The sequence below is a fragment of the Streptomyces sp. NPDC053665 genome (assembly GCF_055585285.1).
Genome location: NZ_JBVJKK010000012.1, coordinates 57,672 through 107,534, shown reverse-complemented (window position 1 = coordinate 107,534; position 49,863 = coordinate 57,672). Strand labels below are relative to the sequence as shown.

At 73.4% G+C, this 49,863-nt stretch carries 40 protein-coding genes (1 of these 40 cut by a window edge); 10 read left to right on the top strand and 30 right to left on the bottom strand.

Annotated elements, in window-relative coordinates; translation table 11 throughout:
• Positions 1-283: 283 nt before the first annotated feature.
• Positions 284-2,647, bottom strand: coding sequence for a polysaccharide lyase 8 family protein (locus ACZ6ZN_RS32735; protein ID WP_469651805.1), 2,364 nt, complete (start codon positions 2,645-2,647; stop codon positions 284-286).
• Positions 2,648-2,909: 262 nt separating this feature from the next.
• Positions 2,910-3,761: an SDR family NAD(P)-dependent oxidoreductase gene (locus ACZ6ZN_RS32730; RefSeq protein ID WP_469651803.1), complete on the bottom strand. Its 852-nt coding sequence runs from the start codon at positions 3,759-3,761 to the stop codon at positions 2,910-2,912.
• Between the two features lie 371 nt (positions 3,762-4,132).
• Between ACZ6ZN_RS32730 and ACZ6ZN_RS32725 the strand changes: the two genes are divergently transcribed.
• The gene (locus ACZ6ZN_RS32725; protein ID WP_469651801.1) at positions 4,133-4,738 is read left to right on the top strand and encodes a YceI family protein; all 606 of its coding nucleotides are present in this window, start codon (positions 4,133-4,135) and stop codon (positions 4,736-4,738) included.
• Between the two features lie 220 nt (positions 4,739-4,958).
• Complete coding sequence (locus ACZ6ZN_RS32720; RefSeq protein ID WP_398106396.1) at positions 4,959-5,744, top strand: S1 family peptidase; 786 nt, start codon at positions 4,959-4,961, stop codon at positions 5,742-5,744.
• A gap of 276 nt (positions 5,745-6,020) precedes the next feature.
• On the opposite strand, the gene ACZ6ZN_RS32715 is transcribed toward ACZ6ZN_RS32720, so the two are convergent.
• Entirely contained in the window at positions 6,021-6,602 is a 582-nt protein-coding gene (locus ACZ6ZN_RS32715) for a YdeI/OmpD-associated family protein (RefSeq protein WP_469651798.1), read from the bottom strand.
• A gap of 39 nt (positions 6,603-6,641) precedes the next feature.
• Positions 6,642-7,223, bottom strand: a complete 582-nt coding sequence (locus ACZ6ZN_RS32710; RefSeq protein WP_451879537.1) for a TetR/AcrR family transcriptional regulator — start codon at positions 7,221-7,223, stop codon at positions 6,642-6,644.
• 73 nt (positions 7,224-7,296) lie between these two features.
• Between ACZ6ZN_RS32710 and ACZ6ZN_RS32705 the strand changes: the two genes are divergently transcribed.
• On the top strand, positions 7,297-8,274 hold the full coding sequence (locus tag ACZ6ZN_RS32705; RefSeq protein WP_469651795.1) for a DMT family transporter: 978 nt from the start codon (positions 7,297-7,299) through the stop codon (positions 8,272-8,274).
• Positions 8,275-8,430: 156 nt separating this feature from the next.
• On the opposite strand, the gene ACZ6ZN_RS32700 is transcribed toward ACZ6ZN_RS32705, so the two are convergent.
• The gene (locus ACZ6ZN_RS32700) at positions 8,431-9,786 is read right to left on the bottom strand and encodes a hypothetical protein (RefSeq protein ID WP_469651793.1); all 1,356 of its coding nucleotides are present in this window, start codon (positions 9,784-9,786) and stop codon (positions 8,431-8,433) included.
• Positions 9,787-9,933: 147 nt separating this feature from the next.
• Between ACZ6ZN_RS32700 and ACZ6ZN_RS32695 the strand changes: the two genes are divergently transcribed.
• Positions 9,934-10,620 carry an SLATT domain-containing protein gene (locus ACZ6ZN_RS32695; protein ID WP_451879540.1) on the top strand — a complete coding sequence of 229 codons (687 nt, stop codon included), beginning with the start codon at positions 9,934-9,936 and terminating at the stop codon, positions 10,618-10,620.
• Positions 10,621-10,651: 31 nt separating this feature from the next.
• On the opposite strand, the gene cimA is transcribed toward ACZ6ZN_RS32695, so the two are convergent.
• From cimA to ureA, 5 genes are all read right to left on the bottom strand, one after another.
• Positions 10,652-12,256 (bottom strand): citramalate synthase, encoded by a 1,605-nt coding sequence (gene cimA / locus ACZ6ZN_RS32690; protein WP_451879541.1) that lies wholly within the window; start codon positions 12,254-12,256, stop codon positions 10,652-10,654.
• Positions 12,257-12,608: 352 nt separating this feature from the next.
• Positions 12,609-13,214 (bottom strand): TetR/AcrR family transcriptional regulator, encoded by a 606-nt coding sequence (locus tag ACZ6ZN_RS32685; RefSeq protein WP_398106404.1) that lies wholly within the window; start codon positions 13,212-13,214, stop codon positions 12,609-12,611.
• A gap of 8 nt (positions 13,215-13,222) precedes the next feature.
• Complete coding sequence (locus ACZ6ZN_RS32680) at positions 13,223-14,260, bottom strand: agmatine deiminase family protein (protein WP_469651790.1); 1,038 nt, start codon at positions 14,258-14,260, stop codon at positions 13,223-13,225.
• Between the two features lie 9 nt (positions 14,261-14,269).
• On the bottom strand, positions 14,270-15,982 hold the full coding sequence (locus ACZ6ZN_RS32675) for an urease subunit alpha (RefSeq protein ID WP_469651788.1): 1,713 nt from the start codon (positions 15,980-15,982) through the stop codon (positions 14,270-14,272).
• Positions 15,979-16,683: an urease subunit gamma gene (gene ureA, locus ACZ6ZN_RS32670; protein WP_469651786.1), complete on the bottom strand. Its 705-nt coding sequence runs from the start codon at positions 16,681-16,683 to the stop codon at positions 15,979-15,981. Before ureA ends, ACZ6ZN_RS32675 begins: the two co-directional genes overlap by 4 nt.
• A gap of 143 nt (positions 16,684-16,826) precedes the next feature.
• Between ureA and ACZ6ZN_RS32665 the strand changes: the two genes are divergently transcribed.
• Positions 16,827-18,275 carry a cytosine permease gene (locus ACZ6ZN_RS32665; RefSeq protein WP_469651784.1) on the top strand — a complete coding sequence of 483 codons (1,449 nt, stop codon included), beginning with the start codon at positions 16,827-16,829 and terminating at the stop codon, positions 18,273-18,275.
• Positions 18,276-18,751: 476 nt separating this feature from the next.
• Here ACZ6ZN_RS32665 and ACZ6ZN_RS32660 read toward each other — a convergent pair whose 3' ends face one another.
• Entirely contained in the window at positions 18,752-19,840 is a 1,089-nt protein-coding gene (locus ACZ6ZN_RS32660) for a branched-chain amino acid aminotransferase (protein ID WP_469651782.1), read from the bottom strand.
• A 243-nt stretch (positions 19,841-20,083) separates the two neighbouring features.
• Positions 20,084-21,136: a 3-isopropylmalate dehydrogenase gene (locus ACZ6ZN_RS32655; RefSeq protein WP_469651780.1), complete on the bottom strand. Its 1,053-nt coding sequence runs from the start codon at positions 21,134-21,136 to the stop codon at positions 20,084-20,086.
• 164 nt (positions 21,137-21,300) lie between these two features.
• On the opposite strand from ACZ6ZN_RS32655, the gene ACZ6ZN_RS32650 reads away from it, so the two are divergent.
• On the top strand, positions 21,301-22,881 hold the full coding sequence (locus tag ACZ6ZN_RS32650) for a purple acid phosphatase family protein (RefSeq protein ID WP_469651778.1): 1,581 nt from the start codon (positions 21,301-21,303) through the stop codon (positions 22,879-22,881).
• A gap of 46 nt (positions 22,882-22,927) precedes the next feature.
• Here the strand turns inward: ACZ6ZN_RS32650 and ACZ6ZN_RS32645 are convergent, their stop codons facing one another.
• From ACZ6ZN_RS32645 to ACZ6ZN_RS32630, 4 genes are all read right to left on the bottom strand, one after another.
• On the bottom strand, positions 22,928-23,059 hold the full coding sequence (locus ACZ6ZN_RS32645; protein WP_389093301.1) for a hypothetical protein: 132 nt from the start codon (positions 23,057-23,059) through the stop codon (positions 22,928-22,930).
• Positions 23,060-23,315: 256 nt separating this feature from the next.
• A complete protein-coding gene (locus ACZ6ZN_RS32640; protein WP_469651775.1) occupies positions 23,316-23,858 on the bottom strand; it encodes a GNAT family N-acetyltransferase in 543 nt (180 codons plus the stop codon).
• A 76-nt stretch (positions 23,859-23,934) separates the two neighbouring features.
• Positions 23,935-25,566 carry an L-glutamate gamma-semialdehyde dehydrogenase gene (pruA, locus tag ACZ6ZN_RS32635; RefSeq protein ID WP_469651773.1) on the bottom strand — a complete coding sequence of 544 codons (1,632 nt, stop codon included), beginning with the start codon at positions 25,564-25,566 and terminating at the stop codon, positions 23,935-23,937.
• Positions 25,567-25,620: 54 nt separating this feature from the next.
• Positions 25,621-26,547: a proline dehydrogenase family protein gene (locus ACZ6ZN_RS32630; RefSeq protein WP_451879549.1), complete on the bottom strand. Its 927-nt coding sequence runs from the start codon at positions 26,545-26,547 to the stop codon at positions 25,621-25,623.
• A 192-nt stretch (positions 26,548-26,739) separates the two neighbouring features.
• Here ACZ6ZN_RS32630 and ACZ6ZN_RS32625 point away from each other — a divergent pair, with 192 nt between their 5' ends.
• The gene (locus ACZ6ZN_RS32625) at positions 26,740-27,990 is read left to right on the top strand and encodes a PucR family transcriptional regulator (protein WP_469651771.1); all 1,251 of its coding nucleotides are present in this window, start codon (positions 26,740-26,742) and stop codon (positions 27,988-27,990) included.
• Positions 27,991-28,126: 136 nt separating this feature from the next.
• On the opposite strand, the gene serA is transcribed toward ACZ6ZN_RS32625, so the two are convergent.
• From serA to ACZ6ZN_RS32595, 6 genes are all read right to left on the bottom strand, one after another.
• On the bottom strand, positions 28,127-29,716 hold the full coding sequence (gene serA, locus ACZ6ZN_RS32620; protein ID WP_451879550.1) for a phosphoglycerate dehydrogenase: 1,590 nt from the start codon (positions 29,714-29,716) through the stop codon (positions 28,127-28,129).
• 256 nt (positions 29,717-29,972) lie between these two features.
• A complete protein-coding gene (gene ilvC / locus ACZ6ZN_RS32615; RefSeq protein WP_398106423.1) occupies positions 29,973-30,971 on the bottom strand; it encodes a ketol-acid reductoisomerase in 999 nt (332 codons plus the stop codon).
• A 121-nt stretch (positions 30,972-31,092) separates the two neighbouring features.
• A complete protein-coding gene (ilvN, locus tag ACZ6ZN_RS32610; RefSeq protein WP_010048631.1) occupies positions 31,093-31,617 on the bottom strand; it encodes an acetolactate synthase small subunit in 525 nt (174 codons plus the stop codon).
• A gap of 21 nt (positions 31,618-31,638) precedes the next feature.
• Complete coding sequence (locus ACZ6ZN_RS32605; RefSeq protein ID WP_398106424.1) at positions 31,639-33,486, bottom strand: acetolactate synthase large subunit; 1,848 nt, start codon at positions 33,484-33,486, stop codon at positions 31,639-31,641.
• A 230-nt stretch (positions 33,487-33,716) separates the two neighbouring features.
• On the bottom strand, positions 33,717-36,734 hold the full coding sequence (locus ACZ6ZN_RS32600) for a putative bifunctional diguanylate cyclase/phosphodiesterase (protein WP_469651768.1): 3,018 nt from the start codon (positions 36,732-36,734) through the stop codon (positions 33,717-33,719).
• 421 nt (positions 36,735-37,155) lie between these two features.
• The gene (locus ACZ6ZN_RS32595) at positions 37,156-38,106 is read right to left on the bottom strand and encodes a 2-hydroxyacid dehydrogenase (RefSeq protein ID WP_469651766.1); all 951 of its coding nucleotides are present in this window, start codon (positions 38,104-38,106) and stop codon (positions 37,156-37,158) included.
• Between the two features lie 78 nt (positions 38,107-38,184).
• Between ACZ6ZN_RS32595 and ACZ6ZN_RS32590 the strand changes: the two genes are divergently transcribed.
• Both ACZ6ZN_RS32590 and ACZ6ZN_RS32585 read left to right on the top strand, forming a co-directional pair.
• Positions 38,185-39,183 carry an aldo/keto reductase gene (locus ACZ6ZN_RS32590; RefSeq protein WP_398107097.1) on the top strand — a complete coding sequence of 333 codons (999 nt, stop codon included), beginning with the start codon at positions 38,185-38,187 and terminating at the stop codon, positions 39,181-39,183.
• Positions 39,184-39,301: 118 nt separating this feature from the next.
• Positions 39,302-40,465 carry a PQQ-dependent sugar dehydrogenase gene (locus ACZ6ZN_RS32585; protein ID WP_469651764.1) on the top strand — a complete coding sequence of 388 codons (1,164 nt, stop codon included), beginning with the start codon at positions 39,302-39,304 and terminating at the stop codon, positions 40,463-40,465.
• Between the two features lie 282 nt (positions 40,466-40,747).
• Here ACZ6ZN_RS32585 and ACZ6ZN_RS32580 read toward each other — a convergent pair whose 3' ends face one another.
• From ACZ6ZN_RS32580 to ACZ6ZN_RS32550, 7 genes are all read right to left on the bottom strand, one after another.
• Complete coding sequence (locus tag ACZ6ZN_RS32580) at positions 40,748-40,921, bottom strand: DUF6191 domain-containing protein (protein ID WP_398106428.1); 174 nt, start codon at positions 40,919-40,921, stop codon at positions 40,748-40,750.
• Between the two features lie 50 nt (positions 40,922-40,971).
• Entirely contained in the window at positions 40,972-44,076 is a 3,105-nt protein-coding gene (locus tag ACZ6ZN_RS32575; RefSeq protein ID WP_469651761.1) for a helix-turn-helix transcriptional regulator, read from the bottom strand.
• Positions 44,077-44,276: 200 nt separating this feature from the next.
• Positions 44,277-44,489 carry a hypothetical protein gene (locus ACZ6ZN_RS32570; protein ID WP_451879117.1) on the bottom strand — a complete coding sequence of 71 codons (213 nt, stop codon included), beginning with the start codon at positions 44,487-44,489 and terminating at the stop codon, positions 44,277-44,279.
• A 169-nt stretch (positions 44,490-44,658) separates the two neighbouring features.
• Entirely contained in the window at positions 44,659-45,213 is a 555-nt protein-coding gene (locus ACZ6ZN_RS32565) for a hypothetical protein (protein ID WP_398106430.1), read from the bottom strand.
• A 35-nt stretch (positions 45,214-45,248) separates the two neighbouring features.
• Positions 45,249-45,821 (bottom strand): GNAT family N-acetyltransferase, encoded by a 573-nt coding sequence (locus ACZ6ZN_RS32560; protein WP_398106431.1) that lies wholly within the window; start codon positions 45,819-45,821, stop codon positions 45,249-45,251.
• Positions 45,799-48,042: an MMPL family transporter gene (locus tag ACZ6ZN_RS32555; protein WP_469651758.1), complete on the bottom strand. Its 2,244-nt coding sequence runs from the start codon at positions 48,040-48,042 to the stop codon at positions 45,799-45,801. Before ACZ6ZN_RS32555 ends, ACZ6ZN_RS32560 begins: the two co-directional genes overlap by 23 nt.
• Before the next feature lie 157 nt (positions 48,043-48,199).
• Positions 48,200-48,535: a hypothetical protein gene (locus ACZ6ZN_RS32550; protein WP_469651756.1), complete on the bottom strand. Its 336-nt coding sequence runs from the start codon at positions 48,533-48,535 to the stop codon at positions 48,200-48,202.
• 193 nt (positions 48,536-48,728) lie between these two features.
• On the opposite strand from ACZ6ZN_RS32550, the gene ACZ6ZN_RS32545 reads away from it, so the two are divergent.
• Positions 48,729-49,535 (top strand): SAM-dependent methyltransferase, encoded by an 807-nt coding sequence (locus tag ACZ6ZN_RS32545; protein ID WP_469651754.1) that lies wholly within the window; start codon positions 48,729-48,731, stop codon positions 49,533-49,535.
• A 60-nt stretch (positions 49,536-49,595) separates the two neighbouring features.
• Here the strand turns inward: ACZ6ZN_RS32545 and gatB are convergent, their stop codons facing one another.
• Positions 49,596-49,863 carry the final stretch of an Asp-tRNA(Asn)/Glu-tRNA(Gln) amidotransferase subunit GatB gene (gene gatB, locus ACZ6ZN_RS32540; RefSeq protein WP_398106435.1) on the bottom strand. Its footprint extends 1,247 nt past the window's final position, so only the last 268 of its 1,515 coding nucleotides appear in the window; the start codon falls outside the window, past its right edge; it ends in the stop codon at positions 49,596-49,598.

Below are 49,863 nucleotides of genomic sequence, written 5' to 3'. Positions count from 1 at the left end.
CTTGGCGTGCTGCGCCTCGGTCGCCTTCTCGCTCGGTCCGGCCACCGCCTGCGCACGGATCTCGTGCAGTTCGGCCACGCGTCCGCGCGCGTCGGTCGGCTCACCCGGCGCCTCATCCAAAACGGTCATGTAGCGACCTTACGAAGCCGACCGAGGAATGGGGGCCGTCGACTCCTCACAGTCTCCGGCGTGTTTTCCTGGTACCCCTGAACAGAACCAGGGCCGGGTGCAGCCTTTCCGACTGCTCAGAGGGCATGTCGCTTGTAGGGGTCGTACAAAGTCGTCAGGCGAGAGCCACCTCACAGACGTGGGTGGCGCATGCCTCCCCCGGAGTGACGCGGACGCGCAGACGGGTGCCCGTGGCGAGGACGCGGACCGAGTCGTCGGCGCGGATCACCCGGCGCACCGGCCGGTCCCAGACGATCTCCAGGGGCTCGCCCGTGCGGGGCGGTTCGCTCACGCAGAGCGTAGCGCCGCGGCCGCTGCGGACGATCAGCACGCTCGCTCCCGCGGACGCGGTGAGCGCTCCCGCCGTGCCCGCCTGCCAGAAGTTCGCCGCCGTGAGGCCCAGGGAGGGCACCGCGACCGCCTGGCGCCCGGCGTCGTTGGCGAGGACCGACAGCCAGGGGCGGTCGGCGGCCCGGTGGGCGACGGCGCGGCGGGACGCCCCGGGCATCAGCAGGTAGGCGTACGTGGCGTCGTGCGGGTCGGTGCCGTGGTCGAGCCAGAGGGTCTGCCAGCGGCGGGTGCGGCGCTCGGCCGTGCCGCCGGTGTTGATGTCGGACCAGGCGCCGGTGCGGTCCTCGCGCAGCGCCCGCGCCTCGCCGTCGAGGAGCACCCAGCCGCCGTGCTCCTCCAGGTGGGCCCAGTGCGGGCCCCGGGTGAAGCGCTGGGTGCCGGACTCCCCCAGGTTGCGGTTGTCGACGACCGTCTCCACGGGGACGCCGTCGGAGCAGCTGATCCCGGCGCCCAGGCAGATCACCGCGTCGTGGGCGAAGAACCAGGATTTGTGGGCCCGGAGGGTGGAGCCGAGGCCCCTGAGGTCCTGGCCGAGGGCCGCGTACCGGCCGTCGGTGGTGCCGCCGACCCAGCGGGCGGCGGGGCGGGCGGTGCCCCATTCGCCGCCCTCCCGGTCCGCGAGCCGCCTGGTGGACACGGTGGTGCCGGGCAGGCGGTACCAGTCGACGGTCGGCCAGTACCAGTCGGTGTACTGGTCGCCGGTGCCGGACCACCAGCTCACCATGCCGGCGCCGGTATGCCAGCCGCGCGGGTTCTCGCCGTTGCCGCACTCGTAGTGGGCGATGCGGTCGCTGGCCATGGCGACGCTCACGGTGAAGCCGGGGCCGCGGTGGACGGCGCGGTCCATGGCGGCGAACAGGCGGTGGCCGGCGGGTTCGGGCGCCGCGGGCACGGGTGAGGCGGCGATCGCGTGCAGCCGGGCGAGGTCGGCGACGCCGTACTGAGGGGCCGTCAGAACAGGGCTGACGGTGTCCCGTTCGATCCACCCCTTGACGCGGGCGTGCCAGCGGTCGCGTTCGGCGGGGCTCGCGCCGGCCGCGAGGAGGGCGATGGCCGCGATGAGCTGCTGGCCGTGGTAGTGGTCGCTGTGCATGACCCGGCGGTCGTCGGCGGCGAGGAGCCCGCGGCTGAGGGCGCGGCCGTTGACGGCGTCCATGACGAGGCCGTCGTGGACGAGCGGCGCGAAGGCGTGCTCGACGCTGTCGAGGACGATCTGCCGGTTCGGGTCGGTGACCTCCCAGTCGGATCCGGCGAGCAGGGCGAACAGGCGGCCCAGGCCGTCGAGCAGGACCTGGCCGTACGTGCCCGAGTAGGCGACCCAGGTGTGCTGGACGAACGAGCCGTCGGCGTACAGGCCGTCCCCCCGGGTGACGTACGGGAAGACCGGGGAGAGCGCGTCCCGGGCGAGGGCGATCTTGGCCGGGTCGCGGCCGAGGACGCCGCGCAGGGCGACGGAGCGGCACAGGTCGACGCGGTTGGCGCCGGTGGAGGTGCCGCTGTAGTCGCCGATCGCGGAGTCGGGGACGAAGTGGTCGACGGCCGCGCAGGCGGCGCGCACCCGGGCGTCGCCCAGTTGGTCGTGGAGGGCGGCCGTGATGTCCATCAGCAGGCGGGGGCTGCCGATCTGCCACTCCCACCAGTTGCCGTAGGGGGTGGTGGCCGGGTGGTAGACGGTGGTGGCGAGGTGGTCGAGGCCGCGCAGGACGCCGGTCAGCAGGTCGGGATCGGCGGTGGAGCCGGTGCCCTGCTGGACGTAGGCCTGGGTCATGGTCCACAGCCGGCCGTAGCTGAGGGTGATGCCGGCCGGGGGGTCGAAGGGGTGGCCGGGCCAGAGGGAGCCGGCGGCCGGGGCCATGGTGCCGCTCAGCTCCCGCGCGAGGGCGCCGGTCCGGGCGAGCCGTCCGGCGTAGGGCTCGGCTGCCGGGTCGTACCCGCTGCCCAGGGCGAGCTCCAGCCAGCGGTGGCGCAAGGCGTCGTACGGGTCACCGGCACCGGTGGGGCCGGAGGCGGCGCTCGCGGTGGCGGGCGGGGCGCCGCCGGTCGCCGCGAGGGCGGCGGCCGTCAGCAGCAGGGCGCGACGGGTGGGCCGGTGGCGGCCCCCGGGCAGGGCGCGGCGCGGGACGGTCATGCCCATGCCCTACCACGCGCGGGGGCTCGCCCTGAACGCCGGAACCGGCCGGATCGCCCGGATCAACCGGACGGGGGACCGCGGAGTCCGGGCCCTGCCAGCCGTCTCGTGGCCGGGTGGGGGACTGGGCCGTGCCGCTCACCCGGGGTCACGAGCAGACCCGCAAAGGGCCCACCCTCACCCGGGGTCACGAGCAGACCCGCAAGGGGACCGACCCCCACCCGGGGCGCTGCAAGCCGACCGGGCGCTTGGGGACTTCGGCTCATCCAGGTCGGTTCGGGCCGTTCGTCCATCTGCGGTAGAGGCCCGGCGCCAGCTCGCGGACGCGGTCGGGCAGGCGCGGCCGGGCGGGTGCGCCGGTCTCGTCGCGGTCCTGGGACACGGCCTCCCAGATCCGGGCGGCCACGTGGCCAGGTGACAGACGGCCCGCGTGGTCGCCCTCGCGTGCGGGGAACGCCGCGCCCACGGGGCCGGGCTCGACGAGCGTCACGCCCACGCCCGTGCCGCGCAGTTCGCGGCGCAGTGCCTCGGCGAAGGCGGCCAGTCCGGCCCGGGCGGCGGAGTGGACCGCCTCCTGCGGCACTCCCCCGCCGCCCGCCGCCGCGCCGAGCAGCACCACCCGGCCGCGCCCGGCGGCGATCATGGACGGCAGCACCTCGCGCACGAGGTGGAGCGTGGCGTTGAGGTCCAGGGTGAGCACCCGGTCGATGTCGGTGTGGGGCATGGCAGCGAAGGGCCCGGTATAGCCGAGCCCCGCCCCGGCGACCAGGGCGTCGATGCGGCCGGTCGTGTGCAGGGCGGACCGGGCCAGCAGGCGGGGCCCGTCGGGGGCCGCGAGGTCGGCGGGGAGCACGACGGCCGACGTGCCCGAGGCCGTCCGCTCCAGGCCGTGCCGGTCGCGCCCGCTGAGCAGCAGGTGCCAGCCGTCCAGGGCGAAACGGCGTGCCGTGGCGGCCCCGATGCCCGAGGAGGCCCCGGTGACCAGGGCCACGCGCCGGTCGAGTCCCCGCGCCGGGCCGTAGGCGCCGGGCCGGTCCGGGGCGGGGGCCGCCGAGTGGCGTGGGGCTGAGTCCGTCCGGGGGTCGTGGGCCGAGCCGGAGCCGGTGAGTGTCACGAGTCGCTCTCCCCTGCGCTGTGCGTCCGCCGTGGTCTCGTCTGTCGCGTCTCCATACGGTTCCTTGCAACCGAACCCCGTCTCCCGGGACCCCGCCACCGCACACGGCCGTGGCCCCGCGCCCGCCCGGCCCGTCTCCCGCGGCCCCGTTCCCGGGCGGCGCACGGTCCGTGGCGTCTCCACCGGAATCCCGCGTCGCCCCCGCGGCGCACCGCTCGATGCGGCCATCCGGGTGTACGGGACGCGCCGGATCGGGACGGGACGGGACGGAAACACACCCGCCGAAGATGTTGAATGTTGAACGGAATGGGTCTACGGTGGGACCCGTCGAGATAGTTCAACGTTCAACATAAGCGCAGGAGGCGTACACCATGAGCATCTTCAGCCGCAGCACCACCACCGCCACCACCACCACCGACGGTGCCGTCAGCCCGGACCTCGCCGCCCTGACCGGTGACTACACGATCGACCCCGCGCACTCCACGATCGGCTTCACGACCCGGCACGCCATGGTCACCAACGTCAAGGGCAGCTTCAAGGACTTCACGGGCACCCTGCACCTCGACGGCAGCGACCCCTCGCGCTCCACGGCCTCCCTCGACGTCGTCATGGACAGCATCGACACGGGCAACGCGGACCGCGACGGCCACCTCAAGAGCGCCGACTTCTTCAAGGCGGACGAGTTCCCGGCCATGACGTTCCGCTCCACCCGCGCGGAGGCGCTCGGCGGTGACGACTACCGCATCACCGGCGACCTGACGATCCTCGGCACTACCCGCCCGCTGACGATCGACCTCGAGTTCAACGGCGTCGCGAAGGACCCGTTCGGCAACGAGCGCGCCGGCTTCGAGGGCAAGGCGGAGATCCTGCGCTCCGAGTGGGGCCTGACCTGGAACGCCGCGCTGGAGACCGGCGGTGTCCTGGTGTCCGACAAGATCAAGCTCACCTTCGACATCTCGGCCGTCAGGAACGCGTGAGCCCGCGCGGCCGGTCCGGTGGCCCCACGCCACCGGACCGGTCTGGCCGGAACGCGCCCCTTGTGGAAGGACCGTCGGCGTTCTCATAATCCAGCAGCAGAATTTTGACCAGTCCATGCCAGTCCATGGACGTTCTTTTTGCCCATGCTGCTGTCATGCGCTCGTCAATCTGATGCTCCGGTTGCACCTCCCCAGTCAACCCCCCACGGAAGGCATCACGTTGAAGAGACTCCTCACGGCCCTCAAGAGATGCGCCGTCCTCGGCGCCGCCGCGCTCGCGATCGCCAGCCTCCAGCCCGTCTCCGCCGCGCAGGCCGCCCCCTCGCCCGTGGTCGGCGGAACGCGCGCCGCGCAGGGCGAGTTCCCGTTCATGGTCCGGCTCTCCATGGGCTGCGGCGGCGCGCTCTACACCCAGCAGATCGTGCTCACGGCCGCGCACTGCGTGGGCCGCTCCGGCAACAACACGAGCATCACCGCGACCGCCGGGGTCGTGGACCTCCAGTCGACCAGCGGCCGCGTGCAGGTGCGTTCCACCAAGGTGCTGCGCGCCCCCGGCTACAACGGCACCGGCAAGGACTGGGCGCTGATCAAGCTCGCCCAGCCCATCAACCTGCCGACTCTCAAGATCGCCACCACGGCGCAGTACAACACCGGCGACTTCACGGTCGCCGGGTGGGGCGCGAACCGCGAGGGCGGTGCCCAGCAGCGCTACCTGCTGAAGGCCACCGTGCCGTTCGTCAGCGACGCCGCGTGCCGGGCCTACGGCGGCTCGTACAGCGGCCTCGTGGCGAACGAGGAGATCTGTGCCGGCTTCGACGCGGGCGGCGTCGACACCTGCCAGGGCGACTCCGGCGGCCCGATGTTCCGCAAGGACAACGTCGGCGACTGGATCCAGGTCGGCATCGTCAGCTGGGGTGAGGGCTGCGCCCGGCCCCAGGCGCCCGGTGTCTACACGGAGGTCTCGACCTTCGCCTCCGCCATCGCCTCGGCGGCGTCCACGCTCTGACCGGCTGTACCGGGCCCGGCGCCGCGGCGGCGCCGGGCCGTCACACAGGCCGTCACGCGCGGGGACCCGGGGCCGGTGACACCGGCGTCTGCGTGCCGGTCCGCTTCCACGCCCCGGGTCGTCCCGGTGGCCTCGGTCGTCCCGGTCGCCTCGGTCGTCCGGCCGCCCCGGTCGTCCCGGTCCTCCCGGCCGTCCCGGTCCTCCCGGTCCTCCCGGTCGGCGAACGGCCTGGAGCGTCCCAGGCGACGCCAGGCTCGTTCCCGCGGCCGCGGGCCCTCAGCGGTCCGGTCCCCCGCGGGACTCCAACGCCGCCACGGCCGCCGCCACTCGATCCGCACGCGCGGCCGGCGTCCGGGCGCGCAGGACGCCGAGCATCGCCAGGTAGCGGTCCGTGCGGCCGAGCGCCCGGAAGGCCGCCGCGGCCCGCGGGTTCCGCTCCAGCGCCGCCGCCAGGTCGTCGGGGACCTCGGCCTCCTTCTGCGACGCGTACGCCGCGTCCCACCGCCCGTCGGCCCGCGCGGCCGCCACCTCCGCGAGTCCGCCCGGGCGCATCCGGCCCTCGGCGGTCAGCTCCCCCACCCGCCGGACGTTGACCGCGGACCAGAGACTGCCGGGCCGCCGCGGGGTGATCCGCTGGAGGTAGCGCGCGGCGTCGAGCTCCTTGCGCTGCCCGGTGATCCAGCCGTGGCACAGGGCCACGTCGTTGACGTCGGCGGCGCTGACGGAGGGGATGCCCGAGCCCTTCTTGGCCACCTCCACCCACAGCCCCGGATGCGGGGCCGGATGGGCGGTGAGCCAGGCGTCCAGCCCGGCGACGGTCGCGAAGGCGAGAGGGCCGGTGTCGTCGGTGGCGCTCATGGCACCACCGTACGGAGACGGCGCGGCGGACGCCGTCCGCTACGGGAGCAGGGCGCGGGCCTGTTCGCGCGCCGACGCCGCCGCGTCCGGGAAGATGCCGAGCCCGTGCGCGACCAGGGCGCCCTCGTGCAGCAGCATCAGCGTCCTGGCCAGCTCGCCGGCCCGCTCGGGGGCGATGTCCTCGACGAGGCGGGTGAACAGGTCGAGCATCCACCGCTTCTGCCCGGTGATGACCGGGTGGGCCGGGTGGGCCGGGTCGCTGATCTCCGCATGGGCGTTGACCATGCTGCACCCCTTCGGGCTGAGGTCCGCGGCCCAGGCGCCCGTGGCGTCGAAGACGGCCAGGACGCGGGCGCGCGGGTCCGGCCCCGCCGCGTCCAGCCGTTCGGCGAGGAAGGCCCGCCAGCGCTCGTCGCGGTCGGCCAGGTACTCGACGACGATCTGCTCCTTGGAGCCGAACCGGTCGTAGAGCGTCTTCTTCGTCACCCCGGCCTCGGCCGCGATGAGGTCGACCCCCACCGCGTGGATGCCGCGCTCGTAGAAGAGCCGGCCGGCCGCCAGCAGCGCGCGGCGGGCGGCGGGCGTCATGGTGATGCGGCGCGGGGTCCCGGTCGTGCTCATGCTCCTCACTATACCGATCTGTATAGTGAGCCGGAACGGGTAAACAGATCTGTCTACTGGCTGGGGTGACGCCGTGAAGATCCTCCTGTCGCTCGCCTTCGTGCTGTGCTGGAGCTCCGGCTTCATCGGTGCCAAGCTCGGCGCGGGCAGCGCGTCCGCGATCACCGTCCTGATGTGGCGGTTCCTGCCGCCGGCCCTCGTCCTCGTGGCCGTGGCCGCCGTCGCGCGCGGCGCCTGGCGGGGGCTGACCGCGCGGGACCTGACCCGCCAGGCCGTCATCGGCCTGCTGTCGCAGAGCGGCTACCTGCTGAGCGTGTACCACGCCATCCAGCTCGGCGTCTCCAGCGGGACGACGGCCCTGATCGACGGGGTGCAGCCGCTGGTCGCGGGTGCCCTCGCCGGGCCGCTGCTGGGGCAGTACGTGTCAGGCCGGCAGTGGATCGGCCTGGTCCTGGGCCTGGGCGGCGTCACCGTGGTCACCCTGGCCGACGCGACGGCGGGTGCCGGTGTGCCCCGGTGGGCCTACGCCGTCCCGCTGCTCGGGATGTTCTCGCTGATCGCGGCGACGTTCCTGGAGAGCCGGTCCCGCTCACGCGTCGCGCCGCAGGTGTCCCTGACGGTCCACTGCGTCACCAGTGCCGTCCTGTTCTCCGTGCTGGCCGTCGCGGCCGGGGCAGCGGCGCCGCCCGCCGAGGGCGCCTTCTGGCTGGCGGTGGTCTGGCTCGTGGTCCTGTCCACCGTCGGCGGGTACGGGCTGTACTGGCTCCTGCTCCGGCGCTCCGGCGTCACCGCCGTCAACACGCTGATGTTCCTCATGGCGCCGGTCACGGCCGTGTGGGGAGCGCTGATGTTCGGCGAGCCGTTCGGCGTGCGGACCGCCCTGGGACTGGCCGTCTGCCTCTTGGCCGTCGTCGTCGTGGGTCGCGGCGAGGGCGGGCGGAACACTGCCGCGACTGCCGCCGGGGACGGCCGGGACAGTGCCACGGCTGCCGCCGGGGACGGCCGTGAGGCCGGGCGCCGTTCGGCCACGCCCGAGCACGCCCGCCGCTAGCCGCTAGCCGCTAGACACCGTCCCGTCGGCCCGTGCGTGTCCTCAGGGCCCGGCATCATGCCCGTACCCGGGCGTCGGCTTCAGGGGCGCGGGCGGACGGGCGGCCCGGGTCGGAACCGGGCCGGTGGGGCGGCCGGGTCCGTGGCGCGGCCCGGGTCAGAAACCGCCCCCGAAGTCGCCGCCGCCGCCGAAATCGCCGCCTCCGCCGAAGTCTCCGCCGCCGAACCCCCCGCCGAAGTCACCGGCGTCGAAGTCCGCGCCGGAGACGTCGCCGCCCTCGTAGCCGCTGAAGTCGCCGTAACCGGAGCCGTAGTCGGCCGCGTAGGCGGGGCCGGCCATCATGCTGCCGAGTGCCGTGCCGACCAGGAGGCCGGGCAGCAGGCCGCCGCCGAAGTAGCCGCCGGCCCAGGGGCCGTAGGCCGGGCCCGCCTCCCAGTACGGGCGGCGGCCGTGGTCGGTGTCGACCTCCCGCACCGCCGGGTCGCGGCCCTCCGCGAGCCGCACCTGGTCGGCCGCGCACACCGGGACCTCGCGCGTGGTGCCACCGGGCGGCGTCCAGCTCGCGTCGGCCACCGAGGGGCCGTGGCGCGGGTCGAAGAAGCACGGCGGGCGGCGCTCCGGGAGGACCCGGCCCTCGCGGCGGGCGGCGAGGGAGGCCAGGGAGAACCGGCCGTCCTCCACGGTCTGGGTCACAGCCCGCACGTCTTCCGGCTTCGCCGCGGCCGCCATCAGGGACTTGGCCCGGTCGTAGGAGTCCAGGGCCCGCTCGTAGTCGGCGCGCATGGCGTCGTCGGCGCCGGGCTCCCCGGGGCGGAAGTCGAGGCGGTCGAGTTCCTCGCCGAAGGCGGTGATGTCCTCGTCGACCACCACGCGCAGCCTCTCCAGTGCGGCCCGCTGCTCCTCCTCGTGGCGGCGGCGGTTGCGCCGGACCAGCGCGTAGGTGCCGGCGCCGCCGGCCGCGACCAGGGCACCGACCGTGATCAGCCCGCCGACCGGCACGTCGCTGCCGGAGCCGCCGCCCCAGCTGCTCGGCGCCGTACCGCGCATACTGCGCAGGGCGTCGTCGACGAAGTCGTTCAGCTGGGCCTTGGTGTCACCCGCGCCCTGCGCGGCCGACACGAGGTTGGACACCGCCGGGCGGCTCATCACCGCGCGGTCGGCGCGGGCGTCGAACCGGTCGCCGAGGCGGATGCCGTACAGGCCCGTGACGCCGGTCTCGGTGCGCAGGTTCCGGAACAGGTCCTGCGTGGGGTAGCCGGCCGGCAGGACCGCCACGAAGATCGGCCTGTCGGCGTCCTTGATCTTGTCGGCGAGCGCCTCGGCGTCCGACGCGGAGAGCAGGTCGGAGGCGGCCGGGTCCACGTAGACGGGGCTCTCGCGCAGCTCCGCGGCGACTTTCGACAGGTCGGTGGCCGCGTGCGCACCCGGCGCACCCGCCACCAGCACCGCCAGCACGGCGGCGACCGGCACGATCAGCAGGCGTATGACGGTACGCACCAAGTGGGCCTTCATATGTTCGAAGCTACCCGAATCAGCACAGAAAGGGAGATCGTCCGGGACCCGGTTCTTGGGCCGCCCCGGGCCCTACGATGCCTGTGCACGCAGTGCCGTGGGCCGCCCTGGCCCGCCGGCCGCAGCGGGAGGCGGGGGGACGAAGGCATGCTCGGACGACGCAGGGCCCAGGACATGACCGTGTCCGGACTGAGCGAGCTGGACCGGTCGCGGACCCGGGCCGATCTGCTGTGGGAGCTCTTCCGGCACGCCGAGGCCGAGGTGCTGGCGGCGATCGACTGGTATCTGGCGCGGCGGCGCGGACCGGCGCTCTGGTCGCGTTCGCTGCGGGCGCTCGCGGCGCTGCTGGGCATCGTCGGCACGCTGACGCCCCTGGTGCACGCGGCCGCGCCCACCGCCGTGCAGCCCGAGTGGGGCTTCGTGTTCCTGGCGGCCGGCGCCGGCTGCGTGCTGTTCGACCGGATCTTCGGCTTCTCGGCGTCCTGGACCCGGTACATCCGCTCGCAGCTGGCGTTGCAGCAGTTGCTGAAGAAGGCGCAGGCGGAGTGGGCGCAGGCGTACCTGCGGACCACCGACTCCCCGAGCGACAAGGAGCAGGCCGCCCTGCTGGGTGTGATCGAGCGGCTGCGTACGGACGCCCACCGGATCGTCGAGGAGGAGGGGTCGGCCTGGGTCGGCTACCTCGCCGACGGCGTCGAGGAACTGACCCGCTCGACCGCCCAGGTCACCGGCCAGCGCCCGCACGGCGCGGGTCTGTTCCGGCTGGACCGGGCGCCCGGCGGCGCCCGGGGCGGCGAGGTTCCGGGCCCGCGGTCCAGGGACACGGCGATGTGATCCGGGCCCGGAACGGCCCGCCCCGCCCGTCCTACTCGGCCGGGACCACCCCGGCCCGCAGGAGGCCGTAGGTGTACGCGTCCTCCAGGGCCTGCCAGCTCGCCGCGATGACGTTGTCGGCGACGCCCACCGTGGACCACTCCCCCGAGCCGTCCGACGTGGAGATCAGCACGCGGGTCGTGGAGTTGGTGCCGTGCTTGCCCTCCAGGATGCGGACCTTGTAGTCGACCAGCTCCAGCTTGGCCAGCTGGGGGTAGATCTTCTCCAGGCCGACGCGCAGGGCCCGGTCGAGGGCGTTGACCGGGCCGTTGCCCTCCGCCGTGGCGACGATGCGCTCGCCCTTGGCCCACAGCTTGACCGTGGCCTCGTTGGCGTGGGACCCGTCGGGCCGGTCCTCGACGATGGCCCGCCAGGACTCGACCTGGAAGTAGCGCAGGGGCCTGCCCTGGACCTCGGTGCGCAGCAGGATCTCGAAGCTCGCGTCGGCGGCCTCGTAGGTGTAGCCCTTGAGCTCGCGCTCCTTGACCCGCTCGACCACCCGGCCGACCAGCTCGCGGTCGCCGCCGAGGTCGACGCCGAGCTCCTTGCCCTTGAGCTCGACGGAGGCCCGCCCGGCCATGTCGGAGACGAGCATCCGCATGGTGTTGCCGACCCGCTCGGGGTCGATGTGCTGGTACAGGTCCGGGTCGACCTTGATCGCGGAGGCGTGCAGGCCGGCCTTGTGGGCGAAGGCGGACAGGCCGACGTAGGGCTGGTGCGTGGAGGGGGTCAGGTTGACGACCTCGGCGATGGCGTGGGAGATGCGGGTCATCTCGCGCAGGTGCCCCTCGGGCAGGACCCGCTTGCCGTACTTCAGCTCCAGGGCCGCCACGACCGGGAAGAGGTTGGCGTTGCCGACGCGCTCGCCGTAGCCGTTGGCGGTGCACTGCACGTGGGTGGCGCCGGCGTCGACGGCGGCCAGGGTGTTGGCGACCGCGCAGCCGGTGTCGTCCTGGGCGTGGATGCCGAGCCGGGCGCCGGTGTCGGCGAGGACGGTGCCGACGACCGCCTGGATCTGCGCCGGGAGGAAGCCGCCGTTGGTGTCGCACAGGACGACGACGTCGGCGCCGGCGTCGGACGCGGTGCGCACGACCGCCTTGGCGTACTCCGGGTCGGCGCGGTAGCCGTCGAAGAAGTGCTCGCAGTCGACGAAGACCCGGCGCCCCTGCTCCTTCAGGAAGGACACGGTGTCGGCGACCATCGCGAGGTTCTCGTCGAGGGTGGTGCGCAGGGCGAGCTCGACATGGCGGTCGTGCGACTTGGCGACCAGGGTGATCACCGGGGCACCGGACTCCAGCAGGGCTCTGACCTGCGGGTCCTCGGCCGCGGTGGTGCCGGCGCGGCGGGTGGAGCCGAAGGCGACCAGCTGGGCGTGCCGGAAGTCGACCTCCTGCCGGGCCCGGGCGAAGAACTCGGTGTCCCGCGGGTTGGCGCCGGGCCAGCCGCCCTCGATGAAGCCCACGCCGAAGTCGTCCAGGTGCCGGGCGATGGCGAGCTTGTCGGCGACGGTGAGGTTGATGCCCTCCCGCTGGGCGCCGTCGCGCAGGGTCGTGTCGAAGACGTGGAACGAGTCGTCGGGCTCGCTGGTCTCGGTCATGGTCTCAAAGGCTCCTGAGGATGGGATCTCGGTCGTACCGGAATGACCGGCTCCACCGCCCTCACATACTCCCTCGCGCTCTCGCCTTCCGGCTGCGGGTGGGCCAGAAATGCGAAAAACCCCTCGCGGGTGCGAGAGGTCTGCGCGCGGGTCGAGGACGACGGTGTCCGCCCGTACCTGGTCGTACGTGCGGTCACTGCGGACCGGCGCGCCTGCTGCCAATAATCATGGCGAACGAGAGCACGCGGGAAGTCTGGCACAGTCCCCGGGCCCGGCTCACCGGCGTCTCAGCATGCGGTCGATCGGCTCCGGGTGGCGGACATGCCGCCCGTGCGGAGTCCCGCCGCGCCGCTCAGCCGTCCGCGAGGAGCCCGTCGGCGAGGAACTCGGCCACGTGCTGCAGCACCCCGGCCCGGTCGGTGCCGCGCAGGCCGATGGCGACGTGGATGGACAGCCCGTCCAGCAGCGCGCGCAGGCGGGCGGCGAAGCGGTCCGGGTCGACGCGGCGGAACTCGCCGCGCGAGATGCCCTCGGCGAGCAGGGCGACCAGGTCGCGGTGCCAGGCGCCCTCGATGGCGGCCTGCCGGTCCCGGGCGTCGGATTCGACGGCGGCGTTCTGCGACCGGTTCCAGACCTCCAGCCACAGCGTCCAGTGCGGATCGCGGTGGCCGTCGGGGACGTACAGGTCGACGTAGGCGCGCAGGCGTTCGCCGGCGGGGGCGGCCCGGGTCAGCAGCCGGGCGCGCTCGGCGCCGAGGCGGCCCTCGCTCCACTCCAGGGTGCGCAGCAGCAGTTCGTCCTTGGAGCCGAAGTAGTAGAGCAGGTGACCGCTGCTCATGCCGACCTCGCGGCCGAGCGCCGCCATGGTCAGCTTCTCCAGGCCGCGCTCGGCGATCATCTCCATGGCGGCGGCGAGCACGTCCTCGCGGGGCGGGGCCTGCTTTCGCCCACCGGCCATGTGCGCTCCTAGGTTCTCGGCTGCTGCTGGGTGATGCAGTGGATGCCGCCACCGCCCGCGAAGATCGTACGGGCGTCCACCAGGGTCACGGTCCGCTCGGGGAACAGGCGGCGGAAGATCCCGGCCGCGATCTCGTCGCGGGGATCGTCGAAGCCGCACAGCACGACGCCGCCGTTGCACAGGTAGTGGTTGATGTAGGAGTAGTCGGCCCAGTGGCCGTCGGCCTCCAGGACCGTCGGGGCGGGGACCTCGACGACCTCCAGGCGGCGGCCCCGGGCGTCGGTCTGCGCCTTCAGCAGGCCGATGACCTCCCGCGTGACCTCGTGGTCGGGGTGGGCGGGGTCGGGCTGGGAGTGGGCGACGACGACACCGGGGCGGGCGAAGGCGGCGACGATGTCGACGTGCCCGAGGGTGCCGAAGCCGTGGGGAGGGTAGTCGCCGGTCAGGCCGCGCGGCAGCCAGATCGCCTTGCGGGTGCCGAGCCGGGCGTGGATCTCGGCCTCGACCCGCTCGCGGCTCCAGCCCGGGTTGCGCTCGGGTCCGAGCTGGACCGTCTCGGTCAGCAGGACCGTGCCCTCCCCGTCGACGTGGATCCCGCCGCCCTCGTTGACCAGTTCCGAGGAGTACGTGCGCGCCCCGGCCAGGTCGGCGACGTGCGCGGCGATCTTCGCGTCGTGCTCCCAGCTCGCCCACTCCTGCGCGCCCCAGCCGTTGAACGTCCAGTCGACGGCGGCCAGCCGGCCCTTGCCGTCGGTCAGGAAGGTCGGCCCGATGTCGCGCATCCAGGCGTCGTCGAGGTCCCGTTCGACCGTGTCGATCCCGTCGCCCAGCAGGGTCCGCGCCTGCGCCGACCGGCCCGGGCCGCACACCACGGTCACCGGCTCGAAGCGGCGGACCGCCCGGGCGACCGACGCCCAGGCGGCCTGGGCGGCGGCCAGGTCGTCGGGGGACTCGAAGGTGGCGTTGGGGCCGGGCCAGGCCATCCAGGTGCGCTCGTGCGGGGCCCATTCGGCGGGCATGCGGAAGCCGTCGGCGGCTGCGGACATCGTGGATCCTCAGAGGAAGTAGAGACGGTTGAGGGAGACGGAGTCGGCCGGTGCGGAGCGCAGTGGCTCGCCGTCGAGGGTGACCAGCCCGGTGCGCTGGTCCACGTCGACGGCGCCGGTGCGGGAGTTGAGGCGCAGGTCGGCCGGTCCGATGCCCCGGGTGCCGCGTACGGCGACCCGGCGCCGCCGGGTGGGCAGCGTGTCGTGCCCCTGGTCCAGGGCGGCCTGCGCGACGAACGCCACGGAGATGTCGGCCGGTGTGGCCCCGTGCGCGCCGAACTGCGGTCCCAGCACGAGGGGTTCGCAGGTGTCGGTCGCCGCGTTCGGGTCGCCGGTCACCCCGTACGCCGGGAAGCCGGCCTTCAGCACGAGCTGCGGCTTTGCCCCGAAGTACTCCGGGCGCCACAGCACGATGTCGGCGAGCTTGCCGGTCTCCAGGGACCCGACCTCGTGCGAGAGGCCGTGCGCGACGGCCGGGTTGATGGTCAGCTTCGCGATGTAGCGCAGGACGCGCTCGTTGTCGTGCCCGGCTCCGGGGTCGCCCAGCTCGGCCTTCATCTTCCCGGCCATGGCGAACGTGCGGCGGACGGTCTCGCCGGCCCGGCCCATGCCCTGCGCGTCGGAGGAGGTGATGCCGATGGCGCCCAGGTCGTGCAGCACGTCCTCGGCGCCCATGGTCCCGGCCCGGATGCGGTCGCGGGCCATGGCGGCGTCGCCCGGCAGGTCGGTCTTGAGGTCGTGGACGGACACGATCATGCCGTAGTGCTCGGCGACGGCGTCCCGGCCGAAGGGCAGGGTCGGGTTGGTGGAGGAGCCGATGACGTTCGGGACGCCCGCCATCTTCAGGACGTTGGGGACGTGCCCGCCGCCGCAGCCCTCGATGTGGAAGGCGTGGATGGTGCGGCCCTCCAGCACGCGCAGGGTGTCCTCGACGGACAGGCACTCGTTCAGCCCGTCGCTGTGCAGGGCGACCTGGACGTCGTGCTCCTCGGCGACGCGCAGCGCGGTGTCCAGGGCGCGGGTGTGGGCGCCCATGTCCTCGTGCACCTTGAAGCCGGACGCCCCGCCCTCGGCGAGGGCCTCGACCAGGGGCGCGGGCGAGGACGACGAACCGCGGCCCAGGAAGCCGATGTTGACCGGCCAGGCGTCGAAGGCGCCGAAGGCGTGGCGCAGCGCCCAGGGCGAGTTGACCCCGACGCCCCACACGGGCCCGAACTCCTGCCCGATGATCGTGGTCACGCCGGAGGCGAGCGAGGCTTCCATGACCCGCGGCGACAGCAGGTGGACGTGGGTGTCGACCGCCCCGGCCGTGGCGATGAGCCCCTCGCCGGAGACGATCGAGGTGCCCGTGCCGACGACGACGTCGACCCCGTCCAGGGTGTCGGGGTTCCCGGCCCGCCCGATCGAGCAGATCCGCCCCTCGCGGATGCCGAGGGAGACCTTGCGCACGCCCTGGACGGCGTCGATCACCACGACGTTGCTGACGACGACGTCGCAGGTCTCGCGGACCGAGGCGGCCTTCAGGTGCAGTCCGTCGCGGGCGGTCTTGCCGAACCCGGCGAGGAACTCGTCGCCGGGCCGCTGGGAGTCGGACTCGACGCGGACGGTGAGGCCCGAGTCGCCGAGGCGGATGCGGTCACCGGCGCGTGGGCCGTGGGTGGCGGCGTACTCGTGCGGGGTGAGGCGGCGGGCCTCGTCGGGGTGTCCTCCCGGGCGGCTCATCGCCCGTCCTCCTGTCCGTCGGTGTCCGTCACGCCGAGGTAGCCGCAGGCGGCGGCGCGGCGCAGCGCCTCCTCGCGGGCGCCCGGGGCGTCCAGCGGTCCGTCGACCAGTCCGGCGAACCCGATGGCGACGCGGTCGCCGCCGATCGGCACCAGGGCGACGTCGACGCTCTCCCCGGGCCCGAACCGCACGGAGGATCCGGCGGGCACGGCCAGGCGCATGCCGTAGGCCCGGGCGCGGGGGAAGTCGAGGCGGGGGTTGGCCTCGAAGAAGTGGAAGTGCGAGGTGACCGAGACGGGCACGGACGCCGTGTTGGTGACCGTGAGCCGGTCGGCCGGTTCGGGCTCGGGGTGCTCCGGGCCGGGCAGCAGCGCGCCGGGGGCGTCGGGGCCGGAGCCGGGGCCCAGCGGGTCGGAGACGACGGCGAGCCGTGAGCCGTCGTCGAAGACGGCCTCGACGTGCACCTCGGTGACGACGTCGGCGACACCGGGCAGCACGTCGCCGGGGCCGAGCACCGCCCGGGCCCGTTCGACCGCCTCGGCGAGCCGGGCGCCGTCCCGGGCCGCCTCGCACACGGTGTCCGCGATCAGCGCGGTGGCCTCCGGCACGTTCAGCCGCAGCCCGCGTGCCCGGCGGGCCCGGGCCAGCTCCGCGGCGGAGAAGAGCAGCAGCCGGTCACGTTCCGTGGGAGTCAGTCTCACGCCTCGGCACCTCCTTGCCGTCGAGGACTTAGAGCATCACTCTAAACCTTGGGTTTCCGCAACCCAGCCATTGACGAAACAGGAAGCACTGCACCACATTGAGCGTCGCTCTAACACTCGGTGGCGTCGAAGGAGACCAGCCCATGCCGATCGAACAGCGCGGAGTCGACACCATCCCCGAGGAGGAACGCACCAGCGGCCCACGGGACCTCGTCTCGATCCTGCTCGGCTCCAACCTCTGCCTCGGCGTGATCGTCTTCGGCTGGCTGCCGCCGTCCTTCGGCCTCGACTGGTGGTCGTCCGTCGCGGCGGTGGTCGCGGGCACCGTCGTCGGGGTGGTGTTCACGGCCCCGCTCGCCCTGGTCTCGCTGCGCACGGGCACCAACCTGTCGACCTCCTCCGGCGCCCAGTTCGGGGTGCGCGGACGGCTGGTCGGCTCGATCGTCGGCCTGCTGCTGGCCCTCGGCTACACCGCGCTGACCGTCTGGATCGGCGGGGACGTGATGGTGGGCGTACTGGGCCGGCTCGTCGGACTTCCCCAGGGCGGCACCGCCTACGCGGTCGTCTACGGCCTGCTCGCCGCCGCCACCGTCGCGGGCGCCGTCTACGGCTACCGGGTGCTGCTCGCGATGTCCCGGGTCCTCGCCTTCGGCATGACGGCCCTGCTGGCGCTCGGCGTGATCGCCTACGCCCCGCACTTCACCACCGCCGCGCTGCCCGGAGCGGGCGGCTACCTGCTGGGCGGGTTCTGGCCGACCTGGCTGCTGGCGGCCGTGGCGGCCGGGCTGTCCGGGCCCGTCGCCTTCATCACCCTGCTCGGCGACTACACCCGCTACATCTCCCCGGCCCGGCACTCCTCGCGCCGGGTGCTCCACGCGACCTGGCTGGGGCTGATGCTGGGCCTGCTGGTACCGCAGCTGTTCGGCACGTTCACGGCCTACGCGGCCCGGGCCGCCCTCGACTACGCGGGTCCGCTGGTCGGCGCCGCGCCCGGCTGGTACCTGGTCCCGCTGCTGCTGGCGGCCTCGGCGGGCTCGGTCGGCAACGCCGGGCTGATGCTGTACTCGATGGGCCTGGACCTGGACGCGATCCTGCCGCGCGCCTCGCGGGCCCGGGCGACCTACACGGTCGCCGTGGTGGCCACCGCCGCCGTGTTCGCCGGGCACTACCACTCGACCACCCAGGACGCCATGACGTCCTTCGTGCTGCTGCTGACGGCGATCGGCACACCGTGGGCGGTCATCACCCTGATCGGTTTCGCCCGCTGCGGCGGGGTCTACGACGCGGACGCCCTCCAGGTGTTCAACCGCCGCTCCCGGGGCGGGGTGTACTGGTACCGCGCGGGCTGGAACGTCCCGGCGACGGCGTCCTGGGCGGCCGGGGCGACGGTGGGCGTCCTGGCGGTCTCCCTGCCGTCCTACGAGGGACCCCTGCTGGCGCTGACCGGCGGGGTGGACTGCAGCTTCCTGCTGTCGGGGCTGGTGGGCGGAGCGGCCTACGTGCTGTCGTCCCCGAGGGCGGCCCGCACGGCCCCCGGCCCGCGGACACCACAGCAGCCGGCCCAGGAGACGGCGCCGAACCCCACCCCCTGACCCACCGCCCCGGGGGCGGGCGGCTCACTGAACGGTCCCGGGGCCCGCACCGTCCGCCACGAGCCACCCGGCCCCCCGCACCCCGCGACCGCTCTCCGACGAGGCGGGCGGCACCCTCGTCCGGGGGATTCGGGAGGCCGGGCGGCCATGGCCGAGCCCACCCGACCGGCGCCCGGAAGACGGCGCCGGGTCCCGGCTCAACCGGCCCCAGACAAGGCCGGATGCGGGCCCGGCCACCCGGCCTCCCGCCCCGCCGACCGCCTCCGACGAGGCGGGCAGGACCGTCCTCCGACAGCTTCGGGTAGCGGGTGGGCACAGGCCGTGGGCACAGGCCGGGCGCCCGCCGGACCGGCCCGCGGGCAGGAGCCGGGCGGCACGGCCTCCCGCCCCACCGCGCCATCCACGCGCACCCGCGTCCGGCCCCCGGCAGGGGCGAGCCCGGCCCCGAGGCCAGGCCGGACGCCGGTTCGGCGTGGTCAGGCCAGCCGGTGCATCCAGCCGTGCTTGTCCTCGGCCGTGCCCCGCTGGATGTCGAGCAGCGCCTGGCGCAGCCGCACCGTGACCTCGCCCGGCTCACCCCCGCTCTGCTGCCACTCCGCCCCGGCCCGCTTGACCGTGCCGACCGGCGTGATGACCGCGGCCGTACCGCAGGCGAACACCTCGGTGAGCGAGCCGTTCGCGGAGTCCCGCTGCCACTGGTCGGCCGAGACACGGCCCTCCTCGGCCTCGTAGCCGAGGTCGCGGGCGACGGTGAGCAGGGAGTCGCGGGTGACGCCCTCCAGGATCGACCCGGTCAGGGACGGCGTGACGATCTTGTTGCCGTACACGAAGTACAGGTTCATGCCGCCGAGCTCCTCGACCCAGGTGTGCTCCACCGCGTCGAGGTAGCAGACCTGGTCGCAGCCCTTGGCCGCCGCCTCGGCCTGCGCGAGCAGGGACGCGGCGTAGTTGCCGCCGGTCTTGGCGTCGCCCATGCCGCCCGGGACGGCACGCACGCGGTCCTCGGAGACCCAGATGGACACCGGCTTCACGCCGCCCGGGAAGTAGGCGCCGGCCGGGGAGGCGATCACCAGGAACAGGTACTCGTTGGCCGGCTTCACGCCCAGCCCGACCTCGGTCGCGATCATGAACGGACGCAGGTAGAGCGACTCCTCGCCGCCGTGCGCCGGGACCCACGCGCGGTCCTGCGCGACCAGCGCGTCGCACGCCTCGATGAACGTCTCCACCGGCAGCTCGGGCATCGCCAGCCGGCGCGCGGACCGCTGGAAGCGCTCGGCGTTCTTCTCCGGGCGGAAGGTGGCGACCGAACCGTCGGGGCGGCGGTAGGCCTTGAGGCCCTCGAAGATCTCCTGCGCGTAGTGCAGGACCGTGGTGGCCGGGTCGAGGGAGATGGGGGCGTACGGCACGAGCTGGCCGTCGTGCCAGCCGCGGCCTTCCGTCCACTTGATCGTCACCATGTGGTCGGTGAAGTGCCGGCCGAACCCGGGGTTGGCCAGGATCGCCTCGCGCTCGCTTGCGGAGAGCGGGTTGGCGGAGGGCTTGAGCTCGATCGTGGGCGTCGTCATGGGTTGATGTCCTTCACCGGTTGTAGTGACGGGCCGCGCTCGGTACCGCTCTGGTGAGGACCAGTGCTAGGACGTCCGAGCATTCCCTCATTCCGCGGCCTCACGTTCGATTATCGCCCGTGGGCGGAGGCGGAAGGAACGGGGTGATTCCGACCCGGTGGTCGATGGTGACACCCGGCGGGGGCATGCGGAAGCCGCCGGGTGCGGATGCGACCCGGCGGCTTGCGGAAAAGCAGCGGCGGGTCAGCCGGCTACTCGTACGGCGAGCGCGTCGCCGATCTCCGAGGTGGAGCGGGCGGGCTTGCCGGTGCGCTCGGCGAGGTCGGCGGCCACCGCCTCGTCGATGCGGTCGGCCTCGGCCTCGTGGCCGAGGTGGCGCAGCAGCAGGGCGACGGACAGCACGGTCGCGGTCGGGTCGGCCTTGCCCTGCCCGGCGATGTCCGGGGCGGAGCCGTGCACGGGCTCGAACATCGAGGGGAACGCGCCGGAGGGGTTGATGTTGCCGCTCGCGGCGACGCCGATGCCGCCGGAGACGGCCGCGGCGAGGTCGGTGACGATGTCGCCGAAGAGGTTGTCGGTGACGATCACGTCGAAGCGCTCGGGCTGCGTGACGAGGTAGATCGTCGCCGCGTCCACGTGCATGTACTCCGTGGTGACCTCGGGGAACTCCTCGGCCACCTTGTTGAAGACGTCGGTCCACAGGTGACCCGCGAAGGTCAGCACGTTGTTCTTGTGGATCAGCGCCAGCTTCTTGCGGGGGCGGGCCTGGGCACGGGCGAAGGCGTCGCGGACCACGCGCTCCACACCGAAGGCCGTGTTGACCGACACCTCGGTGGCGACCTCGTGCTCGGTGCCCTTGCGGATGGTGCCGCCGTTGCCGGTGTACGGGCCCTCGGTGCCCTCGCGGACCACGACGAAGTCGATGGCCGGCTCGCCCTTGAGGGGCGTGTCCACACCCGGCAGCAGCTTCGACGGGCGCAGGTTCACGTGGTGGTCGAAGGCGAAGCGCAGCTTCAGCAGGAAGCCGCGCTCCAGGACGCCGGACGGCACGGACGGGTCGCCGATCGCGCCGAGCAGGATGGCGTCGTGCTGCTTCAGGGCGTCGAGGTCGGCGTCGGTGAGGGTCTCACCGGTGGCGTGGTAGCGCCGGGCGCCGAAGTCGTACTCCTTGGTCTCCAGCTTCACATCCTGCGGAAGGACGGCGGAGAGGACCTTCAGGCCTTCGGCCACCACTTCCTGGCCGATGCCGTCACCGGGGATCACTGCGAGATCGATGATGCGAGAGCTGTCCGACATGCGAGCACCCTACTCCTCGTCCCATGGGATGACATGCTGTGTCCGGGATGCGGACACCCGGGGTGACCGGCGCCGCGTCCGACCGGGGGACGGCACTGGTCCGTCAGGCTCCGTTCACCCGTATGTGGGGCGGTCGTCGGCTCGTACCGGGACATTCGTCGGACATGGAGATCCCCCACTTCGGCATCCCGCCCGAACTCGCCGGCCGGATGAGCATGGCGGAACAGCACGCGTACCTGCGCGCCCGGTTGTCGCGGCGGCGCACGCTGGCCACCGCGGGCGCGGTCGCGAGCGGGCTGCTGACCGGCTGCTCGGGCGGGCGCACCGGCGCCGGGCAGGGCGGCGCGTCCGCGACCCGGGCCCCGTCGGCCGTGACGTCGACGGCACCCGGCGCCCACGTCACCCCGTTCGGCCGCCATCTCGCCTTCGGCGCCGACCCGCGGACGCAGATGCGGATCTCCTGGCAGGTGCCGTTCGCGGTGCGCAAGCCGTACCTCCGCGTCGGGCTGCGCCCGGACGACCTCGGCCGCAAGGTCGAGGCGGAGCTGCGCGACCTGCACACCCCGGGGCTGAAGGGCGTCCGGGCGCCGGTGGAGCAGTACTACCTGCACGCGGCCCTGGACGGCCTGCTGCCGGGCACCACGTACTACTACGGCGTGGGCCACGACGGGTTCGACCCGGCGTCGCCGGGCCACCGCCCCACCGTCGCCTCCTTCCGCACGGCCCCGGCGCGCGGGCCCGAGCGGTTCGTCTTCACCGCCTTCGGCGACCAGGGCGTGGGCCCGGAGGCCGCCCGGATCGACCGGGCGCTGCTGCGCCGGGACCCGGCGTTCCACCTGCACGCGGGAGACATCTGCTACGCCGACCCGACCGGCAAGGGCAAGGACTCGGACGTCTTCGACGCGAGCCAGTGGGACCGGTTCCTGCGGCAGACCGAGCCGGTCGCCCGGTCGGTGCCGTGGATGGTGACGACCGGCAACCACGACATGGAGGCCTGGTACTCCCCCGACGGCTACGGCGGCCAGCTCGCCCGCTTCTCCCTGCCGGACAGCGGCTTCGACCCGCGCACGGCACCGGGCGTGTACGCCTTCACCTACGGCAACGTGGGCGTGGTGGCGCTGGACGCCAACGACGTCTCCTACGAGATCCCCGCCAACTTCGGCTACAGCGAGGGCCGGCAGACGCGCTGGCTGGACCGCACGCTCGGCGGACTGCGCGCCGACGCGGCGGTCGACTTCGTCGTGGTCTTCTTCCACCACTGCGCGTACTCGACGTCGACGCACGCCTCCGACGGCGGGGTGCGCGCGGCGTGGCTGCCGCTGTTCGCCCGGCACGAGGTGGACCTGGTGATCAACGGGCACAACCACGTCTACGAGCGGACCGACGCCGTGAAGAACGGTGAGGTGGGCCGGCCGGTGCCGGTCGGCGGCACGACGGACCCGCGCCGGGACGGGATCGTGTACGTCACCGCGGGCGGCGGCGGCAAGGAGCTGTACGGCTTCCCCGGCGGTGTGCAGGAGAGCCACGAGGGCCGGCCGGCGAAGGACGAACCGGTCACCACGTTCCGCTGGACCAAGTCCCGGGACACCGAGGCGGAGTCGGTGCGGTGGTCGCGGGTGCGCTACCGCGGCTTCTCGTTCCTCTCGGTGGAGGCGATCAGCGGCGCCCGTCCCCGGCTGAAGGTGGAGGCGCTGGCCTCCGGCGGCGAGCGCATCGACCACTTCGAGGTGCGGCGCGGGACCTGAGGCCCCGCACCGCACCCCGTCGGGCGGCTCCCGGTCCGGCTGCGGCTCAGTGGCCGGTGGATCCGCCGTTGTCCCTGCGGTCGAGGGCGCGCTGGAGCGCGGCGGCGGCGTTCTTGCGGTCGGACTCGCTCGTACGGGAGAGGTGGCGGACTCGGCGGCGGACGGTCGTCTCGGCCATGGGACATCGACTCCTTCGAAAAGCAGCACGGAGTGCGCAGGAAAGGGGATTCGAGACGCCGGAAGGGGGCGGGGAGCACGGCCGCAGGGATTGCCTGCACGGGGGCCCGGCTCACGACCGCCATTCGCTTGGTCGAGCGAGACGTTCGGCTCCTACAAAGCTAAGGGAGGGCGGAGCGTCTGTCTCCACAATTACTCGGACTTCCTACTATCTGAGACGGCGCGTCGGGTCACACCCCTCCGACCTGGGGTGACGCCTACAGGACGTCCCCGTCCCGCCAGTCGAACAGCAGGGGGTGCGCGGGGTCCAGAAGGGCGGCGCGGGCGGTGCGCACATAGGTGCTCCCCTCCTCCTCGGGCAGCCGGACGTCACCGTGCAGCGGGCTGAGGGCGTGCACCTCGCCGCGCCACACCCGCCAGCCGCGGGCGGTGTACAGCGCGGCGCCGTCGTCGCTGGCGGAGAGGGCCGCGAGGTCGTAGGCGCGCTCCGCGACGCGTTCCAGTCCGGCCATGACGCGTCCGCCCAGACCCCGGCGGCGGGCGTCGGCGCGGACGGCGACGTTCTCGACGTACCCGGTGCGCAGCCACCGGCCGCGGTGGCGCACGCGGCGCATCACGATCGCCCCGTGCGCGGCGAGGCCCGCGGCGTCGTGCACGAGGACGTGCATGCCGCCGAGCCCGTGGTCCCAGTCGTCCTCGCCGAAGTCGCCGTCGAACGCGGCGTCGAGGAGGGCCCGTACGGCGTCGAGGTCGGCCGGGGCGAGGTCGGCGGTGTGGGCGGTGCGCACGCTCGGGGTCATCGGGCCAGTCTTCCCTGCGGACATGCCGACGGGCCAGGTCGTTTCCCACGACCCGGCCCGTCGGTGCGGCGGGGTGTCAGCCCATGTGCGGGTAGGTGTAGTCGGTCGGCGGGACCAGCGTCTCCTTGATGGCGCGGGTCAGGGTCCAGCGCATCAGGTTCTGCGGGGCGCCGGCCTTGTCGTTGGTGCCGGAGGCGCGGCCGCCGCCGAAGGGCTGCTGGCCGACGACGGCGCCGGTCGACTTGTCGTTGATGTAGAAGTTGCCGGCCGCGTAGCGCAGCTTGTTCGCCGTGTACGCGGCGGCCGCACGGTCGTTGGCGACGACCGAGCCGGTGAGGGCGTAGTCGGAGACGGCCTCCATCTGGGTCAGCATCGCGTCGTACTGGTCGTCCTCGTAGACGTGCACCGCGAGGATCGGGCCGAAGTACTCGGTGCGGAACACCTCGTTGTCCGGGTCGGTGCACTCGATGACGGTCGGGCGGACGAAGTAGCCCTCGGAGTCGTCGCAGGTGCCGCCCGCGACGATCGTGCAGGAGGCGTCCTCCCGGGCCCGGTCGATGGCGGCCTTGTTCTTGGCGAAGGCACGCTCGTCGATGACGGCGCCGATGAAGTTCGACAGGTCGGTGACGTCACCCATCTTGATGCCGTCGACCTCGGCGGCGAACTCCTCCTTGAAGCCGGAGTTCCAGATCGAGGCGGGGATGTAGGCGCGGGAGGTGGCGCTGCACTTCTGGCCCTGGTACTCGAAGGCACCGCGGGTCAGGGCCGTCTTCAGGATGGCCCGGTCGGCCGAGGGGTGGGCGACGAGGAAGTCCTTGCCGCCGGTCTCGCCGACGAGGCGCGGGTAGCCGCGGTACTTCTCGATGTTGGCGCCGACCGTCTTCCACAGGTACTGGAAGGTCTTGGTCGAGCCGGTGAAGTGGATGCCGGCCAGCTCGCGGTGCTCCAGGGCGACCTTGGAGACCTCGATGCCGTCGCCGGTGACGAGGTTGATGACGCCCTTGGGCAGACCGGCCTCCTCCAGCAGCTGCATCAGCAGCACGGCGGCGTGGGTCTGCGCCGGGGACGGCTTCCAGACGACGACGTTGCCCATCAGGGCCGGGGCGGTCGGCAGGTTGCCGGCGATGGCCGTGAAGTTGAAGGGCGTGATCGCGTAGACGAAGCCCTCCAGCGGACGGTGGTCCAGACGGTTCCACACGCCCGGGGCGTTGGCCGGCGGCTGCTCGGCGAGCAGCTGACGGGCGTAGGAGACGTTGAAGCGCCAGAAGTCGACCAGCTCGCAGGGCGTGTCGATCTCGGCCTGCTGGGCGGTCTTGGACTGGCCGAGCATGGTGGAGGCGGCGAGCGTCTCGCGCCAGGGCCCGGACAGCAGCTCGGCGGCGCGCAGGATGATCGCCGCGCGGTCGTCGAAGGACATCGCGCGCCAGGCGGGCGCGGCGGCCAGGGCCGCGTCGATGGCGTCCTGGGCGTCCGCCTGCGTGGCGTTGCGGTACGTGCCGAGCACGGCCTTGTGGTTGTGCGGCTGGACGACCTGGAAGGCCTCGCCGCCGCCCATCCGCTTCTCGCCGCCGATGGTGCAGGGCAGGTCGACCGGGTTGTCGGCCAGCTCCTTCAGCTTGGCCTCCAGCCGGGCCCGCTCGGGCGAGCCGGGGGCATAGCCGTGCACCGGCTCGTTGACGGGGGTGGGGACCTGGGTCACAGCGTCCATGTTTTCCGTAACTCCTTACTGAGCGGTGTGGCGGTCTCAGCCCGGGTCGAGCTGTCAGCCCTTGGTGAGCATCGAACGCGCGAAGAAGCGCAGGTTGGCCGGCTTCTCCGCGAGGCGCCGCATGAAGTAGCCGTACCAGTCGGTGCCGTACGCGGTGTAGACGCGCATGCGGTGTCCCTCGGCGGCCAGCCGGACGTGCTCCTCGGCGCGGATGCCGTAGAGCATCTGGAACTCGTAGTCGCCGGGCTTGCGCCCGGCCTGGTGGGCCAGCTCCTGGGCGATGGCGATCAGGCGCGGGTCGTGGGACCCGATCATCGGGTACCCCTCCCCCTCCATCAACGTCCGCAGGATGCGCACGTATGCCCGGTCGATCTCGTGCCTGTCCTGGTGGGCGACCGAGGCGGGCTCCTTGTACGCGCCCTTGACCAGGCGGACCCGGCTGCCGCTCGCGGCGAGGCGGCGGGCGTCGTCCTCGGTGCGGAACAGGTAGGCCTGGATGACGCAGCCCGTCTGCGGGAAGTCCTTCCGCAGCTCCTCGTGGATGGCGAACATCGAGTCGAGGGTGGTGTGGTCCTCGGCGTCCAGGGTGACCGTGGTGCCGATCTCGGCGGCGGCCTCGACGACGGGACGGACGTTCTCCAGGGCCAGCTCGTGGCCGCCGTCCAGGGCCTGGCCGAACATCGACAGCTTGACCGACATCTCGGCGCGGGTGCCGAGCTCCAGCGGCTTGAGGCGGTCGATCAGCTCCAGGTAGGCGTCCCGGGCGGCGGCGGCCTGCTCCGGGGTGGTGATGTCCTCGCCGACGACGTCCATCGTCAGCTCCAGGCCCCGCTCGGACATCTCGCGGATCACCGGGACGATGTCGTCGACGTCCTCGCCCGGGATGAAGCGGTCGACGACCTGCTTGGTCACCGGGGCCGCCGAGATCAGGCGTCGCATCCGGTCGCTGCGAGACGCGGCGAGAATCACGGGACCCAGCACGGGGCACCTCCAGGAGCACAAGCAACGTGAAGGCCGGACCCCTCGCGGGCGACGCGTCGGGTACGGCACGGAGAACCACCGTGAAACCTAAGGATCCCTCCGATCGTCTGCCATCGACAGCTGTCACGCATCCGTGCCGCAGATCTCAGACAGTTGTATGAAGGGTCGGCCGTGGTGAGGGACAATGCCCGGGTGACACCGGAACACAGGGGTGACTACCAGGAGCTGGTCGACGAGATCTCGGAGCTGCTGGGGGCGCCCGCGACGCTGGAGAACCGCGACTTCGAGCTGATCGCCTTCGGCGCCTACGACAGCGAGGGCGACCTCGACCCCTCGGCGCTGGACCCGGTGCGCACCCGCTCGATCCTCACCCGCCGCTCGACGGCCGCGGTCCGGGCCTGGTTCGAGGGCTTCGGCATCACCCGTGCGACCCGGCCGGTCCGCATCCCGCCCACCCCGGAGGCCGGCGTCTACCGGGGCCGGATCTGCCTCCCGGTCCGCCACCGGGGCGTGGTGCACGGCTACGTCTGGCTGCTGGACGACGACCCCGGCCCCGGCGAGCGGCAGCTGTCCGCCGCCATGGAGGTGACGGCCCGCATCGGCGCCCTGCTCGCGGACGAGGCCCAGCACGGCGCCGACCTCAGCCGCGAGCTGAGGGCGGTCCTCACCGCCGAGCGCGGCTGGCCCCGGGACATGGCCGTGGCCGAGCTGCGCACCGCCCTCGGCGCCCGCGCCGACGCGCTGCACACGGTGGTGTGCGTCGCCCCCTGGCCGTCGGCGGACCCGGACGACGCGCCCTCAGGGCGTGCCGTCCCGGGGGCGACGGCGCTGTGCACCCTGCCGTGGGGCGCCGCCTCGCAGTGCCTGGCCGTACTGATCCGGCTGCGTTCCCCCGAGGTGCTGACCCCGGCGGCCACCGCGGCGGCACGGCTGCTCGACCGGGCCCGCACGGGAGGCGGTTCCGGGGGGCCGCTCCAGGGACCGGCGCGGCCGGCGAAGGGCCCGGCCCCGGCGGGCCCGGCCGCCGCGGGCGGGCCCGCGGCCGGGGTGGCCGCCCCCCGCGCCGGTCTCGCCGAGCTGGGCACCGCCTGGTGGGAGGCGTCGGCGGCGGCCCGGGCGGCACTGGCCGAGCCCCGGCTGGGGCCGGTCGCGGAGTGGGCGTCGATCGGGCCGTACCGGCTGCTGACCTCCCTGCCCCCGGAGGTCGTCCACGACCCCGTCGCGCGCACCCTGCTCGCACCCGTCCACCGCGAGCTCGCCCGGACGGCCGAGGTCTACCTCGACTGCGCCGGCCAGGCCGCCCGGGCCGCCGCCGAACTGGGCGTCCACCGGCAGACCTTGTACTACCGCCTGTCCCGGATCGAGAAGCTCACCGGCCTCGACCTCGACGACGGCGAGGACCGCCTGCTGTTGCACATGGCCCTGAAGGCACACCGCCTCTGAGCCGGGGCGCCGGCTCCCCGCGGGTACGGCAAGACGCCGGACAGGCCGATCAGCTCGGCCCGTCCGGCGTCCAGGAGCGCATCCCGCTGCCGGGGAAAGGTCCCGGGGGCCTCGGCCCCCGGTTCACCCGGAAGGGTCAGACCAGGTTCACGGAGCGGGCCGACGTCGCGCCGATCTCCGCCGCCACCTCGGCCAGCACCGCGGACGTCACCGTGTCGTCCACGGTCAGCACCGCCAGCGCCTCGCCGCCGGCCACCGCACGGGACACCTGCATGCCCGCGATGTTGAGGCCCGCCTCACCGAGGATGCGGCCCACCGTGCCGACGACGCCCGGCCGGTCCTCGTAGCGCAGGACCAGCATGTGGTCGGCGAGCGCGAGGTCGACGTCGTACTCGCCGACGGCGACGATCTTCTGCAGGTGCTTGGGACCGGCCAGCGTGCCGGAGACCGACACCTCCTCGCCGTCGGCGAGGGTGCCGCGCACCGTGACGACGTTGCGGTGGTCGCTCGCCTCGGAGCTGGTCGTCAGGCGCACCTCGACCCCGCGCTCCTGCGCGAACAGCGGGGCGTTGACGTAGGACACCGTCTCGTCGACGACGTCCTCGAAGACGCCCTTGAGGGCGGACAGCTCCAGCACCTTCACGTCGTGCTGGGTGATCTCGCCGTACACCTCGACGTCCAGGCGGACCGCGACCTCGCCGGCGAGCGCGGTGAAGATGCGGCCGAGGCGCTCGGCGAGCGGCAGGCCCGGCTTGACGTCCTCGGCGATGACACCGCCCTGCACGTTCACCGCGTCCGGCACGAGCTCGCCGGCCAGCGCCAGGCGCACCGAGCGGGCCACGGCGATACCGGCCTTCTCCTGCGCCTCGTCGGTGGAGGCACCGAGGTGCGGGGTCGCGACGACCTGGTCGAACTCGAACAGCGGGGAGTCCGTGCAGGGCTCCTTCGCGTACACGTCGAGACCGGCGCCGGCGACCCGGCCCTCCTTCAGCGCCGAGTACAGCGCCTCCTCGTCGACGATGCCGCCGCGCGCGGCGTTGACGATGCGCACGCTCGGCTTGACCTTGCGCAGCGCCTCGTCGCCGATGAGGCCCACGGTCTCGGGCGTCTTGGGGAGGTGGACGGTGATGAAGTCGGAGACCTCCAGCAGCTCGTCCAGCGACAGCACCTTCACGCCCATCTGGGCGGCGCGGGCGGGCTGGATGTAGGGGTCGTAGGCGACGACCTTCATGCCGAACCCGGACATGCGCTGGGCGACCAGCGCGCCGATGCGGCCGAGACCGACGACGCCGAGGGTCTTCTCGGCGAGCTCGACGCCCGTGTACTTGCTGCGCTTCCACTCGCCGTTCTTCAGCGCGGCGTTGGCCTGCGGGATGTGGCGGGCGGTGGCGACGAGGAGACCGCAGGCCAGCTCGGCGGCGGTCACGATGTTCGAGGTGGGGGCGTTGACGACCATCACGCCGGCCTTGGTGGCGGCGGAGACGTCCACGTTGTCCAGGCCGACGCCGGCTCGTGCGACGACCTTGAGCCTGTTCGCGGCCGCGATCGCCTCGGCGTCGACCTTGGTGGCCGAGCGGATCAGGATCGCGTCGACCTCGGCGATGGCGGGCAGCAGCTCGGTGCGGTCCGCGCCGTTGCAGTGCCGGATCTCGAAGTCCGGGCCCAGGGCGTCGACGGTGGCGGGCGACAGCTCTTCAGCGATGAGTACGACGGGTTTCGAGCTCACGTGAGTCCTCACAAGTCCAGTGCTGCGGACGGCCGTCCCGACGGCCGCAGGCGGTGGAGGGGTGCTTGCCGCGTGGAAGACGCACGACGCTGTGGGCCTGACGCGTATGTAGTGCTGCAGTCTAGTGGCGCCGGGGGCGTCGTCTCGCGCCCCTGCGGAAGGATCACCCGGACGAGAGACGCCGAAGTGGAGCGGTCCGGGCGAAGCCCTGTGGCGGCGCCCCCCTGCCGGGTGCCACCGCCACAGGACCCGGAGGTCACGCCTCCTCGTTCACCCACGACATGAGCTTGCGCAGCTCCTTGCCGGTGGTCTCCAGCAGGTGCTCGCTGTCCTGCTTTTTGTACTCGTTGTACTTCTTCAGACCGCCGTGGTACTCGTCCATCCAGTTCTTGGCGAAGGTGCCGTCCTGGATCTCGGCGAGGACCTGCTTCATCTCGGCCTTGGTGGCGTCGGTGATGATGCGCGGGCCGGTGACGTAGTCGCCCCACTCGGCGGTCTCGGAGATCGACCAGCGCATCTTCTCCAGGCCGCCCTCGTACATGAGGTCCACGATCAGCTTCAGCTCGTGCAGGCACTCGAAGTAGGCGATCTCCGGCTGGTAGCCGGCCTCCGTCAGGGTCTCGAAGCCCGCCTTGACCAGGGCCGCGGTGCCACCGCACAGGACGGCCTGCTCACCGAACAGGTCGGTCTCGGTCTCCTCGGTGAAGGTCGTCTTGATGACGCCGGCACGGGTGCCGCCGATGCCCTTGGCGTAGGACAGGGCCAGCTGGAAGCCGTTGCCCGTGGCGTCCTGCTCGACGGCGGCGATGCACGGAACGCCGCGGCCCTCCTCGTACTGGCGGCGGACCAGGTGGCCCGGGCCCTTCGGGGCGACCATGCAGACGTCGACGCCGGCCGGGGGCTTGATGAAGCCGTAGCGGATGTTCAGGCCGTGGCCGAAGAACAGGGCGTCGCCGTCGTTCAGGTTCGGGGCGATGTGCTCCTCGTAGACCTGCGCCTGGATCGGGTCCGGGACCAGGATCATGATGACGTCGGCCTCGGCGGCGGCCTCCGACGGGCTCACCACGCGCAGGCCCTGCTCCTCGGCCTTGGCCTTGGACGTGGAGCCCTCGTGCAGACCGACGCGGACGTCGACACCCGAGTCACGGAGCGACAGCGCGTGGGCGTGGCCCTGGCTGCCGTACCCGATGACCGCGACCTTGCGGCCCTGGATGATGGACAGGTCGGCGTCGGCGTCGTAGAACAGCTCGGCCACTTTGGGTTCTCTCCTCGGGAGTGCAGGTGTTGCGTCCCACCGTATGACGGGGGGCGGAAGGGAAGCGTGAGGGTCTCGGGATGCGGGCGGGCGGCGGTGCGCCGACCGCCCGCTTCGGTGCTCAGGCCGATCGGTCCAGAGCGCGCAGCGACCGGTCCGTGATGGAACGGGCACCGCGGCCGATCGCGATCGTGCCGGACTGCACGAGCTCCTTGATGCCGTACGGCTCCAGCATCTTGAGCATCGCGGAGAGCTTCTCGCCGGAGCCGGTGGCCTCGATGGTGACGGCCTCCGGGGAGACGTCGACGGTCTTGGCGCGGAACAGCTGGACGATCTCGACGATCTGGGAGCGCGTCTCGTTGTCGGCGCGCACCTTCACCAGGACGAGTTCGCGCTGGACGGCCTGCGACGGCTCCAGCTCGACGATCTTCAGCACGTTGACGAGCTTGTTGAGCTGCTTGGTGACCTGCTCCAGCGGCAGGTCCTCCACGCCGACGACGATGGTGATGCGGGAGATGTCGGGGTGCTCGGTGACGCCCACCGCGAGCGAGTCGATGTTGAAGCCGCGGCGGGAGAACAGGGCGGCGATCCGGGCCAGGATGCCGGGGGTGTTCTCCACCAGGACGGAGAGCGTGTGCTTGGACATGGTCTTTTACGTCTCTCTCGCTCAGTCGTCTTCGTTGTCGCCGAAGTCGGGGCGGACGTCCCGGGCGGCCATGATCTCGTCGTTGGAGGTGCCGGCGGCGACCATCGGCCACACCATCGCGTCCTCGTGGACGACGAAGTCCACGACGACCGGGCGGTCGTTGATGGAGTTCGCCTCCTCGATGACCTTGTCCAGGTCGGCCGGGTCCTCGCAGCGGATGGCGTAGCAGCCCATGGCCTCCGACAGCTTGACGAAGTCGGGGACGCGGGTGCCCCGGGCCCCGGGGTTGACGTCGTCCGGGCCGGAGTGCAGCACGGTGTTGGAGTACCGCTGGTTGTAGAAGAGGGTCTGCCACTGGCGGACCATCCCGAGGGCGCCGTTGTTGATGATGGCGACCTTGATCGGGATGTTGTTCAGGGCGCAGGTGGCCAGTTCCTGGTTGGTCATCTGGAAGCAGCCGTCGCCGTCGATGGCCCAGACGGCCTTGTCCGGCGCCCCGGCCTTGGCGCCCATGGCGGCCGGGACGGCGTAGCCCATGGTCCCGGCGCCGCCGGAGTTGAGCCAGGTGCCGGGCTTGTCGTACTGGATGAAGTGGGCGGCCCACATCTGGTGCTGGCCGACGCCCGCGGTGAAGATCGTGCCCTCCGGGGCGAGCTGCCCGATGCGCTCGATGACTTGCTGTGGGGAGAGGGAACCGTCGCCGGGCTGGTCGTAGCCGAGCGGGTAGGTCTCGCGCCAGCGGTTCAGGTCGTTCCACCACATCCCGTAGTCGCCCTGGTGACCCTCGCTGTGCTCCTTCTGCACGGCCTGGATCAGGTCGGCGATGACCTCGCGGGCGTCCCCGACGATCGGCACGTCCGCGGCGCGGTTCTTGCCGATCTCGGCCGGGTCGATGTCGGCGTGGACGATCTTGGCGAGCGGGGCGAAGCTGTCCAGCTTGCCGGTGACGCGGTCGTCGAAGCGGGCGCCCAGGGCCACGATCAGGTCGGCCTTCTGCAGGGCCGTCACCGCGGCCACCGAGCCGTGCATGCCCGGCATGCCCAGGTGCTGCGGGTGCTGGTCGGGGAACGCCCCGAGCGCCATCAGCGTGGTGGTGACGGGTGCGCCGGTCAGCTCGGCGAGGACCTTCAGCTCGGCGGTCGCCTTGGCCTTGAGCACACCGCCGCCGACGTACAGCACGGGCCGGCGGGCGGAGGTGATCAGCTTGGCGGCCTCGCGGATCTGCTTGGCGTGCGGCTTGGTCACCGGGCGGTAGCCGGGCAGGTCCATGGCCGGCGGCCAGGAGAAGGTCGTCCTCGCCTGGAGGGCGTCCTTGGCGATGTCGACCAGGACCGGGCCGGGGCGGCCGGTGGAGGCGATGTGGAAGGCCTGCGCGATGACCCGCGGGATGTCCTCGGCCTTGGTGACGAGGAAGTTGTGCTTGGTGATCGGCATGGTGATGCCGACGATGTCCGCCTCCTGGAAGGCGTCCGTGCCGATCGCCTTGGACGCCACCTGCCCGGTGATCGCGACGAGCGGCACCGAGTCCATGTGCGCGTCGGCGATCGGCGTGACCAGGTTGGTGGCGCCGGGGCCGGAGGTCGCCATGCAGACGCCGACCTTGCCGGTGGCCTGCGCATAGCCCTCGGCCGCGTGGCCGGCGCCCTGCTCGTGCCGGACCAGGACGTGGCGCACCTTGGTGGAGTCCATGAGCGGGTCGTACGCCGGGAGGATGCAGCCGCCGGGGATGCCGAATACCGTGTCGGCGCCGACCTCCTCGAGAGAGCGGATGAGGGACTGCGCGCCCGTGACGTGCTCGGGGGCGGAGTGCTGTCCTCCGGATCGGGGCCGGGGCTGCGGGTGGTGGGCCCCGGTGGCCTGCTCGGTCATCGGCAATCTCTTCTCAGATGCTGAGGGTTTTTGCGAGGTTTGGGCGGTGCTGTCCTGCCGCACGGCAGGTGCTCGTGCAACAAAAAACCCCTCGTGCCGTAAGGCAAGCGAGGGGAGCGCGCCGGGTGGGGTCGCTGAGCGGTCGAGGCTCAGCGTCAGCCGACGCGCTTTCCAAGTACGAGAATTCGGGTGCGCATGGCAATGACCCTCCCCCCGGCACGCACTCACTGTCAAGTGGGTGGGACGGGAGTCTCATTATGTGAGCGGAGGGCCGTCCCACCGCCGATGACGGCGGACACGCCGGAGCTGTACAGACGCGGGGTGCCGCCCGCGAACGCCGGCTCGGCCGGCGCGTTGGGCACCGGGTAGCGGCCGCCGGCCAGTGCCCGGCGCAGCCGGTACTCGTCGAGCGGCCCGGAGAACGCCATGCCCTGTCCGTGCGTGCAGCCCATCGCGCGCAGGGCGGCCACCTGCTCGGGCAGATCGACCCCCTCGGCCACGGACTGGAGCCCGAGGTCGCCGGCGATCCGCAGCAGCCCGCTGGTGATCTTGTGCAGGCGAGCCGACTCGACCACGCCGTCGACGAGGTCGCGGTCGAGCTTGAGCACGTCCACGGGCAGCCTCCTGAGGGCCGTGATCGCCGCGTAGCCGCTGCCGAAGCCGTCGAGCGCGATCCGTACGCCCACCCGCCGCAGGGCCGCCAGGCGCCGCTCCAGCTCGTCCAGGGAGATCCTCGGGTCGGCGTCGGACAGCTCGATGATCAGCGCGCCGGACGGCAGCCCGTGCCGGGTGAGCAGGGCCTCGATCGAACCGAGCGGCATCGACGTGTCCAGCAGCCGCCGGGCGCTCATCCGGACCGCGACCGGTACGGCCGGTCCCGTGCCGTGCCGCTCGGCGGCCTGCGCGACCGCCTCCTCGATCATCCAGCGGCCCAGTTCGGCCGTTCTGCCGCCGTCCTCCGCCACACGCAGGAACTCCGCCGGGGTGAAGAGCACCCCCTGGGAGGAGCGCCAGCGCGCCTGTGCGGCCACCGACGTGATCCGGCCGTCCTCCAGGCACACCACCGGCTGGTGCAGCAGGGCGAACTCGCCGTCGTGCAGGGCGGCCCGCAGCCGGGTGGCCAGTTCGGCCTTGCGCACCACGTCCTGCTGCATCTGCGGCCGGTACAGCTCCACGCGCCCCTTGCCGCCGGCCTTGGCCCGGTACATGGCCAGGTCGGCGTTGCGCAGCAGCTCGCCCGCGCCGAGGCCGGGCTCGGCGAAGGCGACGCCGATGGAGGCGTTGACCCGGACATCGTTGCCGTCGATGAGGTACGGCTGGGACAGGGTGGTCCTGAGGCGGTCGGCCAGCTCCAGGATGTGCCGCTCCCTCGCGTCCCGGTCGCGGGTGTGGTCCCCGACGATCAGGGCGGCGAACTCGTCCCCGCCGAGCCGGGACGCCGTGTCGCCCTGCCGTACGGAGTCCTGGAGCCGGCGCGCGGCCTGGACGAGGAGTTCGTCCCCGGCCTGGTGCCCGATCGTGTCGTTGACGGCCTTGAATCCGTCGAGGTCGATGAAGAGCACGGCCGTGTTGCGCAGGGCCAGGCCCCGGTCGGAGGCGCGGCGGCCGGACAGGGCGTGCTGGACGCGCTTGGTGAACAGGGCGCGGTTGGGCAGGTCGGTGAGCGGGTCGTGCTCGGCGTTGTGCTGCAACTGGGCCTGGAGCCGGACCCGTTCGGTCACGTCCCGGCAGTTGAAGATCAGGCCGCCCTGGTGGCGGTTGACGGTCGACTCGACGTTCAGCCAGCCGCCCTCGCCCGAACGGAAGCGGCACTCGATGCGCGTGGTGGGTTCCTCGACGGGGTGGGCGGCGAGGAAGCGCCGCACCTCGTGCACGACGCAGCCGAGGTCCTCCGGGTGGATGAGACCGGCCAGTTCCGTGCCCACCAGGTCCTCGGCGGGCCGGCCGTAGACCCCGGCGGCGGCGGGCGAGACGTATCTGAGGACACCGCTGGGGGCGGCGATCATGATGACGTCGCTGGAGCCCTGCACCAGGGAGCGGAAGTGGTTCTCCTTCTGGGCCAGTTCCTGGGTGAGGGTGATGTTGTCCAGCAGCATGATGCCCTGGCGCACGACGAGCGCGAGCACCACCGTGCCGCCGGTGAGCAGGACCACGCGGTCGACGCTGCGGCCGTTGAGGACGTTGTAGAGGATCCCCAGGGTGCACACGGCTGCCGCGAGGTACGGCGTGAGGGCGGCGAGGGAGCCGGCGATGGGCCGGGCCGCCGTGTACCGGACGGACTCGTGGCCCGGTCCCGCCGGGGCGGGGTGTGCGCCGCCGCGCTGGCCCGGCACATGCTCGTGCACCACGCGCGAGTGCGTCTCGGCACCGGCCCGGTCGGGCCCCGGGCGGTCGCCCTCCGCGGTGCGGGGCGCGACCCAGGGGGCGTAGGCCAGGAGCAGCGAGCCGGCGAACCAGCCCGCGTCGAGCAACTGGCCGGAGCGGTAGCCGTGGTGCAGCAGCGGAGAGGTGAACAGGGCGTCGCACATCACGGTGAGCGCGAGGGCGCCGATGGCGGTGTTGACGGCCGAGCGGTTCACCGCCGAGCGCCGGAAGTGCAGCGCGAGCACCATGCTGACCAGGGCGATGTCGAGCAGCGGGTACGCCAGCGAGAGCGCGGTGTGCGCCACGCCCGGCCCTTCGGATTTCGCGGCCTGGGCGAGGGCGAGGCTCCAGGCCAGCGTCAGCAACGAGCCGCCGATCAGCCAGGCGTCGAGCCCGAGGCAGACCCAGCCGGCCTTGGTCACCGGCCGTTTGGCGAGCACGAGCAGCCCGACGATCGCCGGCGGCGCGAAGCAGAGGAAGAACAGGTCGGCGTAGCTGGGGCTGGGCACGGGCAGTCCCAGGACCACCTCGTACCACCCCCAGACCAGGTTGCCCAGGGACGCCATGGCCGAGGAGAGGCCGAACAGCAGCCAGGCGGGCCGGAAGCGGGTGTGGCGGCTGCGGGCGTACAGGAAGCACGAGACCGCCGCGGCGGCTGCCGCCGCGCTGAGCCCGAAGTCGCCCATGATCAGGGCCAGTCGGCTCGAACCCCAGCCGACGGCGGCACCGACGGCGTAGCCCGCGCAGGCCAGGGCGAGGACGAGCTGGAGGGCCGGGCCCGGCCGAGGGCCGGGGGCCGGGACACGGGGCGGCTGCACGGTCCGGGACGGAGGCTGTGCCCGCAGCGTTCCGTCCAGCGTGGGGGTCGTCGGGGGCGCGCTCACCGGGCCCTCCCGGTTCGCGCCGCGCCCGGGTCCCGCGGTCCCCGGTGGACCGGCTGGGCCTGCCGTCGGCGGACGCCGGCCCTGCGGTGGTGGCTGTGCTGGGTGTGGTGGTCGCTGTGACGGGTGCGGTGGCCGCCGTGATCGGCGCGCCGGCCGCGGCTGCCCGCGGCCGTCCGCCCGGGTCGCCGCCGGCCGCCCCGCCCCGTCGGATCGCTCGTCCATAGGCCGTGCATCGCCTGTCGCCCCCCTCACAGTCCGAAGTGCTCGTCCCCGGCGCCGAACGGTCCCCGGCGCAGCCCCTGTCGGGACGATACACCAGTCTCGTCACACAGGGACATAGGTTCTCTACGCTCCGTGACGATCAACAGATATATGAGTACCCACCGCACCTGGAAGGTTGCGGACGGTACCCGAAGGTCGGTCAGTCGGTTGGTGCACCCGTCGTGAGAACCACGTTCCGGAGCGGCTCCCGGTTCACGTAACGGCTCAACTGGTCCACCAGGAGCCGCCGGGCGCGCGGGAGGAACGCGGAGGTGGGTCCGCCCGCGTGCGGGCTGATCAGTACCCCCGGCGCACGCCACAGGGGGTGTTCGCGCGGGAGGGGCTCGGGGTCGGTGACGTCGAGGGCCGCGGTGATCCGGCCGCTGTCGACCTCGGCGAGCAGGGCCTTGGTGTCGACGACGGGTCCGCGGGCGACGTTGACCAGCAGGGCGCCGTCCTTCATCCGGGCCAGGAAGTCGGCTCCCGCCAGGCCGCGGGTGGCTTCGGTGAGCGGCGTGGAGAGGATGACGACATCCGCCTCGGGCAGCAGCGCGGGCAGGTCGGTGAGCGGGTGCACCGGCCCGCGCGCCGTCGTGCGCGCGGAGCGCGCGACGCGCGCCACCCGCGCCACTTCGAACGGAACGAGCCGGTCCTCGATGGCGGCGCCGATCGATCCGTAGCCGACGATGAGGATGTTCCGGTCGGCGAGCGCGGGCCGGAACCCGCCGAGCCACTCGCCCCGTTCCTGCGCGCGCACGAAGTCGGGCAGCCCGCGCAGCGAGGCCAGGACCAGCGCCAGGGTGAGTTCCGCCGTGCTGGCCTCGTGCACCCCGCGCGCGTTGCACAGCCGCACCCCGGGCCGCAGGCCCCGAAGGCCCGGCTCGACGTGGTCGATCCCGGCGGACAGCGTCTGCACCACCTCCACCCGGCGCATCCCGGGCAGCGGGCGTACGCACAGCGCACTGGGCTTCATATAGGGGACGACGTAGAAGGCGCAGTCGGCCGGGTCCGCGGGGAAGTCCTGCGTCCCGTCCCAGAAGTGGTAGTCCGGACCCTCGGGGAGTCCCTCGATCTCGTCCGGCGGGATGGGCAGCCACACGTCAGCAGTCATGCCCCGGAGGCTATGTCAGGGCCGCGCCACGGCAGAGGTTAGGTTGGGGTGGCCGGAACAGGGGAGGGTCACGACCACGTGGAGCGCAGGACGATCGGCGCGGGGGCACTCGCGGTCGGGGCCGTCGGACTCGGGTGCATGCCGATGAGCTGGGCCTACAGCGCCTCGCGGCGGCGCGGCGACGAATCGCTCAGGGCGGTGCACCGGGCGCTGGACCTGGGCGCCTCCCTGCTGGACACGGCCGACATGTACGGCCCCTTCACCAATGAGCTGCTGCTGGGGCGGGTGTTGAAGGAGCGGCGCTCCGACGCGTTCGTGTCGACGAAGGTCGGGCTGCTCGTGGGCGACCAGCACATCGTCGCCAACGGCCGCCCCGGGTACGTGAGACGGGCGTGCGACGCGTCGCTGCGGCGGCTCCAGACGGACGTCATAGACCTCTACCAGCTGCACCGGGCCGACCCCGAGGTGCCCGTCGAGGAGACCTGGGGCGCGATGGCGGACCTCGTCCACGCCGGGAAGGTGAGGGCGCTGGGCCTGTGCGCGGTGGGTGCCGGGTCCTCCCGCAGGGGCCGGGTCCGGCCGTACGACGCGACCGTGCGGCAACTGGAGCGCGTGCAGCAGGTGTTCCCGGTGAGCGCGGTGCAGGCGGAGCTGTCGGTGTGGTCGCCGGAGGCGCTGCGGACGCTGCTGCCGTGGTGCCGGGGCCGGGGCGTCGGATTCCTCGCCGCGATGCCGCTGGGCAACGGCTTCCTGACCGGCCGGCTGCGGCCCGGCGCCGGGTTCGAGGCGGACGACCCGCGCGCCCGGCACCCGCGTTTCACCGGCGAGATGATGGCCGCGAACCAGCCGATCGTCGCCGGTCTGCGCCGTGTGGCCCGCCGGCACGGGCCGGCCGTCACGCCCGCGCAGGTCGCCCTGGCCTGGGTCCTGGCCCAGGGCGAGCACGTCGTGCCGGTGCCGGGCACCAAGCACGAACGGTGGGTCACGGAGAACTCGGCCGCGGCGCAGCTGCGTCTGACCAGCGGCGATCTGCAGGAGCTGGCGCACCTCCCGCCGGCCCGGGAGTCCTGGGACTGAGCCGCGGCGGCCCGGGGAAGGCGGTGCGGGCGGGTCCGGCTTCGGCCGATCGGGAACTTCCCGGGCGCGTGCGGTGTATGACAAGGAGAGGACCCGCCCCGTCGAAGGGACCGAGATCGTGCGACGTCGAGCCGTGCCGGCCGTCCTGGCCGCCGCCACGCTCCTGCTGGCGGCCGGCTGCTCCTCCGGCGACGAGGGGTCCGCCGCTCCGGACGGCAGTGCCTCCGCGAGCCGGACCGGGCCGGGAGCCTCCGCCCCGGCGCGGCCTTCCGCCGAGGTCCCGCCCGCCAAGGGCTCGGTGAAGGTGCTGCGCACCGTCGCCGAGGGCCTGGACTCCCCCTGGGGGCTGGCCGCCGTCCCGGGCGGCGGCCTGCTCGTCTCCTCACGCGACGAGGCGACGCTCGTGCGCGTGGACGAGAAGACCGGCAAGAAGACCGAGCTGGGCGAGGTGGCCGGGGTGTCCGCGGCGGGCGAGGGCGGCCTCCTCGGCATCGCCCTCTCCCCCGACTTCGCCTCGGACCGCATGATCTACGCGTACTTCACCTCGGCCTCGGACAACCGCATCGTGCGGATGCTCTACGACGACCGCAAGCCCGCCGGCGAGCAGCTCGGCGCCCCCGACACCGTCTTCAAGGGCATCCCCAAGGGCTTCGTCCACAACGGCGGCCGGATCGCGTTCGGGCCGGACAGGATGCTGTACGCCGGCACGGGCGAGAGCGGCGACACCGGCCTGTCCCAGGACAAGGACTCCCTGGGCGGCAAGATCCTCCGCCTCACCCCGGAGGGCGAGCCCGCCCCCGGCAACCCGTTCCCGGACTCGCCGGTGTACTCCTACGGCCACCGCAACGTGCAGGGGCTCGCCTGGGACGGGCGGCAGCGGCTGTTCGCCTCGGAGTTCGGGCAGGACACCTGGGACGAGCTGAACGCGATCAAGCCCGGTGACAACTACGGCTGGCCGGAGGCGGAGGGCACCTCGGACGACTCCGGGTTCCACAACCCGGTGGAGCAGTGGTCCACGGGCGAGGCGTCCCCCAGCGGCATCGCCCACGCCGAGGGGTCGGTCTGGATGGCGGGCCTGCGCGGCAAGCGGCTGTGGCGCATCCCGCTGGACGGCACGAAGGCGGCGGCGGAGCCGCAGCCGTTCCTGGAGGACGAGTACGGCCGGCTGCGCACGGTGGTCGCGGCGGGCGGCGACCGGCTCTACGTCATGACCAGCAACACGGACGGCCGGGGCAGCCCCGGGGACGGGGACGACAGGATCCTGGAGGTGCGGGTCCGGTAGCCACGCAGCGGGGGCCGACGGCCGGAGCGGCGTCCGCTGACGGTCGCGGCCCCCGGGGGGCGATCTCCCGTCCGGTCTCGGCCGGTATGCGGTCCTGGGCTGTGTGCGGTCCTGGCCGGTGTGCGGTCCTGGCCGGTGTGCCGTCTCGACCGTCGGCAGGTGCGGGCCGACCGGCGCCCTCGCGCGGCCCCGGGGCGGCCGGCGGGCCGGTGCCCTCGGCCGCCAGGTGGCGCGGGCCAGCCGCTGCCCTCGGCCGCAGGGTGGCGCCCGGACAGCCGGCGCCTACTCCGCGGGGTCGTCCGGCGGGCGTACGACGACCTTGCCGGAGGCCAGGTCTATCGGGCCGCGACCGGGATCGCCGTCCCCGACGTCCTCCCGGGTCAGTTCCAGCCGGTTCTGTTCGTCCCGGGTGTGCTTGCGGCCGGGCGAGAACAGTTCCTCGAACGCGTTGAACAACTCTGCCTCCCTCAGCCGCGGGGACCGCGACCTCTCTTCCAGCGTATGCCTCAGCCCGCCGGACCCGGCAGGAGCGTCTCGGCCGGGAACAGGCCCAGCCGGTGCGCCAGCGCCGCCGCCTCGCCCCGTCCGGAGACGCCGAGCTTGGCCAGGATGTTGGAGACGTGGACGCTCGCCGTCTTCGGGGAGATGAACAGCTCCTGCGCTATCCCGCGGTTGGTGTGCCCGGCGGCCACCAGCCGCAGCACGTCCCGCTCCCGGCTGGTCAGGCCGAGTGCGCCGGCGGGGTCCCCGTCCGCCGTGCCGGCGGGCGCCAGAGGGAGCCGGGCCCGCCGGGCGAGCGCCCCGGCGGCGTCGGCGAGCGGCCGGGCACCGAGGTGGCGTGCGACGGCGTGGGTGAGCCGGAGCAGTTCCGTGGCGCGGGCGCGGTCGTCCTCGCCGCCGCCGGCGAGGAGGGACTCGGCGAGGCGGTACCGGACGCGGGCGAGGTCGTAGGGCCGCCCCAGCGGTTCGAAGGCGGTGACCACCCGGGACCAGGTCTCCGGGGCGCTCAGGCCCCGCGCGCGGTGCAGCTCCGCGCGGACCCACTGCTCGTGCGCCAGCCAGACGGGGGCGTTGGTGGTGAGGCGCCGGACGGCCTCGAAGACGCTGTCGAGGACCTCGTCGCGGCCCTCCCGCGCGGCGGGCAGGGCGCGGGCGTCGGCCTCGGCGGCGGCCGCTTCGAGCAGCAGCGGCCAGGCGTAGCGCTGGGTGCCGGGCGGGAAGCCCGCCGCGAGGGTGCGGGCGAGTTCGGCGCGGGCGTCGTCCGGGCGGCCCTCCCGCACGGCGACGGCGATGGTGAGGCACGAGAGCGGCAGGTCGTGCTGGGGCATGGGGTCGTGCGGGCCGTAGGCGGCCCGGCCCTCGGCGAGGTGCCGGGCGGCCTCGGGCACCCGGCCGCGGGCCAGGGCCAGGTACGCCAGGCTGTTGGCGGCCGATCCGTGCGGGCCGGCCGTGTGACCGCGCCGCTGCGCGTGGGCGGCGGCCTCGGCGGCCTTGTCCCAGCGCCCCAGCGACAGGAGCGACTCGGCGAGGTTGCTCCAGATCCAGGCCTCGGTGTCCCGCAGCCCCATCCTGCCGGTGAGCCGCAGGCCCTCCTGGAGGATGCCGACGGCCTCCTCGGAGCGGCCGACGCCCTCCAGGACGGACGGCAGGTTCACATGGCTGCGGCCGACGATCGCGGCGAGACCGCGGGCGACCACCTCGTCGCGCACGTCATACATGTGGGCCAGTCCGGCGTCGATCTGCCCGGCGTCGACCATGAGGCCGCCGAGGGTGAGCCGGGCGTGGGAGGCGATGTCGTCGGCGCCGACCATGCGCGCGTACTCCACGGCCCGCTCGGCCGCCGTCAGGGCCTGCGGCCCGGGTTCGTGGAGCATCGACCAGTGGGCGGCGGCCGCCAGCACCTCGGCGTGCACCCCGGACGGCGGCAGACCGCGCACCAGCTCCTGCGCGGTGGCGATCTCCTGCCAGCCGTCGCCGCGGGCGAGGCCCCGCACCAGGCGGGAGCGCTGGATCCAGAACCAGGCGGCGCGCTGGGGGTCGGCGCCGCCGGGGCCCCGGCCGGCGCCGCAGGGCGCGGTGCCGTCCTCCTCCAGCAGGCGCAGGGCCCGCTTGGTGATCTTCAGAGCCCGTTCGCGTTCCCCGCAGAGCCGTCCCGCCACGGCCGCCTCGGCGAGCAGGTCGAGGTGGCGCAGGGCGGTGGTGGCCGGGTCGCGGCCGCTGGGGGTCCCCCCACGCCATTCAGGCAGTGGGGGAGGGTAGATCTCGGCGTGGTCCACGGGGCGCAGGGTGCGGCGCACGTCCTCGGGGGCCGAGTCCCACAGCTCCATCGCCCGTTCCAGCAGGCGCAGTTGCTCGGCGTAGGCGTGCCGGCGGCGGGCCTCGGCGGAGGCTTCGAGGACGGCGGGCAGGGCCTTGGCGGCGTCATGGGCGTGGTACCAGTAGCTGGCCAGGCGGGTGGCGCGCTGGTCGGCGGGGACCAGCTGCGGGTCGGCCTCCAGGGCCTCGGCGTAGCGGCGGTTGAGGCGGGAGCGCTCACCCGGGAGCAGGTCGTCGCTGACGGCCTCGCGGACCAGGGAGTGCCGGAAGCGGTAGCCGTCGCCGCCGGGCGCGGGGGCGAGGATGCCGGCGTTCACGGCGGCGCGCAGCGCCTCGATGAGGTCGTCCTCGGCGAGCCGGGCGACGGCCGCGAGCAGGCGGTACTCGACGGTGGAGCCGCCCTCGGCGACGATCCGGGCGATCTGCTGCGCCGGCTCCGGCATCCCCTCGACCCGTACGAGCAGCAGATCGCGCAGGGAGTCGGTCAGGCCGGTCCGGCAGCCCTCGTGGGCGGCGACGGCGAGCTCCTCCACGAAGAAGGCGTTGCCGTCGGAGCGTTCGAAGATCGCGTCGACCTGGTCGGGGTCGGGTTCCTGCGCCAGGATGCCGGCGATCTGGCGGCCCACCTCCTCGCGGGTGAAGCGGCGCAGTTCGATGCGGCGGACGGTGCGCAGCCGGTCGAGCTCGGCGAGCAGCGGGCGCAGGGGGTGGCGGCGGTGGATGTCGTCCGAGCGGTAGGTGGCGAGGACGACGAGCCGGCCGGTGCGCAGGGTGCGGAAGAGGTAGGCCAGCAGGTGGCGGGTGGAGGCGTCGGCCCAGTGCAGGTCCTCCAGGGCGAGGACGACGGTGTGTTCGGCCGCGACGCGTTCCAGCAGGCGGGCGGTGAGCTCGAAGAGGCGGGCCATGCCGTTCTCGTCGTGCCGTCCGGTGCCGGACTCGCCGAGTTCGGGCAGCAGCCGGGCCAGCTCCTCCTCCTGGCCCCGGGCCGCGTCGGTCAGCTCGGCCGGCAGGTCCCGGCGCAGGGCGCGCAGGGCCGTGGAGAAGGGCGCGAAGGGCAGTCCGTCGGCGCCGATCTCCACGCAGCCGCCCAGGGCGACCACCGCGCCCCGCTCGCGGGCGGCGGCGGCGAACTCCTCGACCAGGCGTGTCTTGCCGACTCCGGCCTCGCCGCCGAGGAGCAGTGCCTGCGGTTCACCGGCGCGGCAGCGGGCGAGCGCGTCGTGCAGCGTGCCCAACTCCTCGGCACGGCCGACGAACACGGGGCTGACGGACCTGGTCTCCACGGTCCCGAGCATCGCACGCGCGCCGGAGGGCGCGGCACCGGTTTTCGCCGGTGCGGCGGTCGGGCGGCCGCCGTGCGGGCGGAGGGCAGCGGTGGCCGGCGCCGTACGCACGAGCGCACCGCCCCCGGATCCGGCTTCGGGGGCGGTGCTCGTGCGCCTGGTCACCGGCCGGGCACCGCGTGCCCCGCCCGGGGCCGGTCCCGGCCCGGCGTTCACGCCGGCCGGGCGGGGCGCGGGCGGCGGAAGCGGCGGCTATGGCTCTCGTGCTCGGCGGAGTCGTGGTCCGTATCGCGGCGGGCGGCGCGGCGGGCCCGGTCGGCCTCGCGGACCTGGCGCTCGTGCTCGGCCCGGCGGATGAGGTCGGCGGTGTGCAGGCGCTGGAGTTCGTACTCGTACATGGCGTGTCCTCGGTGGGTGTCGGTCACGGAGGGCTTCTCCGCGACGACTCCACTGTCGTCCCCAGGGCGGGGCGGCCACATCGGGTAAGTTCCGCATCTCCCGCCGCGGCAGGGGCCTTAGGACACGGCCGAGGGGCCCCGGGTCGTCCGTAAGGTGCTCACGGACGTCCTAAGGCCCCTCAGGACGTGCTGCGGTTCAGCTCGCCGACGGCAGTCCGAGCAGGACGTCGGTGTACTTCAGCACGGCCAGGAACAGGCCGACGACGCCGAGGGCGACACCCGCCCACGCGACCGACTTGATCCAGGGCGCCTGGACGCGGCCGGGCGTGCCGAACGCGGGGCGGGCCAGCGTGACGACGCCGACGATCAGCGCGGTCAGGGCGAACAGGCCGGCCCACAGGGCGGTGGTCTGCCAGGCGTCGCCGTAGACGGCCTGGATCTGCTTGGCGACGCTCGCGTTCTGCGTGGTCTCCAGCTGGCCGATGAGGTTCTGGCGCGCGGCGGCCACGGTGCCGACCCAGCTGCCGGTGAGCGAGACGAGGCCCAGGGCCGCGGAGACCACGGCCGCGGCGCCCTGGCCGACGCCGGACGGGCGCTCCCGCTCCGTCGCCGCCTCCCCGGCCTCGTCCGGGGCCTCGGTCTCTTCGGGGGCCCCGGCTGGAGTCACCTCGTCGGACTCGGTGGTCTTCACCGCCTTCTCCTCGGTCGTGGCCTCGGCGGCCTCGGTCTCGTCCACTGCGTTCGTTGCCATGTCTCGCACCGTAGGGTCGCTGTCTGAGAAGTCTCTTAATGAGCGTCGTGAGCGGCACGCGCGCGTGCGGCGCGCCACTCGGGCGCCAGCAGCGACCAGACTTCGAGATCGTGCCGTACGCCACCATAGGGGTGGGCCTCGCGCCGCACACCGTCGCGGCTCATGCCGAGCCGGCGCGCCACGTTCAGGCTGGGCCGGTTGCCGGCGGCGGCGACCCACTCGACGCGGTGGATGCCCCGCTCCTCGACGGCCCAGTCGATCAGCACCCGCATCGCCCGGGTCACCAGGCCCCGCCCGGTGGCGGCCGGCTCCAGCCAGCAGCCGACCTCGCAGTTGCCGCTCGCCGCGTCGAAGTTGAGGAACAGCACCCCGCCCACGAGCGTGCCGTCCAGCCACAGTCCGTGCAGGGAGCCCGTGTCGGCGGCCCGCATGTCCGCGTACCGCTGGAGCTTCGCCCGCGCCGAGGCCAGGTCCGTCTCGGTCGTGCCGAACGGGATGTACCGGCCGATGAAGTCCCGTCCGCGCTCCAGATGTGCCAGGAACTCGGCGGCGTGCCAGGGCTCCAGGGGCTTCAGCTCTGCGTCGTCACCCAGGGATATCGCGTACATCCCGCTGCCGCTCCTCCTCCGCCAGGACGTCCGCCACCTCGGCGTCCGTCGCGGCGGCCAGCCTCTCATGGGTGGCGCGCGTCTCGGGCGGCTCGATGCTGATGCGCGGCAGGCGCCGGTCGAGCCAGCGCGGCAGCCACCAGTTGGCGCCGCCGAGCAGGTGCATCAGGGCGGGGACCAGCAGGGTGCGCAGGACGAAGGCGTCCAGGGCGACGGCGGCGGCCAGGGCGATGCCGAACATGGCGATCACGCGGTCTCCGCTGAGCACGAAGGCCAGGAAGACGGAGATCATGATGACGGCGGCCGAGTTGATGACGCGGCTGGTCTCGGCGAGGCCGACGCGCACGGCCCGCCGGTTGTCGCCGGTCTCCAGCCACTCCTCGTACATCCGGCTGACCAGGAAGACCTGGTAGTCCATGGAGAGGCCGAAGAGGACCGACACCATGATCACGGGCAGGAACGGCTCGATGGGGCCCGCGCTGCCCAGTCCGAGCAGTTCGCTCCCCCAGCCCCACTGGAAGATCGCGACGACCACGCCGAACGCGGAGGCCACGGCGGCGACGTTCATCGCGGCGGCCTTGAGCGGGATGCCGATCGAGCGGAACGCGAGCAGGAGCAGCAGGCAGCCCAGGCCGATCACGGCCCCGACGAACACGGGCAGCTTGGAGACGATGACCTCGGCGAAGTCGTCGTAGCCGGCCGTCATGCCGCCGACCTGCACGTCGAGCGAGGTGCCCGACTCGGCGCGCGGCAGCACGTCCTCGCGCAGCCGGTCGACGAGGTCGCTGGTGCGCTGCGACTGCGGGGAGGACTCCGGTACGACGGTCAGGTACGCGGTGCCGCCGCCGGCGTCGAAGGTCACGGGGGTGACCGAGGCGACGCCCTCGGTGGTGCGCAGGGTGGCGTCGAGGTTGTCCAGGGCGAGCCGGTCGGCGGCGCCGTCGACCTCGGTGACGAGGGTGAGGGGGCCGTTCACGCCGGGGCCGAAGCCGTCGGCGATCAGGTCGTAGGCCTGGCGCGTGGTGGTGGCCCGGGAGTCGTTGCCCTGGTCGGAGGTGCCCAGGTGGAGGGAGAAGGTGGGCAGCGCGAGGACGGCCATGACGGCCAGCGCGATCACGCCGAGCAGCTTGGGGTGGCGCTCGACGAACGCCGACCAGCGGGCCGCGAAGCCGGTGGGCACCTCGGGCTCGGGCCCGTGCTCGGCCAGCCGGCGGCGTTCGCGCCGGCTGAGGGCGCGCATGCCGATCAGGGACAGCAGGGCGGGCAGCAGGGTCACGGACGCGGCGACGGTGAGGACCACCGTCAGGCTCGCCGCTATGGCGACGCCGTTGAGGAAGCCCAGCCGCAGGATCAGCATGCCGAGCAGGGCGATGCAAACGGTGGCACCCGCGAAGACGACCGCGCGCCCGGTGGTCGCGACGGCGTTGGTGGCCGCCTCGGGGACGGACAGTCCGCGCTTGAGCCCGCGCCGGTGTCTGGTGACGATGAACAGCGCGTAGTCGATGCCGACGCCGAGCCCGATGAGCATGCCGAGCATGGGCGCGAAGTCGGCGACGGTCATGGCGTGCCCGAGCAGCACGATCCCGGCGTAGGCGGTGCCGACGCCGACCAGGGCGGTGGCGATGGGCAGCAGGGAGGCGGCGAGCGAGCCGAAGGCGAGGAACAGCACGGCCGCGGCGACGGCCACGCCGACGACCTCGGCGAGGTGCCCGCCGGAGGACTGGGTGAGGGCCACGGCGCTGCCGCCGAGCTCCACCTGGAGCCCGTCGCCCTCGGCGGCCTTGGCGGTGTCGACGACCGCCTGTGCCTCGCCCCGGTCGACGTCCTCGGCCCGGTCGTCGAAGGTGACCGTGGCGTACGCGGTGTGGCCGTCGGCGCTGATGCGGCCGGTGCCCGGCCCGTAGGGGCCGGCGACCGAGGCCACGCCGGGCAGGTCCTCGATGCGCTCCAGGGTGCGGGTCATGGTCTGCTCGACGTCGGTGCCGCGCACGCTGCCGGACGGGGTGTGCCAGACGACGGTGTCGCTGTCGCCGCCGAGCTGGGGGAAGCCCTCGTGCAGCAGCTGGGTGGCCCGGCCGGACTCGGTGCCCGGGACCTCGTAGTCGTTGGAGTACGTCGTGCCCGCGACGGCGGCGCCCGTGGCGACGCCCGCGAAAGCGAGGATCCACAGCAGAACGGTGACCAGACGGCGCTGGACACACCAGCGTGCGAGGGCTGCCACGAACGTGCTCCCGGAGTTGCCTTGTGTGGATCTTTGACCGGGATCAGTCGTCGGGGAACCGAACAGCCCGCAAAGAACGCATGAGCAATGCAAAGCCACTCTTACAGGCGAAAAAGATCCTTTGCGGCTTTCGTGGGCTTCTTCACAGTGGCGGCGGTCAGTCGAACTGGTCACCCAGGGCCATGACCATCACTCCGGCTATCAGCAGCCACAGGGCCCGCCGGGTCCGCCCCCGGGATCCGAGCACGGCGGCCGCGGCGCAGACCGCGGCCCCGCCGGCGTAGGCGACCGGGACGAAGGCGGGCGTGGCGCGGGCGAGGCGCAGGAGCGCGGCGGCCAGGCCGGCCAGCGTCAGGGCGGCGCCGGCACCCGCCGCCGTCCAGCGGGCCCGGCGGGCGTCCTGACGGTGGTGGTCCTCGGCGTCGTCCTGCTCCGCGGCCGTCTCCGGGTCCGCCGTCCCGGGACCGGCGTCGGATTCAGCGCGTCCACTCATGGCCGGAACGGTAGCGCGCCGGGTGGCGGAAACCGGATGCGGGGCCGGTGGTCCGGCTGCTAGCGTCCGCGCGTCCCGGGTACGCCCGCGGCGCCCCGCGCCGCCCCGCCGAAGCAGGTGCATTGTTTGACGGTCCGACCGAGCTCCGACGCACACCCTTTCTTCCTCGAGGACTCAAGGAGCCCGTTCACCGATGCACGACGACACCGACCTCCCCACCCCGGACGCCCCCCTCGCTGACCGTGCGAGGCATCCCGGCTTCCCGCGCAGCAACGGCTACGACGCCCGCTGGACCGTCGACAACCAGATGGGCCCGCACGCGCTGTGGCTGCTGGAGTGGCTGGCCCCGGCCCTGGGGCTCGACACGCTGAGCCCCGGCTCGCGCGTGCTCGACCTGGGCTGCGGCCGCGCCATGACCTCGGTCTTCCTGGCCAGGGAGTACGGCCTCCAGGTCACGGCGACCGACCTGTGGATCAAGCCCGGCGACAACGCCGCGCGCATCGCCGAGGCGGGCGTCGCGGACCGCGTCGTTCCCGTGCTGGCCGAGGCGCACGACCTGCCGTTCGGCGAGGGCACCTTCGACGCGATCGTCTCCGTCGACGCCTACCAGTACTTCGGCACCGACGACCTCTACCTGCCCGCGCTGACGCCGCTGCTCAAGCCCGGCGGGCGGATCGGCGTCGTCGTCCCGGCGCTGCGCGAGGAGATCGACGGCACCGAGCCTCCGGAGCACCTGCGGCCCTACTGGGAGCCGGCGTTCTGGTGCTTCCACACGGCCGCGTGGTGGCGCCGCCACTGGACCCGCAGCGGGGCGGTGGAGGTGGAGACCGCGGACTGGCTTCAGGACGGCTGGCGCGACTGGCTGCGCTGGTCCGAGATCGTGGCCGACGAGCACACCGACGAGTGGCACGTCCGCATGGCCCGGCACAGCGCCGAGATGCTGCGCCGGGACCGGGGACGCACGCTCGGCTTCGTCCGGGTCGTGGGACGCCGCCCATAAGTGACGAGGAGGGGGGATGCACCGGGTCCGGTGCATCCCCCCTCCTCGGGTCCGCCGCGGTCAGCCCTCGCTGACGCCCAGCTTCTCCAGGATGAGTTCCTTCACGCGGGCCGCGTCCGCCTGGCCGCGGGTGGCCTTCATGACGGCGCCGACCAGCGCGCCGGCCGCGGCCACCTTGCCGCCGCGGATCTTGTCCGCGACGCCCGGGTTGCCGGCGATGGCCTCCTCGACGGCGGTGGTGAGGGCGCCCTCGTCGGAGACGACCTTCAGACCGCGCTTGTCGACGACCTCGTCCGGGGTGCCCTCGCCCGCGAGGACGCCCTCGATG

Coding starts and splice junctions, on each gene's coding strand:
- ACZ6ZN_RS32735 (WP_469651805.1), bottom strand. CDS start 2,647: ATGACCGTCCCGCGCCGCGCCCTGCCCGGGGGCCGCCACCGGCCCACC.
- ACZ6ZN_RS32725 (WP_469651801.1), top strand. CDS start 4,133: ATGAGCATCTTCAGCCGCAGCACCACCACCGCCACCACCACCACCGAC.
- ACZ6ZN_RS32715 (WP_469651798.1), bottom strand. CDS start 6,602: ATGAGCGCCACCGACGACACCGGCCCTCTCGCCTTCGCGACCGTCGCC.
- ACZ6ZN_RS32710 (WP_451879537.1), bottom strand. CDS start 7,223: ATGAGCACGACCGGGACCCCGCGCCGCATCACCATGACGCCCGCCGCC.
- ACZ6ZN_RS32700 (WP_469651793.1), bottom strand. CDS start 9,786: ATGAAGGCCCACTTGGTGCGTACCGTCATACGCCTGCTGATCGTGCCG.
- ACZ6ZN_RS32695 (WP_451879540.1), top strand. CDS start 9,934: ATGCTCGGACGACGCAGGGCCCAGGACATGACCGTGTCCGGACTGAGC.
- cimA (WP_451879541.1), bottom strand. CDS start 12,256: ATGACCGAGACCAGCGAGCCCGACGACTCGTTCCACGTCTTCGACACG.
- ACZ6ZN_RS32685 (WP_398106404.1), bottom strand. CDS start 13,214: ATGGCCGGTGGGCGAAAGCAGGCCCCGCCCCGCGAGGACGTGCTCGCC.
- ACZ6ZN_RS32680 (WP_469651790.1), bottom strand. CDS start 14,260: ATGTCCGCAGCCGCCGACGGCTTCCGCATGCCCGCCGAATGGGCCCCG.
- ACZ6ZN_RS32675 (WP_469651788.1), bottom strand. CDS start 15,982: ATGAGCCGCCCGGGAGGACACCCCGACGAGGCCCGCCGCCTCACCCCG.
- ACZ6ZN_RS32665 (WP_469651784.1), top strand. CDS start 16,827: ATGCCGATCGAACAGCGCGGAGTCGACACCATCCCCGAGGAGGAACGC.
- ACZ6ZN_RS32660 (WP_469651782.1), bottom strand. CDS start 19,840: ATGACGACGCCCACGATCGAGCTCAAGCCCTCCGCCAACCCGCTCTCC.
- ACZ6ZN_RS32655 (WP_469651780.1), bottom strand. CDS start 21,136: ATGTCGGACAGCTCTCGCATCATCGATCTCGCAGTGATCCCCGGTGAC.
- ACZ6ZN_RS32650 (WP_469651778.1), top strand. CDS start 21,301: ATGGAGATCCCCCACTTCGGCATCCCGCCCGAACTCGCCGGCCGGATG.
- ACZ6ZN_RS32645 (WP_389093301.1), bottom strand. CDS start 23,059: ATGGCCGAGACGACCGTCCGCCGCCGAGTCCGCCACCTCTCCCGTACG.
- ACZ6ZN_RS32640 (WP_469651775.1), bottom strand. CDS start 23,858: ATGACCCCGAGCGTGCGCACCGCCCACACCGCCGACCTCGCCCCGGCC.
- pruA (WP_469651773.1), bottom strand. CDS start 25,566: ATGGACGCTGTGACCCAGGTCCCCACCCCCGTCAACGAGCCGGTGCAC.
- ilvN (WP_010048631.1), bottom strand. CDS start 31,617: ATGTCCAAGCACACGCTCTCCGTCCTGGTGGAGAACACCCCCGGCATC.
- ACZ6ZN_RS32605 (WP_398106424.1), bottom strand. CDS start 33,486: ATGACCGAGCAGGCCACCGGGGCCCACCACCCGCAGCCCCGGCCCCGA.
- ACZ6ZN_RS32595 (WP_469651766.1), bottom strand. CDS start 38,106: ATGACTGCTGACGTGTGGCTGCCCATCCCGCCGGACGAGATCGAGGGA.
- ACZ6ZN_RS32575 (WP_469651761.1), bottom strand. CDS start 44,076: ATGCTCGGGACCGTGGAGACCAGGTCCGTCAGCCCCGTGTTCGTCGGC.
- ACZ6ZN_RS32565 (WP_398106430.1), bottom strand. CDS start 45,213: ATGGCAACGAACGCAGTGGACGAGACCGAGGCCGCCGAGGCCACGACC.
- ACZ6ZN_RS32560 (WP_398106431.1), bottom strand. CDS start 45,821: ATGTACGCGATATCCCTGGGTGACGACGCAGAGCTGAAGCCCCTGGAG.
- ACZ6ZN_RS32550 (WP_469651756.1), bottom strand. CDS start 48,535: ATGAGTGGACGCGCTGAATCCGACGCCGGTCCCGGGACGGCGGACCCG.
- ACZ6ZN_RS32545 (WP_469651754.1), top strand. CDS start 48,729: ATGCACGACGACACCGACCTCCCCACCCCGGACGCCCCCCTCGCTGAC.